Origin of the sequence: Rhizobium sp. NFACC06-2, assembly GCF_900101425.1 — a bacterium.
Classification (GTDB): domain Bacteria; phylum Pseudomonadota; class Alphaproteobacteria; order Rhizobiales; family Rhizobiaceae; genus Agrobacterium; species Agrobacterium leguminum.
This window is the reverse complement of sequence record NZ_FMVA01000004.1, coordinates 1-57,671: the sequence shown is the minus strand read 5'-3', so window position 1 is coordinate 57,671 and position 57,671 is coordinate 1. Positions and strand designations below refer to the sequence as shown.

Here is a 57,671-nt window from a genome sequence, read left to right as displayed (position 1 = left end):
ATTTCAGTTATTTATGACGAACCAGAAAAACAGGACGACTGTGGATAATCTGGGGAAAATTTTGAACGGTTTGACATTCTTCCAACAATTCACAAGCACGTCGGAGACGATTGAAGCCACTTGCGGATTGTGGAAAAACACCACCTTATTCACGTCGCGGTTCGACCCGCAGGACAATTCGGAGACTTGTCCCGGTTTATCAACAGCGGGAGAAAAACAGCGTGGAGAACAAAAAAAGCTTCTTCCATCTGCACCTGATTTCGGACTCAACGGGAGAGACTCTGATGTCGGCCGGTCGGGCCGTTTCGGCACAGTTCCACGCTTCCATGCCGGTGGAACATGTCTATCCAATGATTCGAAACCAGAACCAGCTCGCACAGGTGGTTGACCTCATCGACAAGGAACCGGGCATTGTTCTCTATACGATCGTCGACCAGCACCTGGCGGAGTTTCTGGATCTACGGTGCCATGCGATCGGGGTGCCCTGCGTGAATGTCCTTGAACCCATCATCGGCATCTTCCAGACCTATTTAGGTGCGCCGTCCAGACGGCGGGTGGGTGCGCAACACGCCTTGAATGCGGATTATTTCGCCCGGATCGAGGCGCTCAATTTCGCCATGGATCATGATGACGGGCAAATGCCCGAAACCTATGACGAGGCTGATATCGTCATTATCGGCATCAGCCGCACCTCAAAAACACCGACCAGCATCTATCTCGCCAACAGGGGAATAAAAACCGCCAATATACCGGTCGTTCCCAATGTGCCTTTGCCCGACAGCCTCTATGCGGCCACGCGGCCGCTGATCGTCGGGTTGGTCGCGACATCGGACCGAATATCGCAGGTGCGTGAAAACCGGGAACTCGGCGCGACGGGCGGATTTGACAGTGGTCGATACACGGACCGCGCCACCATTATGGAAGAGCTGAAATATGCGCGAGCGCTCTGCGCACGCAACAATTGGCCGCTGATCGATGTCACCCGCCGCTCCATCGAGGAAACGGCGGCGGCCATCCTTGCCCTTCGTTCGAGGACACGATAATCCGAATCGCACCATTCGGAGCAGACAGTCGATGCAACAAGAATTGATCCTCGCCTCGTCCAGCGCATCCCGCCAGATGCTGATGCGCAATGCGGGGCTGACATTTTCGGCCATCCCGGCGGATATTGACGAGCGTGCGCTCAATGAACAGCTGGAACGAGACGGCGCCAGCCCGGAAGAGGTTGCGCTGGAACTCGCCAGGGCCAAGGCTCTTGCGGTTGGCGCGCTTTATCCGGAAGCACTGGTTCTCGGCTGCGACCAGACCATGGCGCTCGGCACCCGCGTTTATCACAAGCCGAAAACCATGGCGGAGGCCGAAGCGCATCTGCTGTCATTGTCCGGCAAGGTCCATCGCCTGAACAGCGCGGCTGTTCTCGTCCGACATGGCGAAGTGGTGTGGCAGATCGTTTCCAGCGCCGAGCTGACCGTTCGGACCTTGAGCGCCGAATTTGTCTCCCGCCACCTGCAACGGGTGGGAGAAAAGGCCTTGAGCAGCGTTGGCGCGTATCAGCTCGAAGGAGAGGGAATCCAGCTATTCACCTCGATTGAGGGCGATTATTTCACGATTCTCGGTCTGCCGCTTCTGCCGCTTTTATCGAAACTGCGCGACATGGATGTCATCGATGGCTGATTCACGTGAAACATTAACCATAAACGCCTTCGTTGTCGGCTATCCGATCAAGCATTCGCGATCGCCTATTATCCATTCCTACTGGCTGAAGAAATTCGGCATTGCCGGTTCCTATAAGGCCGTGGAAATCCCTCCGGACGATTTCGCGAATTTCATTGCAACGCTGAAGCAGGGCAAGCCGGGCACGGCCGTCGGCGGCAATGTCACCATTCCCCATAAGGAAGCGGCTTACCGGCTGGCAGACAGCCCCGATGCTCTGGCGGAAGAACTCGGCGCTGCCAACACTGTCTGGATGGAGGAGGGCGAGCTTCACGCTACCAATACGGATGGTTATGGTTTCGTCTCCAATCTCGATGAGCGGCATCCGGGCTGGGACAGGACAGAGCGGGCAGTGGTTCTGGGCGCCGGCGGTGCAAGTCGGGCGGTCATTCAGTCGCTGCGTGATCGCGGCATCGCCGAAATCCACGTCCTCAACCGTACCGTCGAACGGGCGCGCGAACTGGCCGACCGTTTTGGGCCACGGGTTTTTGCCCATTCCCAGGCAGCGCTTCATGAGGTCATGCAGGGTGCCGGGCTTTTCGTGAATACGACGTCGCTCGGCATGGATGGAACGGAAGCGCCGCATATTGATTTTTCGCCGCTTGCAGATCAGGCCGTCGTGACAGATATCGTCTATGTGCCGTTGAAAACCCCGATCCTGAAAATGGCGGAAGAGCAGGGCATCGCAACCGTCGACGGGCTCGGCATGCTGCTTCATCAGGCAAAACCTGGTTTCAAGCGATGGTTCGGCAAAACGCCGGAGGTCGATGAGGCCCTGCGGTCTCTCATCATCGAGGACATGGAGAAACATTGATGATCGTCATCGGTCTCACCGGCTCGATTGGAATGGGAAAAACGACGACGGCGAAGTTGTTTGCCGCGGAGGGGGTTGCGGTTCTCGATTCGGATGAGGTCGTGCACGGGCTTTACCGGGCGGAAGCCGTGCCGCTGATTGAAGCGGCCTTTCCGGGCACCACCGTTTCCGGTGCGGTGGACAGGCAGAAACTCGGTGAGATTTTGCGGCAGAATCCGGCTAATTTCAGCAGACTGGAAGAGATCGTGCATCCGCTGGTTCGTGGAAGGCAGGAGGCGTTTCTGGCGCAGGCGAGGAAAGAGGATCGGCAATTCGCCCTCCTCGATATTCCGCTGCTGTTCGAAACCGGGGCGGAAAGCCGGGTCGACAGAGTCGTTGTCGTCAGTTGCGCGCCGGAGATTCAGCGAGAGCGGGTTTTATCCCGACCTGGAATGACGGAAGAGAAATTCGAAATGATCCTCGCCCGGCAGATGCCCGACGCCGAAAAGCGTCGGCGTGCCGATTTCATCGTCGATTCCGGAAATGGTGTCGAAGCGGCACGGGATCAGGTAAGACAGATTCTGCAGAAACTGGCCGCTGAGTCGCGCCGCGGAGAGATGAATGCGTGAGATCATTTTCGATACGGAAACCACGGGCCTTGAATCGAAGCTGGACCGCGTGATTGAAATCGGCGGCATTGAGCTGATCAATCACTTTCCCACCGGCCGCACGCTGCATCTCTACATCAGCCCGGAAGATCGCAAGGTTCACCCCGACGCACTTGCCGTTCACGGGATTACCGACGAGTTTCTCAAGGATAAACCCAAATTCGCTGAGGTCGTCGACCAGATTCGTGACTTCTTCGAGGGTGCGCGCTGGGTGGCGCACAACGCCACGTTCGACATGGGCTTCATCAACGCGGAATTCGCCCGTCTCGGTATTGAACCGGTTGCTGCCGATCTGGTGACGGATACGCTTTCGCTCGCCCGTCGCAAGCACCCCATGGGACCGAACTCGCTGGACGCACTTTGTCGGCGTTACGGCATCGACAATTCCCACCGTACCAAGCACGGCGCGCTTCTCGACTCCGAACTGCTCGCCGAAGTTTATATTGAAATGATCGGTGGGCGCCAGACGGCGCTCGGTTTCGGTTCCGCCGCCAAGCAGGAAACCATCATCGTCGAGGAAGAGGTTGCGCTTGAGCCGCTGCAAAGGCCGCGGGCTTTGCCCTCGAGGCTGGATGCGGAAACGGTCGCGGCCCATGGTAAACTCGTTCTCGGCATGGGCGATAAGGCGATTTGGAACCGTTACCAGAATTGATGCCTGTCCAGGCACCGGAAACGGTGAATGCCGTCAAAGAAAAACCCGGGCATGAACCCGGGTTTTGTTTTGTCTGAATTCTGCAGCGCAGAGCCGCATCGCTTAGTTCGGTACGGCCTGAACCTTGGCCTTTGCCTGTTCTTCGGCAACGCGCTGGGCGAACATCTGCGCGAAATCGATCGGATCGATCATCAGCGGCGGGAAACCGCCGTTGCGGGTAACGTCTGCAATGATCTGGCGCGCGAAGGGGAACAGCAGGCGCGGGCATTCGATGAACAGCACCGGCAGCATGTGTTCCTGCGGGAAACCGGCGATGCGGAACACGCCGCCATAAACCAGCTCGGCCGCGAACAGCACCTTGTCGCCATCCTTGGCTTCCGCGTTCAGCGTCAGGACAACATCGAAATCCGAACCCGAGATCGGGTTTGCATTGACGTTGACATTGATGTTGATCGACGGCGCATTGTCACGGGCCTGAAGCGAGCGAGGAGCACCCGGATTTTCGAAGGAAAGATCCTTGATGTACTGGGCAAGAATGTTGAGGGAAGGACTTACTGCGCCCTGTGCACCATTTTCAGCGGTCATTACATTTCCTCACGGCGTGAATTCGTGGAAGGCGGTCTATCATTTCGATCGGGGGCTTACAACCCTTCGTGATCGGGTCATCGCGATCCATTCCGCCCGGGATCAGGGTTTGGGCAGATCGCGATCATCCGGTTTGCGCGACCATGGGGAACCCTTTGGCTCTTCGCGATGAAACTCCTCCTCATCGAGATCCACCACCTTCGAATTGCCCGCATGTCCCGGATCATTCCGAAAGCCGGAAAAATCACCGGGCTGAGGACCGGATTGCTGGCCGGATTGCCGAAACGAACCCGCAACGACGACGCGCGGCCCGAAGGCTTTCCAGAAAAAGCGCCGCACGGTGGGCGAGAGAAGCAGAAGGCCGAGAATGTCGGTAATGAAACCGGGAATGAAGAGCAGGATTCCGGCAACGACGCGCATGGCGCCATTCACCAGCTCATCCGCCGGCTGCGCACCGGTACGCCCCGCATCCTGAAGATTTCTCACCATGCCGATGCCGCCGAGCCGCAGGATGAGCAACCCCAGAAACGAGGTGAACAGGACAAGCGCCAATGTCAGCCACAAACCGATCGCCTTGCCGACGATGATGAAACCGGCAATTTCGAGGATGGGCATCATCAGGACGATGATGGGGAGAAAGGAAAAACGCATCTTCTAGCCTTGCGTGTGCATCTCTGGCAGATTGCCGGTTCCCGGGACACCGATGATTGAATCTGCACATTTGAATGATGATAAGATGCAGACTATATGATGATGAGGTTTTCGAATTTAAATGGCGGTTTTGGTAAAAGATGGGCTTCAGCGACTTTATCACATTGTTTTTTCTCGTTGCAGCGGTGCTGATTTTCTTTCAGCTGCGCAGTGTCCTCGGTCGCCGCACGGGCAATGAGAAGCCGCCATTCGACCCCTATAGCCCGCGGGATGTGGCGAAGGGTCCCGTTGCAGACGATAACAAGGTCGTGACCCTGCCGAGGCGCAGCGAGGGTGACGACGAAAACCGTTTTGCCGAGGCGGATGCGCTTGCGCCCGTCGATACGCCGCTCAATGCGTCGCTGCGTGAGGTGATGACCAGGGACCCGTCCTTTGGGCCGAAGGAGTTCCTGAACGGTGCCCGCATGGCGTATGAAATGATTGTCATGGGCTTTGCCGATGGCGACCGCAAGACGCTCAAGAACCTTCTGTCGAAGGAGGTTTTCGACGGTTTCGAGGCGGCCATTTCCGAGAGGGAAGGTCGCGGCGAGGTGGTCAAGTCCACCTTCGTGGGTATCGAGAAAGCAGATATCACCCAGGCCAGTGTGCGTGATTCCGAAGTGCAGATCACGCTGAGGATCGTCAGCCAGCTGATTTCGGCGACCTACGACAAGGATGGCAAGCTGGTGGATGGCGATCCGGATGCGGTTGCGGAGGTGGACGACATCTGGACCTTCTCGCGCGATATCCGCTCGCGCGATCCGAACTGGAAGCTGATCGCTACCGAATCCGAGCAATGACCGCGCCCTTTTCGATCGAAGAAGTTTCTTTCAGCGACCTGCCCGGATGGCGGCAAGACGATCCGGGCAAGCTTTTTCCGGCGATGGCGACAATCCTGTCGCATCTTCGGAATGCAAAACCTTACAGGACCGGCGCGCTCGGGGTCACGGCGGCGGAACTGGTCTCGCTTCTGGAAAGCGCAGAGAAAAACCAGACAAGCGACCCGGAACAGGCGCGACGGTTTTTCGAAACCAATTGCGTGCCTTTCAGGATTTCTCCAGTTCAGGGAAAAAGCGGTTTCGTGACCGCTTTTTACGAACCCGAACTGGAAGTGTCGTCCGAGCCCGACGACATCTGGCGTTATCCGATTTACCGCCGGCCGCCGGAACTGGTGGATATCGACGACGCCAATCGTCCTGCCGGTTTCGATACGTCCTGTGCTTTCGGCAGGCAGGATGAAAACGGTATTTCCTATTTTCCAGACCGCCGGGAGATCGATGAAGGGTATCTGGAGGGCAGGGGCCTTGAGATTGCCTGGGCAAGATCGAAGGTCGACCTGTTTTTCGTTCATGTGCAGGGTGCGGCGCGTCTGGTGTTTCCCGATGGCGCGGTAAAGCGCATCACCTATGCGGCCAAGGCCGGGCACGCTTTTTCGCCGATTGGCCGTCTGCTTCTCGATCGCGGGGAACTCGATCCGAAAACCGTGTCGATGCAGACGATCCGCAAATGGCTTGCTGACCATCCGGATGAGGTGGATGGGGTATTATGGCATAACCGCTCCTATATTTTTTTCCGGGAGGCGGATGTCGCCGATCAGGATACGGGGCCGATTGCGGCTGCTAAGGTTCCGTTGATTGCGGGGCGAGCGCTTGCGGTGGACAGGCTTATCCACACTTTCGGGCTTCCCTTCTTCATCCATGCGCCGTCGCTTACCCATCTCGATGACGGAAAACCTTTCGCGCGGCTGATGCTGGCGCTCGATACCGGCTCGGCCATCGTTGGTCCGGCGCGTGGCGATATTTTCACCGGCTCCGGTTTCGAAGCGGGAGAGCTGGCCGGTACGGTGCGCAATGAGGCCGATTTTTATATACTGATACCGCAGGTGGCTGCGCAGAGGTATAGGCGATGAAGAGCAGTCGCAAGCTCGGCAAGGAAGAGCGCATTCTGTGGGGAAAGGTCGCAAAAACCACGCGGCCGATCTCCGGCAGACTGGAAGACCTGCTGGCTTTCGATGACATAGATGAGCCTCCGGTGGAACCAGATGTTCCGCAGACCGGCAAAGGGGTTTTTCCGCGCATGCTTTTGGAGCCGGCCGAGCCGTCGCCACCCACTCCGGACAAGAAGCCGAAGATTCATCAGCCGATGGAAAAACCGGTCAAACGCAAGCTCACCCGTGGCCGGTTGCCGCTGGAAGGGCGGATCGATCTGCATGGCATGTTCCAGAGCGAAGCCCATGCGGTGCTGCTTGACTTTCTGTTGCGCGCGCATGAACGCGGTCTGAGGCATGTGCTCGTCATAACGGGTAAGGGCCGCTCCATCGGCAGCGACGGCGCGTTGAAAAGGGCGGTGCCCATGTGGTTTTCCAAGCCGGAATATCGCCACCTGATTTCATCCTATGAGGATGCATCCGCCAATCATGGCGGCGACGGCGCGCTTTATGTGCGGCTGGCGCGTCGACGGGGTGAAAAGTCATGACGCCCTTTGCGGAGGCCGTGCGGCAGCTTCGCGAGCGCAAGGGCGTGACGCAGAAGGAAATGGCCGCCGCAATCGGCGTATCGCCGGCCTATCTTTCCGCGCTGGAGCATGGCAAGCGCGGCAAGCCGAGTTTCGATCTCCTCCAGCGCATCGCCGGATATTTCAACATCATCTGGGACGAGGCGGAGGAATTGTTCTTTCTGGCCGGTTCGTCCGACCCGAAAGTGGTGATCGACACCATCGGCCTGCCGCCGCAATATACGGCTTTCGCCAACAGGCTGGCACGGGATATTCGCAAGCTGCCGCCGAGTGTGGTAGAGGAACTGTCAGCCGTGCTGCAAAAAAGCCGTTCTTGCGATTGAAACCCCTCTATCCCCTGCTTTATGCAGCATCCTGAAGCATGCGGCCTTTGGGATTGGGTGTAGAATTTCTATAGTCGCATGTCGGATTTGAGTGATTCGCTGGCTTCAGGCCCTCTCACTGGAAACCTGGCCCGAGAAAACTTTGGAAAGAGTATTTATGACCGAAACATCGTCAAGCGAAGTCGGCGCGAACGCGGAATATGGAGCCGATTCGATCAAGGTCCTCAAGGGCCTTGATGCCGTGCGCAAACGGCCCGGCATGTATATCGGCGATACCGATGACGGTTCCGGCCTGCACCACATGGTCTATGAAGTCGTCGACAACGCCATCGACGAGGCGCTTGCCGGTCATGCCGATCTGGTGACGGTGACCCTGAATGCCGACGGCTCGGTGACGGTGACGGATAACGGACGTGGCATTCCGACCGACATCCATTCTTCCGAAGGCGTTTCCGCCGCCGAAGTCATCATGACCCAGCTGCATGCGGGCGGTAAGTTCGACCAGAATTCCTATAAGGTCTCGGGCGGCCTGCATGGCGTGGGCGTGTCGGTGGTCAATGCGCTCTCCGTCTGGCTGAAGCTGAGAATCCGCCGCAACGGCAAGCTGCACGAAATCGGCTTTACGCATGGCGTTGCCGATGCGCCGCTTTCTGTCATCGGCGAATATGAAGGCCGCTCCGGCACGGAAGTGACCTTCCTTGCAAGCCCTGAAACCTTCACCATGACGGACTACGATTACGGAACGCTGGAGCATCGCCTGCGCGAGCTCGCATTCCTGAATTCCGGCGTCCGCATCCTGCTCACCGACAAGCGCCATTCCGATATCAAGCAGGAAGAGCTGCGGTATGATGGCGGTCTCGAAGCCTTCGTTCGTTATCTCGACCGTGCCAAGAAGCCGCTGGTGGACAAGCCAGTCGCCATCAAGGGCGAAAAGGACGGTATCACTGTCGAGGTCGCGCTGTGGTGGAACGATAGCTACCATGAAAACGTGCTCTGCTTCACGAATAACATTCCCCAGCGCGATGGCGGCACCCATATGGCCGGTTTCCGCGCGGCACTGACCCGTCAGGTGACCTCCTATGCCGAAACCTCGGGCATCCTGAAAAAGGAAAAGGTGAGCCTGCAGGGTGAGGACTGCCGTGAAGGTCTGACGGCCATTCTTTCCGTCAAGGTTCCCGATCCCAAGTTTTCCTCGCAGACGAAAGACAAGCTCGTGTCGTCCGAAGTGCGTCCGGTCGTGGAAAGCCTTGTCAACGAAGCGCTCTCCACCTGGCTGGAAGAACATCCTTCCGACGCAAGAATCCTCGTCGGCAAGGTGGTGGAAGCGGCGGTCGCCCGCGAAGCTGCCCGGAAGGCGCGCGAACTGACGCGCCGTAAAGGTGCACTCGATATCGCCTCTCTGCCCGGCAAGCTCGCCGACTGCTCCGAGCGCGATCCGGCTAAATCCGAACTCTTCCTCGTTGAGGGTGACTCCGCTGGCGGTTCGGCCAAGCAGGGCCGCTCGCGCGAAACCCAGGCGATCCTGCCGCTGCGCGGCAAGATCCTGAACGTCGAACGTGCCCGTTTCGACAAGATGTTGTCCAGCCAGGAAATCGGCACGCTGATCACCGCGCTCGGCACGTCCATCGGCAAGGACGAGTTCAACGCCGACAAGCTGCGTTACCACAAGATCATCATCATGACGGATGCTGACGTCGACGGCGCCCATATCCGTACCCTGCTTCTGACCTTCTTCTTCCGCCAGATGCCGGAGCTGATCGAGCGTGGCCATCTCTATATCGCCCAGCCGCCGCTTTATAAGGTCACGCGTGGCAAATCCGTGCAGTACCTCAAGGATGAAAAGGCGCTGGAAGAATACCTGATCTCCATGGGTATCGAGGAAGCGTCGCTGACGCTCGGTTCTGGCGAAGTGCGTATCGGCGCCGATCTTCGCGAAGTCATTCTGGATGCGGTGCGCATGCGCTCGCTGATCGACGGTCTGCATTCGCGTTACAGCCGATCGATCGTGGAACAGGCCGCAATAGCCGGCGCGCTGAACCCCGAGCTTTCGGCCGATGCTGCCCGCGCCGAGGAAACCGTTGCCGAAGTGGCGCGGCGTCTGGATATGATCGCGGAAGAAACCGAACGTGGCTGGTCCGGCACGGTACTGCAGGATGGCGGCTTGCGCTTCGAGCGCATGGTGCGCGGCGTCAAGGAAGTCTCGACGCTGGATATGGGACTGCTCGGTTCGGCCGATGCCCGCCATATCGATCAGCTCGCAGCCCGCACGCGTGATATCTACGCTACGCCGCCGGTCCTGCAACGCAAGGACGGCACCATGGAACTGGCCGGTCCACGCGCACTTCTGGATGCGATTTTCGCCGCTGGCCGCAAGGGTCTTTCCATGCAGCGCTATAAGGGCCTCGGCGAAATGAATGCCGAGCAGCTGTGGGAAACCACGCTCGACGCCAATGTTCGCTCCCTGCTGCAGGTAAGGGTGAGTGACGCAACGGACGCCGACGGCCTGTTCGCCCGCCTGATGGGCGACGAGGTGGAACCGCGCCGCGACTTCATTCAGGAAAATGCGCTGAGCGTCGCCAACCTCGACATTTAATCCTGTGGGGTGTTTCGCGTAACGATTCACGTGAAACGAAAATTTAACAAAGGGCCCGGCGGTCAATTTCCGTCGGGCCTTTTGTCATTCGCAGAACATCAATCAACCTTGCCGGTGAAGCGCCCTTCGAAGGCCACATCCGAAAGGGGCAGACGCTTGCTCGGCACTTCCCGCTCCGCCAGATCATCAGGGAGAACGGACTTGTCGGTCAGCGTGCCGATGGCGACCGCGGCCTCCACCTTGTAGCCTTCCGGGATGTTCAGTTTTTCAACGATCTTGTCCTTCAATATGCCAGCCATGCCATGGGCGTGGTAACCGAGCAGGTGAGCCTGCATGGCAAGCGAAAACCAGGCGGCACCCGCATCAAAGGAATGGGTAGCGGATGGTTTTTTCTCGCCTTCGCGCGAGATGTTGTGATCACGGGAAATGACGAAGAGCAGCACAGAGGCATTTTTTGCCCAGCGCTGGTTTCCCTCCATCAGTAGTTCCACGAAGAGCGGCCAGTCGTCGCTATCCTTATGTGCATAGACAAACCGCCATGGCTGATAGTTGGAAGCAGACGGCGCCCAGTGTGCCGCATCCAGAATGGTCATCAGATGCTGGGACGGCATGGCATGGCCATCGAAGGCGCGCGGAGACCAGCGATCGAGGAAAAGGGGATCGACGGGATATTCTGATTGCCGGGAATTACTGTTCGTCACGAGCCATGTCCTTTTGATTGCCGGGAAGGAAAAGGTATTTTTCGAAACTTGGCGTAGTCAAGGGGTGACAAGTATGAATGCATCGTTCATATATGCATCACCTTGTCTGACAACCGGGAGAGAGTTCCATGAAATTGATGCGTGTCGGCCAGCCCGGCCAGGAAAAACCTGCAATCCTTGATGCGGAAGGAAAAGTCCGCGATCTGTCCGCCCATGTCAAAGACATTGGCGGCGAAGCCATTTCTCCCGAGGGCCTCAAGAAGATCGCCGCGATCGACCTCGGCACACTTCCGGTGCTGAACGAAGAGCGCATCGGCGCCTGCGTTGCGGGAACAGGAAAATTCATCTGCATCGGCCTCAACTTTTCCGACCATGCTGCCGAAACGGGTGCCACCGTACCGCCGGAACCGGTCATTTTCATGAAGGCGACCTCGGCCATCGTCGGTCCGAATGACAACGTCACCATTCCGCGCGGTTCTGAAAAGACCGACTGGGAAGTCGAGCTCGGCGTCGTCATCGGCAAGACCGCCAAATACGTCTCGGAAGCCGATGCTCTCGATTATGTTGCCGGTTATTGCGTTTCGCATGATGTGTCCGAACGCGCCTTCCAGACGGAGCGTGCGGGGCAATGGACCAAGGGCAAGTCCTGCGACACCTTCGGTCCCATCGGCCCCTGGCTGGTGACGAAGGACGAAATCACCGATCCCCAGAACCTCGGAATGTGGCTGAAGGTGAACGGCCAGACCATGCAGGACGGCTCCAGCAAGACCATGGTGTATGGCGTCGCGCACGTTGTCTCCTACCTCAGCCAGTTCATGTCGCTGCATCCCGGCGATGTCATTTCCACCGGCACGCCTCCCGGTGTCGGCATGGGCCTGAAGCCGCCGCGTTACCTGAAGGCTGGTGACGTCGTGGAACTAGGCATTGAGGGTCTCGGTTCCCAGAAGCAGACTTTCGTCGCCGACATCTGATCGCTGGCAGGCATTCAACGAAAAGTGAGGCGCCGGCGGGAAACCGCCGGCGCCTTCGATTTTGTGCACCTGCGAAAAGCTGCTATGGTTGAAAAAAAGAGCGTGATCGCGAGGGAGGCGTCATCAGTGTTCTACCACCTCTATGAAATGAACCATGCGGCCATGGCGCCGCTGCGCGCCGGTGCCGACATGATGCGCCAGGCCTGCAACAATCCGCTCAACCCGCTTTCCAGCACGGCTTTCGGACGAAGCCTCGATGCCGGTTTTGAGGTCTTTGAGCGTATGACGCGCCGTTACGCTAAACCGGAATTCGCTCTTTGCAGTACGATTGTCGATGGCCAGACCGTCAATGTTGTCGAAGAGACCGTCTGGTCGCGTCCGTTCTGCAATCTGCTTCATTTCAAGAAGGAACTCGATCCAGCCCTACAGTCCGATCCGAAGGTGCTGCTGGTGGCGCCCATGTCCGGCCACTACGCCACCCTGTTGCGTGGGACGGTGGAGGCCCTGCTGCCTTCGGCGGATATCTACATCACCGATTGGACCGACGCCCGCACCGTGCCGGTGAGTGAGGGCACCTTCGATCTCGATGATTACATCAGCTATGTCATCGAAATGCTGCGCGCGATCGGACCGGGGGCGCATGTGGTCGCTGTCTGTCAGCCATCCGTGCCGGTACTGGCCGCCGTTTCCCTGATGGAGGCTGATGGCGATAAATTCGCGCCGGCATCCATGACGCTGATGGGCGGTCCGATTGACACGCGCATCAATCCAACGGCTGTCAACGGTCTTGCCAAGGCGAAACCCATTGAATGGTTCCGCGACAATGTCGTCATGCAGGTGCCGTGGCCGCAGCCGGCTTTTGGCCGCAATGTCTATCCGGGCTTCCTGCAACTCTCCGGTTTCATGTCCATGAACCTCGACAAGCACATGACGGCGCACAAGGATTTTTACCTCAACCTCGTCAAGAATGACGGCGATTCCGCTGAAAAACACCGCGAATTTTACGATGAATATCTGGCCGTCATGGATTTGACGGCGGAGTTCTATCTACAGACGGTGGAAACGGTCTTCATCGACCATGCGCTTCCGAAAGGGAACATGTTGCACCGGGGCAGGGCGGTCGATCCCGCGGCCATTCGCAATGTCGCATTGTTTACGGTGGAAGGAGAGAACGACGATATTTCCGGCGTCGGCCAGACAAAGGCCGCGCATGATCTCTGCCGGAACATCCCTGACGACAAACGCGCCCATTACATGCAGCCGGATGTCGGGCACTACGGCGTCTTCAACGGTTCGCGCTTCCGCAAGGAAATCGTGCCGCGCATGCTGGATTTTATCCGCAAACACCAGACAGCTTAAAGACATGACGACCGGCGGTGCCGCGCATTTGCATGGCCAAGCGACGGACGAATCGGTTATGAAGAGTTCATGTTTTCGCTCCTCAGAAAATCCCTGAAGTCGCCGGCCCCGAAGAAGGTTGCGCCCAGCCAGCGCACCGTCGCAGTGGCTGGCAGGCAGGTGCCGATTACGGTCAGGGAAAATCCGCGTGCCACGAGCATTACGCTGCGCATCGAACCCGGCGGCCGGGCGCTGAAGCTGACGATCCCCATGGGCCTGCATCACCGCCAGGTGGATGATTTTCTCGAGAGGCATCAGGGCTGGCTGGAAGGCAAGCTTGTGAAATTCAGCCCCGACGGCGGTTTGCGTTCGGGTGCGACCATCGATATTCGCGGCATAGCCCACCGCATTGACCATACTGGCAGCCTGCGAGGGCTGACACATGTCACTAAAGACGTCGATGGGGTGGCCGTTCTGAAGGTCAGCGGCGCGCCGGAACATCTGAGACGGCGGATAGCAACATTCCTCAAAAAGGAAGCGAAGGCGGATCTGGAACGGCTTGTGGCTGTTCATGCACGCGCAGCCGGCCGGCCGGTGCGTTCCATCAGCATGAAGGATACTCGCAGCCGGTGGGGCTCCTGTTCCCATGATGGAAATCTGAGCTTTTCCTGGCGCATCGTCATGGCCCCGGAAAAGGTCATCGACTATCTCGCCGCCCATGAGGTCGCGCATCTGAGTGAAATGAACCATGGCCCGAAATTTTGGGCATTGTGCGAAAAGCTCTGCCCGCACACGGAAGAAGCCAAGAGCTGGCTGAAACGCCATGGTTCCAAACTTCACGCCATCGATTTCGATTGAAACCGGCGGCGCGGATCGCCATCTGGATTCACGTGAAACATTCCATCGGGAATGGATGCGATTTGGCTCGACTCTTGTCGCATTTCATGTCAGGTCGCGGGTATGAAACCGGATATCAAGATTTGCGGATTGAAGACACCGGAAGCGCTGGAGCGCGCCGTCAGGCGTGGTGCCTCCCATGTCGGTTTTATTTTCTTTGAAAAAAGCCCGCGCAACATCGAGCCCGATCTTGCCGGCAGGCTGGCGGAAGGCGCTCGTGGCGCCGCCAAGGTGGTTGCCGTCACTGTCAATGCCGACAATGATTATCTCGATGAAATTGTCGATCTCGTCAAACCGGACATTCTGCAGCTTCATGGCAATGAAAGCCCGGAACGGCTGCTGAACATCAAGGCGCTGTATGGCCTGCCTGTCATGAAGGCGATTTCCATTCGCGATGCTGCTGATCTTGCCAAAATCGATCCTTATATTGGAATAGCCGACCGTTTTCTGCTGGATGCCAAGGCGCCTGCCGGTTCCGAGCTTCCGGGCGGCAACGGCGTCTCCTTCGACTGGACTATCCTACGATCACTTGACGGAAGTGTGGATTACATGCTTTCCGGGGGATTGAACAAGGACAATGTCGCCGAGGCGCTGGCGGAGACCAGGGCAAGCGGACTAGATTTATCGTCCGGTGTGGAAAGCGCGCCGGGCGTCAAGGATTTGTCCATGATCGACGCATTTTTCGATGTGGTGAATGATTGGTCGAAAGGCCCAAAGGGAGCTTGAAGTGAACGACGCGCCAACACCCAATTCTTTTCGCGCTGGTCCCGATGAGGACGGACGTTTCGGCATTTACGGAGGTCGCTTCGTTGCCGAAACGCTGATGCCGCTCATTCTGGATTTGCAGGCGGAATGGGACAAGGCCAAGACCGATCCCGCGTTTCAGGCGGAACTCAAGCATCTCGGCGCACACTATACCGGTCGTCCGAGCCCGCTTTATTTTGCGGAACGCCTGACGGCGGAACTTGGCGGCGCGAAGATCTATTTCAAGCGCGAAGAGCTGAACCACACTGGCTCGCACAAGATCAATAATTGCCTCGGCCAGATCCTGCTTGCCAAGCGCATGGGCAAGACCCGCATCATCGCCGAAACCGGTGCCGGCCAGCACGGCGTTGCCTCCGCTACCGTCGCTGCACGCTTCGGCCTACCCTGCGTCGTTTATATGGGCGCGACGGATGTTGCCCGTCAGGCCCCGAATGTGTTCCGCATGAAGCTCCTTGGCGCCGAGGTGAAGCCGGTCACGGCTGGCCATGGCACCCTGAAGGACGCCATGAACGAGGCCCTGCGCGACTGGGTCACCAATGTCGAGGACACCTATTATCTGATCGGCACCGCGGCCGGCCCGCATCCCTATCCGGAAATGGTTCGCGATTTCCAGGCCGTTATCGGCGAGGAAGCCAAGGCGCAGATGCTGGAGGCGGAAGGTCGCCTGCCGGATCTGGTTGTCGCGGCTGTCGGCGGCGGTTCGAACGCCATCGGCATCTTCCATCCTTTCCTCGATGACAATAATGTCCGCATTATCGGCGTCGAAGCCGGCGGCAAGGGTCTTTCGGGCGACGAGCATTGCGCCTCCATCACCGCCGGTTCGCCGGGCGTGCTGCATGGCAACCGCACCTATCTGCTGCAGGATGAGGACGGTCAGATCAAGGAAGGCCATTCCATCTCCGCCGGCCTCGATTATCCCGGCATCGGCCCTGAACATTCCTGGCTGAACGATATTGGCCGCGTGGAATACGTGCCGATCATGGACCATGAGGCGCTGGACGCCTTCCAGATGCTGACGCGCCTTGAAGGCATCATTCCGGCTCTGGAGCCGAGCCACGCCCTTGCCGAGGTCATCAAGCGCGCACCCAAGATGGGCAAGGATGAAATCATCCTGATGAACCTCTCCGGTCGCGGCGACAAGGATGTCCACACCGTCAGCAAGTTCCTTGGAATGGATGTATAAGATCATGACTGCACGTATGGACAAGCGCTTTGCCGATCTGCGCGCTGAAAATCGCCCGGCCCTGATTACCTATTTCATGGGCGGCGACCCGGATTTCGAAACCTCGCTCGGCATCATGAAGGCCCTACCGGAGGCCGGTGCCGACGTCATCGAACTCGGCATGCCCTTTTCCGACCCGATGGCGGATGGTCCGGCCATTCAGCTGGCCGGACAGCGCGCGCTGAAAGGCGGCCAGACGCTGAAAACCACGCTCGATCTCGCTCGCGAGTTCCGCAAGGGAGATGACGCGACGCCGATCGTGATGATGGGCTATTACAATCCGATCTATATCTACGGCGTCGAAAAATTTCTGGACGACGCAATCGCCGCCGGCATTGATGGCCTGATCGTCGTCGATCTGCCGCCGGAAATGGACGATGAACTCTGCATTCCGGCACTTGCGCGCGGCATCAACTTCATCCGTCTGGCGACGCCAACGACGGATGGCAAGCGCCTGCCTGCCGTCCTTAAAAATACCTCAGGTTTCGTTTATTACGTCTCGATGAACGGTATCACCGGTTCAGCACTTCCCGATCCCTCGTTGATCTCGGGTGCTGTCGGTCGTATCAAGGCGCATACGGAACTGCCGGTCTGTGTCGGTTTCGGTGTCAAAACGGCCGATCATGCAAAAGCGATCGGTGCCGTGGCGGATGGCGTGGTGGTTGGTTCCGCCATCGTCAACCAGATTGCGGGCAGCCTGACCAAGGACGGGCAGGCAACCGCAGACACCGTGCCGGCCGTTACGACGCTGGTAAAAGGACTTTCAACGGGCGTGCGTGCATCACGCCTCGCCGCTGCAGAATAAGCGCGCGGCCCAGTCAGGAGTAGACAGTTGAACTGGATCACCAATTACGTTCGGCCGCGGATCAATTCCATGCTCGGCCGCCGCCCGGAGGTTCCGGAAAACCTGTGGATCAAGTGCCCGGAAACGGGTGAAATGGTCTTCCACAAGGATCTGGAAGACAACAAATGGGTCATTCCGGCTTCCGGTTACCATATGAAGATGCCGGCCAAGGCACGTCTTGCCGATCTTTTCGATGGCGGTGTCTATGAAGCACTGCCGCAGCCGAAGGTAGCGCAGGACCCCTTGAAGTTCCGCGATTCCAAAAAATACACCGACCGCCTGCGCGACAGCCGCACGAAGACCGAGCAGGAAGACACGATCCTTGCCGGCGTCGGCCTCCTGAAAGGCCTGAAGATCGTCGCCGTTGTGCATGAATTCCAGTTCATGGGCGGCTCGCTCGGCATTGCCGCCGGCGAGGCTATCGTCAAGGCTTTTGAGCGCGCCATCTCCGAGCGTTGCCCGCTCGTCATGTTCCCGGCATCGGGCGGTGCTCGCATGCAGGAAGGCATTCTTTCGCTGATGCAGCTGCCGCGCACGACGGTTGCAGTCAACATGCTGAAAGAAGCCGGCATGCCCTATATCGTGGTTCTGACCAACCCGACCACGGGTGGCGTCACGGCCTCCTACGCCATGCTGGGCGATGTGCATATCGCCGAGCCGGGCGCCGAGATTTGCTTCGCAGGCAAGCGCGTGATCGAGCAGACCATTCGCGAAAAGCTTCCCGAAGGCTTCCAGACCTCGGAATATCTGCTGGAACACGGCATGGTGGACATGGTGATCGACCGCCGCGAAATTCCCGACACGCTGGCCAATCTGCTCAAGATCATGACCAAGGCGCCTGCTGACAACGTAAATGCTGTCGTACCGCTGGCCGCTTCGGCCTGAGGAAAAAAATATGTCGCCCGGAGGCATAAACTGCCTTCGGGATGATGCTATACGTTGCATGATTTCATCTTTGGTGCGGCGGACAAATGGCAAGCAAAACGCCTGAAAGGCGAACGGAAGACATGACGAAGCCCGCGATCGGTGAGGCCGAGAAGATCATCGAAGAGCTGATTCAGCTCCACCCCAAGGGCTTTGATCTTTCGCTCGATAGAATTTCCCGTCTTCTTGAAAAACTCGGCAATCCCCAGAACAGAATGCCACCTGTTATCCATGTTGCGGGCACCAATGGTAAGGGTTCCGTCACGGCCTTTTGCAGAGCGCTTTTAGAGGCGGCGGGCCTTTCTGTTCACGTCCATACTTCTCCACATCTGGTGAACTGGCACGAACGTTATCGTATCGGCGTTTACGGGGAAAAAGGCCGTTATGTCGAGGATGCCGTCTTTGCGGATGCGCTGCGCCGTATTGAAGCTGCCAATGCAGGCCAGACGATCACGGTTTTCGAAATCCTGACTGCCGCGATGTTCGTGCTTTTTGCGGAACAGCCCGCCGATGCAGCCGTAGTGGAGGTTGGTCTGGGTGGGCGTTTCGATGCGACCAATGTGATCAACAATCCGGCCGTCTCCGTCATCATGCCGATTTCGTTGGATCATCAGGCCTATCTTGGTGATCGGGTGGAGCTGATCGCCGCCGAAAAGGCAGGCATCATGAAGTCCGGTTCCCCCGTCGTCATAGGCCATCAGGAATATGATGCGGCGCTCGAAACGCTTGTCACCACGGCGGAGCGGCTCGGTTGCCCGGTCTCGGTCTATGGGCAGGATTTTTCCGCCCATGAAGAATTCGGCCGCATGGTCTATCAGGATGAGTTCGGCCTGGCCGATGCGCCGTTGCCGCGTCTTCCTGGCCGCCATCAGCTTGCCAATGCCGCCGCCGCGATCCGCGCCGTCAAGGCCGCCGGTTTCGAGGTGACGGAACGGATGATCGAAAAAGCCATGACCTCCGTGGAATGGCCCGGCCGTCTTCAGCGCATTCTGACCGGCAAAATCGCTGAAATGGCCCCGAAGGATTCGGAAATCTGGATCGATGGCGGCCATAACCCCGGCGCGGGCGAAGTCATTGCCGAAGCGATGGCCGGCTTTGAGGAAAAAACACCCCGCCCGCTGTTCATCATTGCAGGCATGATCAATACCAAGGATCCGGTGGGCTATTTCAAGGCCTTCGCCGACATTGCCGAATATGTCTTCACCGTGCCGATTGGCGGCACGGATGCGGCGATCGATCCCGTCGTACTTGCTCATGCGGCCTTCGATGCCGGTCTGGTGGCGGCCCCCACCTCGTCTCTCACGCATGCTCTGGAAGAGCTGTCGCGCCGCTTCGACCCCGAAGGACCGGCGCCGCGCATCCTGATCGGCGGCTCGCTTTATCTTGCCGGCAACGCGCTTGCCTTCAACGGCACGGTTCCCCAATAAAAAAGCAACGGTGTTATTGGTCAAGCGCGGTTGCTCTGTGATCTCTCATTCTTGCATTGAGGATTATGATCATTTTTCTCATGACGGCGACGAGGGCAACCTTTCCGGGCTTGCCCTTTTCTTTGAGACGCTGGAACAATGCCTTCATAACCGGGTCGAATGGCCGGCAGGGCGGCGATATAGAGGGCGTCGCGCACCTGCTTTCGCCCGCCTGCGATCATCCGCTTGCCGCGCATCTGTCCGCTATCGCGGTTGATCGGTGCCACGCCGACAAGCTTGGCGATCTGCGCCTTGTCCATCAACCCCAGTTCCGGCAATCCCGCGATCAGGAAGCAAGCTGTTCTTAGACCTATGCCCTTGAGCGACATAAGCACGTCAGCCATGGCCGCGAGATGATGGTCCTTCCCGAGGCAATCCTCCATGGCTTCGACGACGGCCTGGCGCTGGTCCGTCAGGAAAGTCAGCGTCTCCTTGATCCATACGGCTTGCCGTTCATCCCGGTTGCTGGCGAGTTTCTCTCGCCGGTTCCTCTCCTGGACGATCATGTGGGATAGCTGTCGGTAACGCGACACGAGCTCACCCAACACGGTCTGGGCTGGGGACACGGCGGCAAGGAGCTTGGTTTCCATGCGCCTGGCATAATCCGCCAGGACGAAAGCATCGATCCTGTCGGTTTTGGAAAGCGTGCCGCAGGCCCGCGCGAACTGTCTGATCTGCCTGGCATTGACCTTTGCGACAGGCTGGGCGGCCGCAAGAAGGGCATCCACGACAGCTCTTTCATAGCCGCCGGTCGGCTCCAGAACGAGGCAGTCTATCCGGTCGAACTGGGTGAGGAATGCCAGGAACCGCGCAATCCCTGCGCTGTCATTGGCAAAGCTTGCAGATCGCGCTTCAGGAAGAACGCAGATATCGAGCGATGATTTTGATATGTCGATGCCGACAAAACGGTTAGTATCGGTCATGAGGTTGTGTCTCCCTTATACGCGAGCGTGAAGCTCTCTCAACGGTTCGACCAAGCCTCGAAATGGACAGAGGGTTATGCTTTTTTACGAACGAAAGTTCAGGCCCGGCATGGACCAACCGCTCCGTCCATCGTCTCGACGGTGTTGCAATCACCCTCAAGACAAACAAGGCCGGAACATCATAACGATGTTCCGGCCTTTAATGTATAAGGCCCGGCATCGCTGCCGGGCTTTTTCATTCCATGAACATTGCTTATGCGGCGCCGGAAATCCAGGCGGACAGCGCTGTCTTGGGAGCAGCGCCAACCTTGATGTCGGCCACTTCGCCGCCCTTGAACATCGCGAGCGTCGGGATGGAGCGAACGCCGAACTGGGCAGCCAATTCCGGGTTTTCGTCGATGTTGAGCTTCGCGACCTTGACCTTGCCGGCAAGCTCGGACGAAATTTCCTCAAGGCTCGGCGCGATCATCTTGCACGGGCCGCACCATTCGGCCCAGAAATCCACTACGACGGGTTCGGCGGATTCGAGGACTTCGGACTGGAAGTTGGCGGCATCGACTTTTACGGTAGCCATATCTGGCTCTCCTTTCAGCTAAACTTCTCCGCTATCGATGTGATGCGGGCGCGTCGGAATTTCAATGCCCCGGTATCTCACTTTGTCTTTATTGCGGCAAGAGCCTGCGTCATTGCATCATCGTCAACCCGCACAAAAGCGGCATTTTCCGTATAGATCAGCGCGCAGACAAATTCCTTGCCGGGATAGAGCGGTGCAAGAATTTCGCGATAAATGGCAAGCTGCGCGGTGTGGGAGAAAGGTATCTCGCGTGCCGTACGCGGCGGAACCCGGTTCGTCTTGTAGTCGACCAGAATAACGCGATCACCGTCCACCGCCAGCCGGTCGACACGGCCGGAGACGGCATAGTGCTGCCGGCCGATGGTCATCGTGCCCATGATGGAGATTTCCGCGCGGCTGTTGGCGGAAAAGGCCGGTTGCACCGCCGGTTCGGAGATGACCCGCAGAACCGCCCGGATCAAATGCTCACGTTCAGCCGTAGGCCAGAAACGGGCCGCTCGCTCCGCATAGCGGCGGGCAGCCTCCTCCCGCTCCGCCTCGGCAAAATCCGGCAGTGCCTGCAGCATGCGATGCACCAGCCGGCCGCGCTGCAGCGCAAGCGAAGAGACATCGGTTTTCTCGCCGAAAAGCGGCGAACGCACGGCGAGATCATCCGCACCGTCATCGATGATGGTGCCTGCACCGGAAGGGCTGAGCGGCCTTGGCAAGGAGGGCAGGGCAGGCAGGGGAGCAAGCAGCCCGGCCGGAAGAGTATATTCTTCGTCCTGTTGCTTTTCCGGCAGCCTTTGCGGGAGAGATGTCGCGCGAGCCTCGGATTTACGCCAGACAAGCCCTTGCCATTCCTCGCCATCGGCCATGAAAAGCTGCGGCTTGCAATGGTCTTCATTGTTGGCAAGCGCCGCCTTGACGATGGCATGCCAGCATTCGGGGTTTTCCTTCTGACCGCGATAACCGCAGACGACGAGGTGATCGGCGGCGCGCGTCATCGCCACATAAAGCAGCCGTCGATATTCGTCTTCGGCGGCCGTCTTCAGCCGTTCTTCGTCCGAGCGAATGAGATGGTTGGAAAAGCCGCTGCCGGGCAGCCAGACCGGGAAGGCGTCCTCACCCGCTTCGACAAAGCGCAGTTTCGGCACATGGCTGTGATTGAAGGCCTTCGAACCGCCATCGACGACAAAAACCACGGGCGCTTCCAGGCCCTTGGAGGCGTGCACGGTCATGATACGTACTTCGCCGCGATCCTTGTCCTGCTCGCGTTTCACTTCCGGTGAATCGGTTTCCAGAACGGAGAGAAAGGCCTGAAGGCCGGGCAGACCGGTTCTTTCGTGGTCCAGCGCAAAGGACAGAAACTCATCCAGAACGTCGCTCGCCTCATTGCCTAGCCGGCCGAGGAATTTTTTGCGCCCGTCATGCAGGGTCAGGACCGCCGCAAAGAAATCATGCACGGTGGCCGTTTTGGAAAGCGCGATGAAACCTTCCAGCTTGGCGGTAACGGCGGAAAGATGACTATTCTCTTCCTGCGAAAGGATTTGCAGCCGTTTCCAGACGCTTTCCGTTTCCGATCGCATGGCGGCGATGTTGAAAACGTCATCTTCGGTCAGGTTGAAAAGCGGGCTCTTCAACAGTGCGGCGAGCGAAAGATCGTCTTCGGGCAGGACCACGAAATGGCCGAGCGCCAGAAGGTCCTGCACGGCTATGTGGTCGGTCAGGCGAAGGCGGTCGGCGCCGGCAACGGGAATATTCTTGCGTCGTTTCAGCTCGCGCGTCAGCGCATTGACAAAGGCATGACGTTTTCTGACGAGAACCAGAATGTCGCCCGGCTCCACGGCGCGCTCGACGCCCTTTTCGATAATGGTCTCGCTTCCGATCATATCGGCGATGCGCGCGGCGATCCGGCGGGCGACTATGGTGGCCGGCGCGCTTTCCCGCAGCGCATCGAAGGGCGCTGTCCAATCCTCTTCGTCTTCGGCGGTTTCCGGTGCCACCATGTCCCACACCTCCACGGTGCCGGGATGGCCGGCACGGTTGGATCGGTGCTCCACCGGCTCGTTATCGGCACTGAGGCCGCTGGCGTTATTCGGGTCTGAAAAGACCTGATCGACGGCGGCCAGAACATCCTCCGTGGACCGGAAAGAAAGCGGCAGACGGATGCGGTGAAAGGCCTGCTCGACGGAATCGACGCGCTTTTTGGTTTCTTCGCGCTCCTGCGAAAACCGTTCCGGCCGGGCGCCCTGGAATGAATAGATCGACTGTTTTTCATCGCCCACGGCAAAAAGCGTGCGCCGTCCCAGGCGGGCGCTCTCGCCGGTGAAGAAATCCGCCGCCAGCGACTGGATGATCGACCATTGCACCGGGCTGGTATCCTGCGCCTCATCGACGAGAATATGGTCGATGCCCTGATCCAGCTTGTAGTGCACCCAGGCGCCGGCCGTATCGCGGTTGAGAAGGTTGGCCGCACGCTCGATCAGGTCTTCGAAATCGAGCTGGCTTCGCTGTTTCTTCAGATCTTCGAAATCGCCGATCAGCCTTTCGGCCAGCACAAGGGCGCATTTTGTCGCCGCCAGCATCCGCACCAGACGATATCGGTTGCGGCAGGAAACGACATGGTCCCGCGCCAGCGTCAGCGCATCGAGAAGTTCGGGGGCGGATTTCTGCATGCCTTTGTTGATGACATAGGCATCCGATTTCTTTTCGCCCTTGGCTGTCAGCAGTGCCGCTTCGATGAATTCCATCCGCCGCACGGGGTCCGACTGTCGTTTTGCCTCCCTGAGCGCATAAGCGACATCGATGACGCGTGATCCACCCACCTCGTCGGCAAGGGTGAGATACGTATCGAGCGCAAGGCCTGAGAGGCCGGGCAGAGGCCAGAAGGCGGCCGCCGCGGTTTCTTCGGTTTCCCCATCTGCTATCTGCATCGCCTGCCGCAACCGCGCATCGATGCCGCCCGACTGTTTGGCGTCCAGAAGAAAGGCACGAAGGGCGCTGCGATTGGCGATGATGGCGGAAAGCAGCGATTCCAGTCCGCTTTCGTCGGCGAGATCGAGCACATAAGCGAGCGATTGCGCCAGCTCCGCGTCCCGCTCCGTCGAAACCGCCGTTAGAAGCGAACGGCGTGCTTCGGCGAGTAGGGTTGTAGCGGCGCGGTCGTCAAGAACGGAGAAATGGCCGGCGACATTGGCTTCCAGCGGGAACTGATGCAGCAACGCCTCGCAGAAGGCGTGGATCGTCTGGATTTTCAACCCGCCCGGCGTTTCCAGCGCCTTTGCAAACAGCCTGCGCGCTTCGGCAAGCTTGATGCGATCTGGCGCCTTGCCTTCGATGGTGGCGATGCGGTCCTTGAGGTCGGAATCCGGCAAAGTAGCCCATTCCGCAAGACGGTCGAAGACGCGGCTGGACATTTCCGACGCCGCGGCCTTTGTATAGGTAAGGCACAAAATCGCCGAGGGTCGGCAGCCGGCCAGAAGCAGGCGGATGACACGCTGGGTCAGAACATGGGTCTTGCCGGAGCCGGCATTGGCCGACACCCATGCAGAGCTTGCGGGATCGGAGGCAAGCCGCTGCCGGGCGCTGGTCCAGTCTATCCAGCTTTCAGGCGTGTCGGCGGCGGGGCCGGCATCGAAGGGATCAATCGTCATCGCCGTCTCCCGGTTCTGCCGTCGACCATTCCGAAACGCGGGCGAGGTGGTCATATTCCCCGCCATAGGATTGTTGCTCTTCCGGCACGAGGCGGGAGGCGAAGCCGTTTTCGCCGTCACGCAGGGAATGAACGAATTTGGTGAGCTGTTCGATCGATTCCGTCGCGAGCTCAATCGCCGATTTCGGCGGTCTTTTGCCGCTTCGGCTGGAATGTTCGTTATTGACCTGATCGGCAAAAAAACGCTCGCCAGGCCGCAGGCGAACATAGATCAGGTTTTCCGGTGTGGGCGAACCGGCTTCGCGGAAGGCACCGCGCATCAGTGCCGCCGCCTCCAGCGCAAGCTGCGGATCGAGCAGCGCGCGCGCCTGATTGACGGAAGGCGCAAGCCCCGTCTTGTAGTCGATAATATCCGCCTGACCGTTTGTCTTGATGTCGATGCGGTCGGCGATCCCCGTCAGCCTTATGCCCGCCTCGACGATTTCCTGCCCGGCGCGAGCCTCGTAGAAGCTGTGGCGAATGGATGGATGACGTTCTTTTTCCCAGTCGATAAATGCGCGCGCTACCGCTGCAAAACGCGGCCGCCAGATGACATCCACATGGGGAGGCAGGTTTTCCGAATCGAAACATTCGTCGAGAATGCGCTGCATGGCTGAAAGCGAGGCCGGTGTGCCGGGAACATGTCCCTCACGGGAATAGCGCTCGATGATCGCGTGATAGAGCGTGCCGCGATCGGCGGCGTTCGGATCGCGATTGAAGGGGTCGAGCGGGTCCAGCTTCAGGATGCGCCGCGCATAGATCGAATAGGGATCGCGGCGCAGGCGGCCCACTTCGCTGAAGGAATATCGCGTCGGCTGCAACGCGGCTGGTGGTTTCGGCGCAGGGCGCTTTGCCGCTTCCTGATCGATGCTTTCATCCATCAATCCCGCCCAATGGCGATAGGTCTCGCCGCGCTTCCTCAGTCTATCGGCAAAATCCTCGCCGCCCAACGCGAGAAGACGCTGCAGCCAGCGTGAGGCGACAGCGGGCGTTGAGCCCTGCCTCAGCGCGCGGGTGTAAAAAATCTGTCGGGTGCCATTTGCCATCTCGAAATCATGCGCCAGCTGACCGATGCGCCGTTCAGGCGGCTCCAGTCCGATGGCGGTCTTCATGGTGCGGGACAGGAATGGATTATTCGCCGTCTGGCCCGGCCAGAGCCCTTCATTGAGACCACCGATGACAACGGTATCGACGCTTTGCAGCCGTGCCTCAAGTGCGCCGAAGATGAAAATGCGCGGATGACGCATCGATCTTGGCTTGATCGATTCACCGGCTACCACTGCCGCAAAAATATCGATCCATTGCGGTCCATCCGCATCGAGGATTTCGCCGCTTTCCATCAGCTCGCCGAACAGCTCGGAAAGCTTGTCTCCCGCTTCACCGGACCAGAGCGCGGCAAGATCGCTGTTCTCATCTGCGCAGATGGCTTCGATCACGCGGCCCGTCCGCTCCGCCCAAACGGACAGCGGCAATTTATCGGTGAAGACGCGGCCGGATCGATCTTTGCGGACAAAAGCGGAGCCAAGCGGCTCGGTCGCAACGGCAATCCGCCGCGCCAGATCGCGCGCAGCCTCCGCGCTCGTCTCCGGCAGCGCCAGCCGCCAAGCAGGTGGGTGCCGGTCGTCGCGCTGCGCCAGAAGCTGCGCCTCCAGAACCGCTTCCAGATTGCCGATTTCGGTCTCCACACGGCCGCCGCGCAGCGCGATCAGCTCCAGCGCTTTCGAGGCTTTCGCGAAAGCTTCATCGGAAAGCCCGAAACGGCTGAGCGGATGTTTCAGAAGGGAAATGATCGGCACCGGGTCGCCGGGCCTCAGGATCGCTTCCAGCGCCAGTTGCGTCAGCCCCGCTTGTGGGGTGGCGGAGAGCGGCGTACCGGCCGAGTCGTCTGCTTCGATGCCGAAGCGCTGCAACTCCGTTGCCACGCGCCGCGCCAGCCCGCGGTCCGGTGTTATCAGCGCTGCCTGCGACGGACGCCCAACGCCGGGCGCTTCAAGCGCCAGCCGCAAAGCCACCGCGATGGCTGTTGCCTCCTCGCGCTCATTGGCGGCTTCTATCAGCGTGGCCGTCGCGAAGGCGTCGTCGAAAAAGCCGGGTTGCGTGTCCTCGCGCCAGCGATTCCAGCCGCTGGTGGATTTGGCCGGCGCGAGTGCGGCCGAAAACACGGCTGCTCGCTTTTCCAGATCGCTATCGATGGCGCCGATCTGAACCACGTCGTCGCGCAGGATGCCGAGCTTCTGCAACAGCATATAAAGCCCATATTGCGAGTGGGTGCGGCTCGAAGGATCGGTAGGGTCCTCGGCGATTGCCTCCCACTGCTCCTCCGGCATGGCGAGATCTAGCCCCGGAAGCACGACGGTGCCCTGGGGCAGGGCCGCAACGGCGGCGATAAGATCGGCTGCGGCAGGAATGGAACCCGTCGACCCGGCGACGATGATTGGTCCCGTATCCGGCAAATTGGCAAGCCGGTTCGCTTCCGCCCGCAGGATGGCGTTGCGATGCCGGCCGGCCGAGGAACGGTTGAGTTCGGCAAGCCGCGCCGGCCAGAAGACACTGGCGATCCGCAGGAAATCCGCCGTCAGCTGCCACCATTGGGCGTGATCGCCAGTATCGAGATGCTGAAGCGCTTCCCAGTCCTTTTCTTCCGTATCCATTGCATCGATCACCTCGCCAAGCGCACGCGCCAGCCAAATGGCGTCTGCGGGGCTGGCGGGGGCGACAAGCGGCGAATCCGAGTGAATTGCCCGGATGGCGTCCGGCAGGCTGTTGCGCCAGGCGAGAATGAGACGCGCCAGTTCGATCAGTCGGCCGGTGCCGGAAATCGGCGGCGCCAGATCCATGATTTCAGGATTTTCGATCTCGAAAAAGCCGCTGTCGTCATCCGTTTCGCCCAAGGGGCGGATCAGCGGCAGAATGGCGGACCGGCCGCCCAGAAGATCGACGAATTCGGAGCGCAGCACACGGGCGGAGCGCCGCGTCGGCACGTAGATCGTCACCTTGGCAAGCGACAGCGGGTCGGCTGGGTCGTATTTATAGCTGGCTGTCAGTGTCCCGTCACACAGCGTTTCCGCGAGCGTCTTGAGGAACGGTGTTCCCGCAGCGATCGTCAGAACGCGCTTTGCGTGGTGGGTGAGCGTCATGCAGAGCGTTTTTCCCTGAATTGGCGGATGATGCTTTCAGCATCTTCTATCGCATCCGGCGTGCCGACGGTGATCCAGTGGCCATCCATAGAAAGCCCGAAAAGCCGGTCTCTTTCAATGGCGCGGTCGAAATAGATATTGAGGTTGAAGGCATCTGCCGGTGCGTCGTCCAGCAGGCGCGAATCCATGGCGATGGCTCCGGCATAAACCACGGGGTTCGGATCGCCATCGCGATACCGCGTCAGTTTCCCATCGGTGGAGAGGTTGAAATCCCGCTTGCCATTGTGCCCGGTGGTGCGGTCCATGTCGACGCAGAGCAGCGCCATGTCCATTCGGGTCGGGTCGAAGAATTGCGCAAGCTTGCGCAGGTTGCTGACCGCATTCAGCTGCTCGCCAATCCAGAAGAGATCGGCATTCATAACGAAGACCGGGCCGGGTTCCAGAAGCTTCAGGCCCTTGGCGAGACCGCCGCCGGAATTCATCAGTTGCAACCGCTCGTCGGAAATCAGGATTTCGGCGTCGGTGCGGTGCTCAAGATGGGCGACCATCTGTTCCGCGTGGTGGTGCACATTGACGACAATGGTTTCCGCACCGGCTTCGACAAGCGCGTCGAGCGCGTAATCTATCATCGGCTTGCCGGCGATCTGGACGAGCGGCTTCGGGATCGTGTCCGTGATCGGGCGCATCCGCGTGCCAAGCCCGGCGGCCAGCACCATCGCATTTTTAATCGTCATCGTGGTCAACCGTCTTTCAGTCGTCGAATTCCATGCCCATGCGCAAGCACCAGTCTTTGAGCGGTGCGAGTTCCGGATGCGAAAGCGCTGCACTGAGATAGCGGAACGTCCTCGGCATATGTTTCATATAACCGGGTTTTCCGTCCCTTTCCAACAGCCTCACCCAGATACCGGCGAGCTTGCAGTTGCGTTGCGCCGACATGATGGCGAAAGCCTTGAGGAAGAGAGCCTCATCGAACGAGGGCGCGCTTCTCCTGCTGTCGAGATAGTGCGAAAGCAGGCGCGCCTGCAATTCGGGTGAGATGGTGACACGGGCGTCCTGCACGATGGAGGCAAGATCGTAAGCGCTCGGACCGATCATCGCGTCCTGATAATCGATCAGGCCGACCTGCCGGATGCCGGTATTCTGCGGCTGCCATATAAGGTTGGGCGAATGGAAATCGCGTAGCACAATTCCCGTCTCGCAGTCGGCGAGCTGGTCGATCAGCGTGTCCCAAAGAGCGTAATAATCGCTCTTTTCGCTATCGGTGAGCGATTTACCGCGTTTATGCGGCAGATACCATTCCACCAGCAGCGAAACCTCGATCTTCATCGCCTGGCGGTCGAACGGGGGAACCTCATAGGCGCTGCCGTCACCCACCGGCAGCAGGCCAGGTCGCGGGGCCTGATGGAGTGCGGCAAGGCAGGCGACGCTTTGCAGATAGCGATCCTCTATCGGCGTTCCGTCAGGCGCAAGTACCCCATCCCGCCCGAGGTCCTCCAGCAATAGAATACCCTGATCGATATCCGCCGCCATAATCTCGGGGGCGCAAAGGCCGTTGTTTCGAAGATAATTGCCGATCGCGACAAAAGAGCGGGCGTCCTGGGCAAGATGGGCGATTTCCGCGTAGGTCTTGCCGTCCGCAATGATTGCACCCTTGAGGGGACGTCGCCAATCCATAAGGATAAGGTCCGGGCCGTCAGTGGAAACGGTCTCATAGGCGCGTGTTGAGGCGTCACCGCTGAGAAAGCGCCGGGCCGCATCGCCCCTGCCATTTTTTGCGAGAAACGCGCGGATGGCGAAAACCCGTTCAAGTCGTGCTTTCAGCTTTGCCGGAGCCTCGATGGCGGCGAGCCGCCCTTCGCCGGAATGCGTCAGCCGGAGCGTGACGGTCTGCTCCGGCGGCAGGATCTCGGCGGCCATATCCGGCCACTCGATCACGCAGATGCCATCCTCCAGCATCTCATCAATGCCGAGTTCGTCCAGTTCCGAAACATCCGAAAGCCGGTAGAGATCGAGATGGGCGACTGGAATGCGGGCGGCATAGGTCTGGACGATCGTGAAGGTAGGGCTTGGAACTTCAAGATCCGGCTCGTCCGCCATTGCCCGGATGAAGGCGCGGGCAAGCGTCGATTTACCGGCGCCGAGATCGCCGATCAGGGCCAGACAATCGCCGGGTTTCAAAGCCAGCGCAAGGTCTTCACCGAGCCTGATGGTGTCCTTTTCTCCCGCAAGGGGAATGGTGATCGGCAAGATGTCTTCGCTCATTCTGCGGCGATGGAATGCGGCCGTGTGCCGGAAGGAATGCGGCAGGTGACGATGGTGCCGTTGCCGGGCCGGCTGTCGATGCTGACCGTGCCATGATGCAGGCTGACGAAGCTTTCGACGATGGAAAGACCAAGCCCCGCACCGGTTCGCCGCCCGCCATTGCCGCGCGTCGCGAAGCGGTCGAACACGCTCTTCAGCATGTCTTCAGGAATGCCCGGACCCTTATCCGCCACCGAGAACACGAAGTCACCTTCGCTGCGCTGGCAGGAGAGCTGTACGGAGGAACCTTCGGGTGCGAAATTGATCGCATTGGTCAGGAGCTTGATGAGAATCTGCTTCAACCGCTGATGATCGGCTACCAGACTGCCGAGATGGGCGGGTGCAACGATCTCTAGCGAAATTCCGCTCTCCTGCAGCCGGTCGGCGATCTGCACCGAAACGTCTTCAAGCAATTCGTTCAGATCGTTTTCCGAATAATTGAGCTGCATGATGCCGGCATCGACGGTCGCGAGATCGAGAATATCGTTGACGATGGTCAGGAGCACCGAGGACGAGGTGGAAATATGGTCGAGATATTCCGCCTGCCGTTCCGTCAATTGACCGATGCCGGGTGTCTTGAGGAGATCGGTGAAGCCGATGATATTCGTCAGCGGTGAGCGCAGCTCGTAGGAAACATGCTGCACAAAATCGTTCTTAAGCTCGTCGGCCTTCAGAAGCGCGTCGTTCTTTTCCTTAAGCGCCCGCTCGGCCCGCACGCTGTCAGTCATGTTGACGAAGGTCAGCATGGTCTGCGCGTCCGGCAGCGGAATGATGGCGTAGTCCAGCACGAGGCCGGAAAGCAGTTCCAGTGTGCCCTGCCGCGACGGCCGCTCATCGTCGAAGCTGGTAATGAACTGGCTGAAGGCGCGCCAGCCGTCCGGCCTGTCATAGGATTGCGTGCAGGCGGTTTCGATGGCGCGGATATGGGTGCCGGTCTCAGCCTGTTCCGCGGTCACGCCCCAGAGCGCCCGGAATGCCGGGTTGGACAGGCGAATGCGCCCATCGGCGCCGAACACGGCCACACCTTCGGCCAGATGGTCGATGGTTTCGCCCTGCACCTTTACCAGCGTGTTGTAGCGCATCTGCAGATCGACTTGCTCGGTCAGGTTCTCGAAAACCCAGGTCGCGCCGCCCTGCGGATGGGCAGTGGCGATGACCCGCAGGGTCTGGCCGTTCGGCAGGTGCCAGAGATCGGTCTTGGTGTCCAGCGAACGGTAGACGGAAAGCGCCGTCTCCTTCCAGTTCTTCCAGTTCAGCTGCTCCGGCAATTTGCCGGCGGTGCGCAGCCTGTCCAGAAGCTCGGAATTGTCAGGGCTGGATTCGAGGAAAACGAGATCGAGACCCCAGAGAGCCGCAAAAGCCTGATTGTAGAATTGCAGCCGCTGACGGCCGTCGAAAATGGCGACAGGCGTTGCCAGATGATCGAGCGTTTCGGCGTGGCTTTTCAGAACCCGCTTGAGTTCCTCGCCGATGGTCTCGGCCTCGGTGGCATCGATGGCGATGCCGGCGGACCCACCCGCCGTCTTGATGTCGACAACGTCAAAGAAGGTGCGGTTTCCGGAAACCACCGTCGAAATACGGTCGTGATAGGGCGATTCCGGTGTCGCGGCCGCGCGTATCTTCTGCCGGGTAACCGTGTTCAGAAGTTCGCGTTTTTCATGAACGGCCTGTTCGGTGTCACGGGCATCCACCGCCTGGGCATAGGCGTGGTTGACCCAGATGAGGTCGCCTTCGCCATTGCGCCGCCAGACGGGCTGCTCAATGGAATCGAGAAGTTCCTGAAAGGTCGAGACGGAAGCGATCAGGCGCTCGCGCTCCACCTGCAATTCAGCGAGTTCGGCGCGCAGATTGTTAAGCGCGATGAAACGCGCAAAGGCATTGCCCCCGGAAACCCGGCCCTGAACCTCAATGACTTCACCGCGCTGCGTCTCGATGGTCAGGTCGAAACTCTGGGCATGGCTGCGGAGTTTTTCGATGGATTTTTCAAGCTGGCTTGCGGATGCCGGTTTCAGCCAGCGGCCAAAGGCCAGAAAATCGTGATCCGCCTGCGGCACACCCGTCTCGGCCGGCAGCTGTCCCAGAAATTCGGGCCGCTTGTCCGCTCCGTCCCAGATGACGATGCGGCGGCTCTTGTCGGAAATCAACGCCTCGTATTTCGCAATCTTGTGGTGGGACTGGGCAAGCGCCTGCCGGTATTCGCTGCTTTCGGCCTCGATATTACCGCGCTGGCGCACCAGCCAGACGACGGAAAACAGCGTTGCTGAAAGCATGCCGACGAAAAGCGAATAGGTGATGGTTTCTCCGGATGAGAACAACCGCGCGCCGGTCTTTGCCACAAGGCCGTCCTGGGCCATCACAACGGTTGTCGAGCCGGCGAGAACCGTGCCCGAAAGCAGGACAGGAAGCCTCGCAAAGCCTGTCTGAACCGCACTGACGACCTGCCGGCAACGCGCAAGAGCCGCGCTCAATGCCACGCCCGCTTGCGTGTTTTCAACGCGTTGAACTGTCTGCTTGCGCAGATCCGAATTTTGAACCGACATCCCCGGTCTGTCTCCGTCCTATGTGCCGCATCTTCGACAAGACATCCCATTTCGTCCCCGCCGCCCTTTGGCGTGTCCGAATCAAGTCTGATGACAATACCGCCTTCATAAATCTGCGAAAAGGGAGCGCGCAAAAAAGATGCCGCGCGCTTTGTCAAGCGCACGGCATCTAGATATTGTGTAATTTCAGTGGATATTAACTATGATATTAATATCTGTAGTGTTCGGCCTTGAACGGACCTTCCTTCGAGATGCCGATATAATCTGCCTGAAGGTCGGAAAGTTCGGTCAGGCGCACACCAAGCTTCTCAAGATGAAGGCGTGCAACCTTCTCGTCGAGGTGCTTGGGAAGCACGTAAACTTCGTTCTTGTATTCGCCCTGCTTGGTGAAGAGCTCGATCTGGCCCAGCACCTGGTTGGTGAAGGAGGCCGACATGACGAAGGAGGGGTGACCGGTGGCGTTGCCGAGGTTCAGCAGGCGGCCTTCGGACAGAAGAATGATGCGGTTGCCCTTCGGGAACTCGATCATGTCGACCTGCGGCTTGATGTTCGTCCACTTCAGGTTACGCAGCGATGCGACCTGAATCTCGTTGTCGAAATGGCCGATATTGCCGACGATGGCCATGTCCTTCATCTCGCGCATATGCTCGATGCGGATCACGTCCTTGTTGCCGGTGGTGGTGATAAAGATATCGGCGGAGGAAACCACGTCCTCCAGACGAACGACCTCGAAACCGTCCATGGCGGCCTGAAGCGCGCAGATCGGATCGATTTCGGTGACCTTCACGCGGGCGCCGGCGCCCTGCAGCGATGCCGCCGAACCCTTGCCCACATCGCCGTAACCGCAGACCACGGCAACCTTGCCGGCCATCATCACGTCGGTTGCGCGGCGAATGCCGTCCACCAGCGATTCCTTGCAGCCGTATTTGTTGTCGAACTTCGACTTGGTGACGCTGTCATTGACGTTGATCGCCGGGAAGGGCAGCAGGCCCTTCTTGCTGAGATCGTAAAGACGGTGAACGCCGGTCGTCGTTTCTTCCGTGACGCCCTTCAGTGCGTCGCGCTGCTTGGTGAACCAGCCGGGCGAAGCCTTGAGGCGCTTGTTGATCTGCGCGAAGAGAATTTCCTCTTCTTCCGAACCGGGGTTGGAAAGAACGTCCTCACCGGCTTCGGCGCGTGCGCCGAGCAGGATGTACATGGTGGCGTCGCCGCCATCGTCGAGGATCATGTTGGAGAGGCCGCCATCGGCCCACTGGAAGATCCTGTCGGTATATTCCCAATATTCCGTCAGGGTTTCACCCTTGACTGCGAATACCGGAATGCCGGCTGCAGCAATGGCGGCCGCCGCATGATCCTGCGTCGAGAAGATGTTGCAGGAGGCCCAGCGAACCTCCGCGCCCAGTTCCTTCAGCGTTTCGATGAGAACGCCGGTCTGGATCGTCATGTGAAGCGAACCGGTGATACGTGCGCCCTTCAGCGGCTTGCTCTCACCGAATTCCTTGCGGCAGGACATCAGGCCCGGCATTTCGGTTTCGGCGATGTCCAGTTCCTTGCGGCCGAATGCGGCAAGGTTGATATCGGCGACGATGTAGTCCTTCTCAAGGCTCATGAAGTTCTCCAGATCAGAAACGCCGCACCTTGCGGTCCGGCTCTTAAACGTAGCAGCGGTTTAGCAGGCCACGAACGATCTGGCAATGATGATATAAAGAAGTCTTTATGTCTTTATATGGTGCCGGCTCAGGCTTCTTCGCCGAAGCGGTCGGCGACAAGCGCCTCCAGTGCCTCCAGCGCTTCTTTCGCCTGATTGCCGCTTGCCTCGACATAAACGCTGCAGCCGGGGCTTGCCGCCAGCATCATCAGGCCCATGATGGAGGTGCCGCCAACGGTCATGCCATCCTTGGAAACCGTGATCGTCGCGTCAAAACCTTCGACCATCTGCACGAATTTTGCAGAAGCCCGGGCGTGAAGACCGCGTTTGTTGATGATCGGTAGTTCCCTGGAGAATGGCGACATAGGCTAACTTCTCACTTGCCGCTCAAAACGCGGCTGGCGACGTTGATATATTTGCGGCCGGCATCGGATGCGTCCTGAAGGGCCTTGTCCATATTATCTTCGCTGCGAACGCCTGCAAGCTTGATCAGCATGGGAAGATTGACCCCTGCGATGACTTCGACATTGCCGTTATTCATGACGGAAATCGCGAGATTGGAAGGCGTGCCGCCGAACATATCCGTCAGGATGATCACGCCATTGCCGTCATTGGCGCGCGCAACGGCGTCGATGATATCCTGCCGGCGCTGATCCATGTCGTCTTCGGGACCGATACAGACCGTCTCGATCAATTTCTGGGGACCGACGACATGCTCCAACGCATGGCGAAACTCCTCAGCCAGCTTGCCATGGGTGACAAGCACTAGTCCGATCATGAAATGCTCCCTTGCACACGCACTCTCATTGCCGACTATCGCAACGCGGCAATCCTGTCCATCGGTGGGATTTCATCTTGATGAGGAAAATGCGAATCGCAAGCCTAAAATCGCCCGAATCATCGTCACTTCACATTCGTTTCAAAAAGATTCTGAGCAAGTGCAGCAAATTTTCCATAGGGCGTAAGACTGGAAAGCGGAATGCGCAGAAGCCTGATATGCCCGCCGCAGGGCAGGGAAAACACCTCGTCACCTTCGGGAAGTCTTGGATTCGTCCCTGAAAGGACTGTCGTGACCGCAAAATGTAGTGGAGCGCACGCAATGCTTTTGACGGAAACAATACCGCTACCGCGCAATTCCAGCAGGCCGGCGATTGCTTCCGGCCGCTCGGCAATGATGTTGTCGCCATCGCGATACACGAAAATCTGATCGTCCGCGATCAGCGCCGCCGGCAATCCGCAGCGTTCCGCCTCCGTCAGGAAGCTGAAGGCAAGCTCGCTTTTGCCGCTGCCCGACGGCCCGACGAAAAGGATGCCGGTGTCTTGAACGGTGATGGCGGTGGCGTGCAGGTTGAAGCGTTCAGCGTTCATGGGTTTCGGCTGCCGGCAGCGACAGGGTGAAGCGCGCGCCGGAAATCACGCCATATTTGTCGACCACGTTTTCCGCCCGCAGACTGCCGCCATGGGCTTCGGCTATCTGGCGGCTGATCGAAAGGCCCAGGCCGGAATTCTGTCCGAACCCTTCGCTCGCCGGCCGGTCGGTGTAGAAGCGCTCGAAAATCCGGTCAATATCCTCGGCCTGAATGCCGGGCCCGTTGTCCTCCACCTGCACGATGCAGCGATCCTTGTGACGGGAAAGGCGCACGGTGATGCGACCGCTTTCCTCGGTAACGAAGGAGCGCGCATTCTCGATGAGGTTGGTGACGATCTGGCCGATACGCAGGTCGTGGCCATTCACCACGAATGAGGTTTTCGCGCCCGCTTTCCGGTCGACGACATAGTCTATCGTCACGCTTTTCTTCTTGGTGCTTATCTGGCGGGATATATCCACCAGACCCTTCATCAGCACATCGAGATCGAGCGGCGAGGCGTCGGCGCGCGCCAGTTCCGCATCGAGTCGCGAGGCATCCGAAATGTCGCTGATGAGGCGGTCGAGGCGGCGCACATCGTGGAAGATGATTTCGGTCAGGCGCTGTTTCGACTCTTCGGTCTTGGCGCGCGGCAGGGTTTCCACGGCGCTGCGCAGCGAGGTCAGCGGGTTCTTGAGCTCATGGCTGACATCGGCGGCGAAGCTTTCGATGGCGTCGATACGGTCGTAAAGCGCCGTCGTCATTTCACGCAGTGCAATCGAAAGATTGCCGATCTCATCCTGACGCGCCGAGAAATCCGGTATTTCCTCGCGGGTTCTCGCCCCGCGGCGCACGCGGATTGCGGCAGCGGAAAGCCGCCGCAGCGGCGTGGCGATGGTCGAGGAGAGGAGCAGCGACAGCACGATATTGACCAGCGTGGCGATGCCGAAGACACGCATGATGGCGAGGCGCTCCGCATGCACGATTTTGTCGATATCGCCCGCCTGCGTGGAGAGCAGCAGAACGCCGAGCACCGCCCGGAAGCGTTGCACCGGCACGGCAACTGAAACGATCAACTCGCCCTTTTCGGTGACGCGCACCACCGCGCCGCGCACACCTGTCAATGCATTCATCACTTCGGGATAGATCGAACCGTCGCCGCCGGGCGCTTCCTTATATTGCGGCAGGCTGCTCGGCTGCAGCATGCGGTTGAACATGCTGGTGAACCAGTCGCCCCAGGTCTGCGTCTCCGGCGTTACCGGCGGCAGATCGAAGCGCAGCACCTGACCGCGCGAATAAAGATGACGGGAATCGAGCAGCAGATTGGCGTCGGCATCGAACAGCCGCGCGCGGGTACGCGTCGGCGAAATCAGCCGCCGCAGCACCGGCGCCACCCGTTCCGGATTGATCGGGAAACTCAGGTCCTCATCATTGGGGGCAGGGGTGATGCTCTGTCCCGCCTGCAATTCGAGCAGCTTTTCCGGATTGATAGTGATCGAATTTGTATCGACCGAGGCGGAAGCGGAGACAGCGCCGGCGATGATCTCGCCCTGCGTCAGCAGGCTTTCCACGCGCGCATCGATCAGCCCTTCACGGAACTGGTTGAGATACAGAATGCCGCCGACCAGAACCACCGTCGCCGCGACGTTGAAAAAAAGGATGCGGCGCGTGAGGCTGGAAAACACCGCATTGCCGAAAATGCGCCGGATGATCGTCAGCGGATGGATACGATGGCGGCGTTCGCTGCCGCGTTCTTCGGCATCGTCGCTGTCCGAGACGGTTTCCGGCGTTTTCTTCAACACGTATTCAAGTCCTCACCACCCCCATGTCGGGTGGCCCCTTCTGCGCGAGTCGGCTTCTTCAAGCCGCTTCGCGGAAGCGATATCCTACGCCATAAAGCGTTTCAATCATATCGAAGTCGCCATCGACCAGTTTGAACTTCTTGCGAAGGCGCTTGATGTGGCTGTCGATGGTGCGGTCGTCCACATAGACCTGTTCGTCATAGGCGGCATCCATCAGCGCGTCGCGGCTTTTCACCACGCCCGGCCGCTGTGCCAGCGAATGCAGGATGAGGAATTCGGTCACCGTCAGCGTTACCGGTTCGCCCTTCCAGGTGCAGGTATGCCGTTCCTGATCCATGGCGAGCTGCCCGCGCTCCAGTGTGCGCGCCTGTTGGTCTGCAGTCGGCTTCAGAACGTTGCCGGTTGCGGCAGACGCTTCGCGGCTGCTGGCGCGGCGCAGGATGGCTTTGACGCGTTCCACCAGAAGGCGTTGCGAGAACGGCTTGGTGATGAAGTCGTCCGCACCCATCTTCAGGCCGAACAATTCGTCGATCTCTTCATCCTTGGAGGTGAGGAAGATAACCGGCAGATCCGACTTCTGGCGAAGGCGCCGCAAAAGCTCCATGCCGTCCATGCGGGGCATCTTAATATCGAAAATGGCGAGCTGCGGCGGACGGGCGATCAACCCGTCAAGCGCGGAAGCGCCGTCCGTATACGTTTCGACCCGGTAGCCTTCGGCTTCGAGCGCGATCGATACCGAAGTCAGAATATTCCGGTCATCGTCGACAAGCGCGATCGTCTGCATGTAGTTGGTCTCCATGGTCATTTTCTCGTAACTCCCGACATTCACCCAGCCAGGTTGTGCGCCGCGAGCCACTCTCATGAGTATAAAGGTGGAACAAATTGTGGCAAAGGAAAACTCGGCCCAAAATCGCAAGGGTATGGCGAGGAGATTTCGTAAAGACGCCGCAGCTGAATTTTAATGCGACTTCAACCGATTTAAAAAGAAATAAAATCTTTTAAATCGATTAATATATTGAAATCACTAAGTTTTTTAAAGTCATCCTCTTGCGTTTCCAAAAGCTGCCACGTATTTTCCGAGGAAATTTCAACGGCCTTATCGTCATCAACAAGGAACGCGTCATGAACGAGCTTGGGGTTCATAATCCTGCCAACGGAGTTGCGGAACTCGGACTGGGCGAGGCCTCCCGCGTCTTTTATAACCTCAACGAGAGCGAATTATACGAAGAGGCTATCCGCAATGGTGAAGCAGAACTCACCATTGATGGCGCGTTGCGGGCCGTCACCGGCCAGCACACGGGTCGTTCTCCGAAGGACAAATTCGTCGTCCGCGACGCTTCCACCGAGAACACCATCTGGTGGGACAATAACAAGCCGCTGTCGCCGGAAAACTTCGAGCTGCTGCACAAGGACATGCTGGCCCATGCCGCCGGAAAGACGCTCTATGTTCAGGACCTGATCGGCGGCGCCGATGAGGAAAACGCTCTGCCGACACGCGTCGTCACCGAGCTTGCCTGGCATTCGCTGTTCATCCGCAATCTGCTGATCCGTCCGAAGCAGGAAAAACTGGCAGGCTTCAAGCAGAAGCTCACCATCATCAACCTGCCGAGCTTCAAGGCCGATCCGGCCCGTCACGGTGTCCGTTCGGAAACCGTCATCGCTTGCGATCTGACCAATGGCCTCGTTCTTATCGGCGGCACCTCCTATGCCGGTGAAAACAAGAAGTCGGTCTTCACGGTGCTGAACTACCTGCTGCCGGCAAAGGGCGTGATGCCCATGCATTGCTCGGCAAATGTCGGTCCGCAGGGTGATTCCGCCGTTTTCTTCGGCCTCTCCGGAACCGGCAAGACCACGCTGTCTGCCGATCCTTCGCGCACGCTGATCGGCGATGACGAACATGGCTGGGGCGAGCACGGCATCTTCAATTTCGAAGGCGGCTGCTATGCCAAGGCGATCAAGCTTTCGGCAGAAGCCGAGCCGGAAATCTATGCCGCGACCCGCCGTTTCGGCACGGTTCTTGAGAACGTCGTGCTGGACGAAAACCGCGTTCCTGATTTCAATGACAACTCGCTGACGGAAAACACCCGCAGTGCCTATCCGCTGCACTTCATTCCGAATGCATCGGAAACGGGCATTGCCGGCCATCCGAAGACGATCATCATGCTCACGGCGGATGCCTTCGGCGTGCTGCCCCCGATTGCCCGGCTGACGCCGGAACAGGCCATGTACCACTTCCTCTCCGGTTACACCGCAAAGGTTGCCGGCACGGAAAAGGGCGTGACCGAGCCGGAAGCGACCTTCTCCACCTGCTTCGGCGCACCCTTCATGCCGCGCCACCCGGCGGAATACGGCAACCTGCTGCGCGAACTGATCGGCAAGCATGGTGTGGATTGCTGGCTGGTCAATACCGGTTGGACCGGTGGTGCTTACGGCATCGGCAAGCGCATGCCCATCAAGGCAACCCGCGCTCTTTTGACCGCCGCACTGACCGGCGACCTGAAGAATGCGGAATTCCGCACCGACGCGAATTTCGGTTTCGCCGTGCCGCTGTCGCTGGATGGCGTCGACAGCGCGATCCTCGATCCGCGTTCGACCTGGGCCGATGGCGCAGCCTATGACGCGCAGGCAAAGAAGCTGGTCTCCATGTTCGTCACGAACTTCACCAAGTTCGAAGATCACGTCGATAGCAAGGTTCGCGACGCTGCACCGGGCCTGCTGCTTGCAGCTGAATAAATAGAACCTCATTCGTGAGGAGGAGGGGACCCGGCCTTGCGCCGGGTTCTTTCGTTTGGCCTGCTGTTTCCATTCCTGCCGATCTATGGCATCACCGGCGCGGAGAAAGATCATGGCCAGCGACCCGCTTTACATCAGCAACCGTATCACCATCGCCGGCTGGGAACTGACGGAGCAATTCGTGCTGGCCGGCGGGCCGGGCGGCCAGAACGTCAACAAGGTCTCGACGGCGGTTCAGCTGTTTTTCGACATTGCCAATTCGCCCTCCCTTCCGGATCGGGTAAAGACCAATGCACTGCGTCTGGGTGGCAGGCGCGTGTCGAAAGACGGCGTGCTGATGATCGAGGCAAGCCGGTTTCGCAGCCAGGAGCGCAATCGCGAAGATGCACGCGAGCGGCTTAAGGAGTTGATCCTGGAGGCGGCGGCTCCGCCGCCACCGGTTCGCAAGGCCACCAAGCCGACAAAAGGCTCGGTCGAGCGTCGTCTGAAGGCAAAGTCCGGCCGTTCGGATATCAAGAAGATGCGCGGCAAGCCCTCCGGCGACTAATCCGAAGGTGCTTGATTTTCAGAGCTTACGAAGTGCAACGGTGTCGATCAGATGGTTCCTGCCTTTGCGTAGAATAAGATCGGCGCGCGGGCGCGTCGGCACGATGTTCTGGCGCAGGTTCTTCAGGTTGATGTTCTGCCAGAGCCCTTCGGCAATGCTCAACGCCGCTTCTTCACTGATCGAGGCATAACGGTTGAAGAACGAATTGGGATCGCGGAAGGCAGTTTTTCTCAGATTCATGAACCGGTTCACATACCAGTTGTGAATGAGGCCCTCATCGGCATCGATATAGATCGAGAAATCGAAGAAGTCGGAAACGATCGGCACGATCCGCCCGCCCGCCGGCAAATCGCGCGATTGCAGCACGTTGATGCCTTCGAAGATGAGAATATCCGGCTGGTCGATGACAGTGAACTCGTTCGGCAGAACGTCGTAGGTCAGGTGCGAATAACGCGGTGCCTTCACATTCGGCTGGCCCGCCTTGATCGCCGACAGGAAACGCAGGAGCGCGCCGATATCGTAGCTTTCGGGAAAACCCTTGCGCTCCATCAGGTTCTCGCGCCGCAGAACCTCATTCGGATAAAGAAATCCGTCTGTCGTGATAAGATCGACCTTGGGGCTGGAGGGCCAACGCGCCAGAAGCTCCTTCAGGATACGTGCCGTCGTCGATTTTCCAACCGCCACGGAACCGGCAATGCCGATCACGAAAGGCGTCTTGTTGACGTCAGCCATGTTGAGGAAGCGGTTGCGCTGTTCGAACAGCAGCTGCGACGCCTCCACATGCGATGACAGGAGGCGCGAGAGCGACAGGTAGATGCGCCGCACTTCATCCAGATCGATCGGGTCGTCCAGCGAGCGCAGACGCTTGACCTCGTCGGCGGAAAGCGTCAGTGGCGTATCGGCGCGAAACTTCGACCATTCTTCCGAACTGAAGAAGTGGTAGGGCGAATATTCATCCGGTCGGAAATGATCGAGTGTGCTCGGCATGCCTCTCTCCCCGCTGCCTGCCTCGACATTCATGATGTCGGCCTCGCTGCCTTTTCCGCAAGGCCGGTTTGCCCCGTACGACGCTCCAGCTCGGCAAACACGTCGTTGAGCGGAATGTCGGCGATCTTCAGCACCACCAGCAGATGGTAGAGCAGGTCGGCCGCCTCGTTCTTCAGCCCGTCGCGGTCTTCCGCGATGGCCGCGATGACGGCTTCCACCGCCTCTTCGCCGAGTTTTTTCGCCGCACGCTCCTGGCCGGCAGCAACCAGTTTGGCCGTCCAGGATTCGTCAGGAGACGCAGCGGCGCGGGTTGCGACGATGCGCTCCAGATCGGAAAGGGAAAATGCGCTCATGGGGAAATCCTGCAATCAATCGAGACGCATGGCGATGCCATGCTCTGCCATGTAGTTCTTGGCTTCACCGATCGAATAAGTGCCGAAGTGGAAGATGGAGGCTGCAAGCACTGCAGTCGCATGGCCATCACGAACGCCTGCCACCAGATCGTCCAGTGTGCCTACTCCCCCCGAAGCGATAACGGGGACTCGAACCTGATCGGCAATACTGCGCGTCAGGCCGATATCGTAACCGCTCTTGGTGCCGTCACGGTCCATCGATGTGACGAGCAATTCGCCGGCGCCGCGTTCGACCATCTTCATGGCGAACTCCACGGCGTCGATCCCGGTGGGCTGGCGTCCGCCATGGGTGAAGATTTCCCAGCGGCCTTCTTCTCCGACCTTCGAAACCCGCTTGGCGTCGATGGAAACAACGATGCACTGGTTGCCGAACTTGTCGGCCGCCTGCGCCACGAAATCCGGATCCTTGACGGCTGCGGAGTTGATCGAGACCTTGTCCGCACCGCAAAGGAGCAGCTTGCGAATATCCGCGACGCTGCGAACCCCGCCACCGACGGTCAGCGGCATAAAGCAATGATCGGCGGTACGCGAGACGACATCGAAGATCGTGTCGCGATTATCCGAAGAGGCGGTAATGTCGAGGAAGCAGAGTTCGTCCGCTCCCGCCGCATCATAGGCTTTCGCCGCCTCGACGGGATCGCCGGCATCGATCAGGTCGACGAAGTTCACGCCCTTGACGACACGGCCGTCTTTCACATCGAGGCAGGGAATAACGCGGGCTTTGAGGGTCATGCGTTTACTTCCTTTGCGGCCTTGATGAGGGCAAGCGCCTCAGCCGGGTCGATGCGGCCGTCGTAAAGCGCGCGGCCGGAAATCGCGCCCTCGAGCTTTGCGGCATCCGGCTGCAACATGCGCTTGATGTCGTCGATGGAGGCGAGACCGCCGGAGGCGATGACCGGGATGGAAACGGCATCCGCCAGTTCCAGCGTCGAAGCCCAGTTGATGCCGGCCAGAATGCCGTCGCGATCGATATCGGTATAGATGATGGCCGCGACGCCTGCGCCTTCGAAACGTTTGGCGAGTTCGATGACGCCGAGTTCGGACGCTTCCGCCCAGCCCTCAACAGCGACCTTGCCGCCCTTGGCATCGATGCCGACGGCGACCTGGCCGGGGAAACGCTTGCAGGCTTCGATGACCAGAACCGGGTCGCGCACCGCAACGGTGCCGAGAATGACGCGAGCAAGCCCACGGCTCAGCCACGCTTCGATATGATCGAGCGTGCGGATGCCGCCGCCGAGCTGCACCGGGTTTTTCGTGGCTTTCAGAATGGCGTCGACTGCCTCGCCATTCACGGTCTGGCCGGCGAATGCGCCGTTGAGATCTACGACATGCAGCCATTCGAAGCCCTGATCCTCGAAGGCCTTGGCCTGTGCGCCGGGGTCCTCGTTATAAACGGTGGCCTGGTCCATATCGCCGAGTTTCAGGCGAACGCACTGGCCGTCTTTAAGGTCGATTGCGGGAAAAAGAATCATGTCAGGGCTTCCAGCGCAGGAAATTGGAAATCAGGGCAAGGCCGAGCGTCTGGCTCTTTTCCGGGTGGAATTGCGCACCCGCCATATTGTCGCGGCCGACGAAAGCCGTCATCGCGCCACCGTAATTGGTGGTGGCGATGACATCCGTCGAGTGCTTGGCGGCCAGATGATAGGAATGCACGAAATAGGCGTGCAACCCGTCCGCGCCGGTCTTGATTCCGTCGAACAGCGGGTGGGCGTGGCGGATTTCCAGCGTGTTCCAGCCGATCTGCGGAATCTTCAGGCTTGGATCGGACGGCGTCATTTCCACGACATCGCCTTCGATCCAGCCGAGCCCGGTGCTGACAGTCTTTTCCAGCCCGCGCGAGGACATGAGCTGCATGCCGACGCAAATGCCGAGGAAGGGATGGGCCTTTTTCTCCACGGCTTCGATGAGTGCGTCATGCATGCCGGGAACGGCGTCGAGACCGGCGCGGCAATCCGCATAAGCGCCGACGCCCGGCAGAACGATGCGGTCCGCCGAGGCGACATGATCCGGCTTGTCGGTCAGGTCGATGGTTGCATTGATGCCGGCTTCGCGGGCGGCACGCTCGAAAGCTTTTGTGGCCGAACGCAGGTTGCCCGAACCGTAGTCGATGATCGCGACACGCATGTCAGCGCCTTCCATTCAAGTCGAAAAGAAACGATCCGGCGGGATCGTTGACGAAGTTTTTGTCGCCGCTCTTTTGCGGCGAAGGGGTCCAGACCGGCTGGGACAGCTGTTCCGCCCTCTCGGTGTTTTCGGAGAGACCGGAGAAATATATGTCTTCGGCGCTCGAAAGATCAGGGGCGGAAAGGACTGACTTCAGCGTCCAGCCTTTGCGGATCAGGTGCCGGACGAGAAAATCGCGTCCCTCCAGCGCCGTGATGAGCCCGATGGCGAAACCGCAGAGAAGGCCAACCGGTTCGAATCCGGCTAATATCGAGACCTGACCGGCCAGAATGAGGGCGATCACAACAACCGCCGTCGCCAGCCACAGCCGGTTGATCGCAAGCCATAACCATGGCGCAATGAGAGCAAGCCAAACGAAACGATCGGCAATGAAGCGGGTCGTCTTGTGGTCCCTGTCCGGCCCGTTGGGGGCTTCCAGAACGAGATAGCTTGTCATGGGCTTCCTGACAGCTTGGGCGTCAGGCCAGCATGCCCTTTGTCGAGGGAACGCGGCCTGCCTGCCGGGGGTCGATCTCGGTTGCCGTGCGAAGAACGCGGGCAACGGCCTTGAAGCATGTCTCGGCGATATGATGGTTGTTGGCGCCGTAATGGTTCAGGATATGCAGCGTAATGCCGGCATTCTGGGCGAGCGCCTGAAAGAACTCGCGCACCAGTTCGGTGTCGAAAGTGCCGATCTTCGGCGCGGAAAAATTGACGTTCCAGACGAGGAAGGGACGGCCGGAAATATCGACGGCGGCCTTGGTCATCGTCTCGTCCATGGCAAGATCGAGCGAGGCATAACGGGTAATGCCGCGCCGGTCGCCCAGCGCCTTGGCAATTGCCTGGCCGATGGCGATGCCGGTATCTTCCACGGTGTGATGATCATCGATGTGCAGGTCGCCCTGAACATCGATCTCCATGTCGATCAGCGAATGGCGGCTCAGCTGGTCCAGCATATGGTCGAAAAATCCCACGCCGGTGGAAATTTTCGATTTGCCGGTGCCGTCGATATCCACACGCACCGAAACCGAGGTTTCGTTGGTCTTGCGGATAATCTCGCCTTTACGTTCTGCCATTTTGGCCGCTCCGTGAAAATGTTGCCGTTCCTTATCAGCACGGGACACAAATATCCAGTTGTTCCATCGTCTTGCCTGACATGCGCAAAACGGTGCGTCGCCTCGAAGATTGCAATCGTGAAAAGCAAACTTACATAGAACCCGAGAAGGGCCGCATCCCGGCCCGTTAACCGCAGGCCCAGCAGGGCAGACAGGTGTTTGATGACAACAATTATTACAGTCAGAAAGGGCGGCAAGGTCGTCATGGCTGGCGATGGTCAGGTAAGCCTTGGCCAGACGGTCATGAAGGGCAATGCCCGCAAGGTTCGCCGCATCGGCAAGGGTGAAGTGATTGCCGGTTTTGCCGGTGCAACGGCGGATGCTTTTACATTGCTTGACCGTCTTGAAAAGAAACTCGAGCAATATCCGGGCCAGCTCATGCGCGCCGCCGTAGAGCTTGCGAAGGACTGGCGTACAGATAAATATCTGCGCAATCTCGAAGCCATGATGCTGGTGGCCGATAAATCCACCACGCTCGCCATCACCGGCAATGGCGATGTGCTGGAGCCTGAGCACGGCGCGATCGCCATCGGTTCCGGCGGCAACTACGCCTTTGCGGCTGCCCGCGCCATGATGGACACGGACAAATCGGCGGAAGAGGTGGCGCGCCAGTCGCTCGATATCGCCGCCGATATCTGCGTTTATACCAACCACAATCTCGTCGTCGAAATGCTCGACGCCGAATAAGCCAGTTTTCTCACCCCATTTCTCACCCAAGGGTCCTGTGGGCCGGGCCGGAGTGGCCGGCCGGAACAGGAAAGCCGAGAGGATAGAATGACCACTTTTTCTCCCCGGGAAATCGTCTCGGAACTCGACCGCTTCATCATCGGCCAGCATGAGGCCAAACGTGCGGTGGCGATTGCGCTGCGTAACCGCTGGCGCCGCCAGCAGCTCGATGAGAGCCTGCGCGACGAAGTCATGCCGAAAAACATTCTCATGATCGGGCCGACCGGTGTCGGCAAGACGGAAATTTCCCGCCGCCTCGCAAAGCTGGCCGGCGCGCCGTTCATCAAGGTCGAGGCGACCAAGTTCACCGAAGTCGGTTATGTCGGCCGCGATGTCGAACAGATCATTCGCGATCTGGTCGAGATCGGCATCGGCCTCGTGCGTGAAAAGAAGCGTGCCGAAGTACAGGCCAAGGCGCATCAGAGCGCCGAAGAACGGGTGCTCGATGCGCTGGTTGGCGCAACCGCCTCGCCCGGCACGCGTGAAAGCTTCCGCAAGAAGCTGCGCGACGGCGAACTGGACGACAAGGAAATCGATATCGAAGTGGCGGATAGCGGATCGGGCATGCCCGGTTTCGAAATTCCCGGCATGCCGGGCGCCAATATCGGCGTTCTCAACCTGTCGGAAATGTTCGGCAAGGCCATGGGCGGACGCACCAAGAAAGTTCGCACCACGGTATCGAAATCCTATGCCGATCTTATCCGCGATGAATCCGACAAGCTGCTTGACAATGAAATGATCCAGCGCGAAGCGGTGAAATCGGTCGAAAATGACGGCATCGTCTTCCTGGACGAAATCGACAAGATCGCCGCCCGTGACGGCGGCATGGGCGCCGGCGTCTCGCGCGAAGGCGTGCAGCGCGATCTGCTGCCGCTTGTCGAAGGCACGACGGTTTCGACGAAATACGGGCCGGTAAAAACCGACCACGTTCTCTTCATCGCATCGGGCGCTTTCCATGTGGCAAAGCCGTCGGACCTCCTGCCCGAACTTCAGGGCCGCCTGCCGATCCGTGTCGAGTTGAAGCCGCTGACCAAGGAGGATTTCCGCCGTATCCTGACGGAGACGGAAGCAAGCCTCATCCGCCAGTACAAGGCGCTGATGGCGACGGAAGAACTCGACCTCGATTTCACCGATGATGCAATCGATGCCCTGGCCGATGTGGCGGTTCATCTCAATTCGTCGGTCGAGAATATCGGTGCGCGCCGTCTGCAGACGGTGATGGAGCGTGTTCTGGACGAGATTTCCTTCAATGCGCCGGATCGCGGTGGTTCCGCCGTCAAGATTGATCAGGAATATGTCCGCAAACATGTCGGCGATCTCGCCGCCGATACGGATTTGTCCCGCTATATTCTCTGAAGATTTCAGAGATACGAGAAAGAGGAGTGCGGCCATATTTGCCGCACTCTTTTATTTTATCCGCCTTGTCTCGCATTCAGCCCGCATTTTGTTTATGGGAAGGGCTGCATTCCGGTTGGAACCGCTTTAGTGGAATGATCCGGTTTTCCCAGCACCTTTCGCTGGCGGAAGCCGCAGGCTTGAGAAAAGGCATTCGCTCGTGTGCAAAACTCTTCTGGCATTTGCCGCTGCTTTGACGTTCACCGTCACCGCGTCTTCTTACGTCGAAGCCGCGACGGTCGTTCCGCCAGGCAATCGCAATGCCGAACAGCCCGGCGTTCCCGGCGCTTCCGCAAAAAGAACAAAGGCGTCCAACACCTCTTTCGAGCGCAAGTACCAGAAGGTCATCGACCTTTTGTCCTCCGACAAGGCGCTGATCGCCAAGATCAAGTCGACGGCCGGGCGCTACGACATCGATCCGATCCATATGATCGGCGCGATCGTCGGCGAACATACCTATAATGTCGACGCCTATGACCGGCTGCAGTCCTATTACGTCAAGGCGGCGTCTTACGCGGGCAACAGCTTCCGTTTCGGCTACAAGGACGAAACCATTGCGCAGTTCCTGACCCATTCGCAATTTGCCAAGTGCCAGTCGAAAAAGGATTCCTACAGCCTCTGGAACTGTCGGGAAGATGTCTGGGAAGACAGTTTCCGCGGCAAAACGGTTGATGGTGTCGCCTACCCGAACAACCGTTTCAGCGCCGTGTTTTTCCAGCCCTTCTATGCCGGCCAGACCTTCGGCCTCGGCCAGATCAACCCGCTGACCGCGCTGATGTTGTCCGATATGGTGTCCAGAACTTCGGGCTATGAGAAGCTGGATGAGAACGACGCCACCGCCGTCTACACCGCCATCATGGACCCTGACCGGTCGCTCGCTTTCATGGCGGCGTCCATCCGCAAGTCTATCGACGACTATAAATCTATTGCCGACATGGATATTTCGAAAAATCCGGGTGTGACCTCTACGCTTTATAATGTCGGCGGATCGCAGCAGCGTGCTGCCGCTCTTGCCCAGAAGAACCGCCAGCGCGCCTCAGGTGGGGAGCAGCCCCTGTTGCCGGAGGAAAATTATTACGGCTGGCTGGTGAATGATCGCATCAAGGATTTGCAGGCGCTTTTGTAGAAAAAGGCGACTATCGCCCGCATTGTTTCCAAAACGGAAATAATATTTGGCTGTCCGCCGCAATTGACGAGCGGCCATCTCCGCGTCCAATCTGTGCCTCCAGAATAAAGGAGGCGCATGTGAGCCGCACGAATAAATTCGGTCTTTCCATCGATGACAGGCTTTATGCCTTTTTGACTGACGACGTCCTGCCCGGCACGGGTCTGGACAGCGAGGCGTTCTTCGAAGGTTTTTCGACCATTGTTCACGAGCTTTCTCCGAAGAACCGCGAATTGCTGGCAAAGCGTGACGCCCTGCAGGAAAAGCTGGATGGGTGGTATCGGCAGAATGGCGCGCCGGCGGATTTTGACGCCTATGAGGGCTTTCTGAAGGAAATCGGCTATCTGCTGCCGGAAGGTCCCGGCTTCCAGGTGGAAACCAGCAATGTCGACCCTGAAATCGCCGCCGTTGCCGGCCCGCAGCTCGTCGTTCCGGTTATGAATGCGCGTTATGCGCTGAATGCGGCCAATGCCCGCTGGGGTTCGCTTTATGATGCGCTTTACGGCACGGATGCCATTTCTGACGCCGACGGTGCGGAGAGGGGCAGGGGGTACAATCCGAAGCGCGGTGAAAAGGTCATTGCCTGGGCGCGAAATTTCCTCGATGAATCCGCTCCGCTGGAGACGGGAAGCTGGTCCGAGGTGACCGGTTTCAAGACCGAGGATGGCTTGTTGCAGCTTGCCATCGGCGACGCCAGGACTGGCCTCAAGGATGCAGCCCAGTTCAAGGGTTTCAGCGGCGAAGCGGCAAAGCCTGCAACGATCCTGCTTGGCAAGAATGGTTTGCACACCGAAATCGTCATCGATCCCACGACCGAAATCGGCAAGGGTGACAAGGCGGGAATCTCAGATGTCATTCTCGAATCCGCCCTCACGACCATCATGGATTGTGAGGATTCGGTTGCCGCCGTCGACGCCGAAGACAAGGTGCTGGTTTATGGCAACTGGCTTGGCCTGATGCGCGGCGACCTGACCGAAGAAGTATCCAAGGGCGGAAAGACCTTCATCCGCAGCCTCAACCCGGATCGTTATTACACGGCTCCCAATGGTGCCGCGCTGACCTTGCCGGGCCGGTCCCTGATGCTGGTGCGCAATGTCGGTCATCTGATGACCAATCCGGCGATCCTCGACAGGGATGGTCGGGAGGTTCCTGAAGGTATCATGGATGCCGTCGTCACGGCGTTGATCGCCCTTTACGATGTCGGTCCATCCGGGCGGCGTCAGAATTCCCGCGCTGGCTCCATGTATATCGTCAAGCCGAAGATGCACGGGCCGGAGGAAGTGGCCTTCGCCAACGAAATCTTCAGCCGGGTCGAAAAGCTTGTCGGCATGGCGCCCAATACCATTAAGATGGGCATCATGGATGAGGAGCGCCGCACCACGGTCAACCTCAAGGAAAGCATTCGCGCTGCGAAGGACCGCGTCGTCTTCATCAATACGGGCTTCCTCGACCGCACCGGCGACGAAATCCACACCTCGATGGAGGCGGGTCCGATGATCCGCAAGGGCGACATGAAGCAGGCGGCATGGATCGCGGCTTACGAGAACTGGAACGTCGATATCGGCCTCGAATGCGGCCTTTCCGGCCATGCGCAGATCGGCAAGGGCATGTGGGCCATGCCGGACCTGATGGCGGCGATGCTGGAGCAAAAGATCGCGCATCCGAAGGCCGGCGCCAATACGGCCTGGGTGCCATCGCCGACGGCGGCGACGCTGCATGCCACGCATTATCACAAGGTCGATGTCGCTGCCGTTCAGGAAGGTTTGAAAAGCCGCGGCCGTGCGAAGCTTTCCGATATTCTGTCGGTGCCGGTCGCGCCGCGTCCCAACTGGACGCCGGAAGAAATCCAGCGCGAACTCGACAACAACGCGCAGGGTATTCTCGGATACGTCGTGCGCTGGGTCGATCAGGGCGTTGGCTGCTCCAAGGTGCCGGATATCAACAATATCGGGCTGATGGAAGACCGCGCCACGCTTCGCATCTCCGCGCAACACATGGCGAACTGGCTGCGCCACGGCGTGGTGACAGAGGGGCAGATCGTCGAGACCATGAAGCGCATGGCCGCCGTGGTCGATGCGCAGAATGCCGGCGATCCGGCCTATCTGCCGATGGCATCCGATTTCGATGGCTCGGTGGCATTTCAGGCGGCTGTCGAACTGGTGCTGAAGGGCCGTGAACAGCCGAACGGCTACACCGAGCCGGTTCTGCACCGCCGTCGTCTGGAGCTGAAGGCCAAACAGGCGGCCTGAAGCCGTCGGCGTCCCGAGAAACAAAAAAGCCGCCGGGGAAATCCACGGCGGCTTTTTCTTGTCTGGTATGTGATCTTTACTGGATCACGATGACCTTGGTGCTGCGGCCGGGACGAACGCGGCTGTAAAGGTCGATGACGTCCTGGTTGATCATGCGGATGCAACCGGAAGAGGCGGCGGTGCCGATCGAGGCCCATTCGGGCGAACCGTGGATGCGGAACAGCGTGTCCTGTCCCTTTTCATTGAAGAGATACATGGCGCGCGCGCCGAGCGGGTTGGTAAGACCCGGACCCATGCCAGCCTCGACATATTTCGCGACTTCCGGCTTACGGTCCGCCATTTCTTTCGGCGGATGCCACATCGGCCATTCCTGCTTCCAGGCGACATAGGCCTCACCGGCCCAGGCGAAACCTGCCTTGCCGACGCCGATGCCGTAGCGAACCGCGCGGTTGCCGGACAGGATGTAATAGAGGTAACGCTCACGCGTATTGACGATGATGGTGCCGGCGCGTTCGGATGTCTGGAATTCGACGATCTGACGGCGGTACTTCTCATTCACACGATTGATCGGAATGGCTGGCAGCGCATAGCCCGCATCGGTTACGGGACCGTAGACATCGTTGAAGATCTGGACCGTTTCGACCTTTGCCGGAACGGGGTCAGCAACCGGGACTGACGCTGCGATCTTGCCGGAGGTCGGAGCGGAAGATTGGGAGGTAGTTTCGGCGCAGCCGGCCAGAGCCAGTGCTGCCGTCAGACCGAGTGCGGTCAATGGGGTACGGATGCGCATGTCGTTCTCGCGGAAAATTCGCCAAATTGTGCGAAAGAGTAGGCTTAATTGGATAAATCGGTTATTTTCCATTCAGCCGCTCTTGGCAAGCCGTTGCGCCACCGCGAAACGGTCGCGCATTTAAAATTGCCGGTTGATTGCCTTTTTGCAACAATAGGCCAAACGCTTCAGCAACCTTTATCCATGACTATTCTTTCCGTTACCAATAATAATCCGTTAATAGACGGTCGCCAGTCGGACAAGGCGATGCTGGTCCGCCGCGGCGTTCAGGTGCTTTTGCACGAAATGCGCCATTCGGTGCTGCCCGAACTGCCGCTTGCAAGCGGGCGGCGGGCAGATCTCATCAGCCTGTCGGTCAAGGGTGAGATCTGGATCATCGAAATCAAATCCTCCATCGAGGATTTCCGTGTCGATCGCAAATGGCCAGAGTATCGCCTGCATTGCGACCGCCTGTTCTTCGCCACCCATCCTGAAGTGCCGACCGACATATTCCCGGAGGAATGCGGGCTGATCCTGTCGGATGGATATGGCGCCCATATGCTGCGCGATGCGCCGGAGCATAAATTGCCGCCCGCAACCCGCAAGTCGGTGATGCTGGATTTCTCGCGAACCGCTGCGACCCGGCTGATGCTGGCGGAATGGACGACCGGGCGCAGCTTCGGAGAATGACTTCGGTTATTTGGGTGCGCGCTTGGCGAGAATGCGCTGCAGCGTTCGCCGGTGCATGTTCAGACGGCGGGCGGTTTCCGAAACGTTGCGCTCGCACATTTCATAGACACGCTGAATATGCTCCCACCGAACCCGGTCTGCCGACATCGGGTTTTCGGGGACTTCGGTCTTTTCGCCCTTGCGCTGCGTCAGCGCATTGAACACATCGTCCGCATCGGCGGGCTTGGCGAGATAATCCAGCGCCCCAAGTTTCACGGCAGTAACGGCGGTTGCGATATTGCCGTAGCCGGTCAGAACGACGATCTGCGTATCGTCCCGGTTCTGCCTGATGGCCTCGATCACTTCCAGACCGTTGCCATCCGCAAGCCTCAGATCGACAACCGCATATTTCGGCGGTGCAGCCCTGGAGCGGGCAATGCCATCGCTCACCGTCTCGGCGGTGTCGACGGTAAAGCCGCGTGTTTCCATTGCCCGGGCAAGCCGGCGCAGAAACGGGCCGTCATCATCGACGATCAGCAGCGATCTGTCGGGCCCGATCGGGTCGATGTCGTCCGTTGGCGCGCTGGTGGAGTTGTTCTGGTCTTCTGTCTTCATGTTTCCGGCCTTCCGGCAACTTCGTCGGCTTGGTTTTCTTCTTCTTATCGCCGCTTCAACGTGGATGGTAAAGTCAACGGCTTCTTTTATCGTCCATAAGCGCCCGAGGCCAGACGATTGTGACCCGCGCTCCGGTTCCGCTCGTGCCGCGATTTTCAAAGGTGACGGTGGCGCCGGAGCGCTCCAGCAAGGTCTTGGCGATGAAAAGCCCGAGCCCGAGCCCGCCCGCCCGTGTGTCATTGTGACGTTCGGTCACATAGGGCTCGCCGATACGGGCAAGCACATCATGGGCATAACCCGGCCCATCGTCTTCAATGATGACGGCGACGTTCTGCTGGTCGTAATCCACCGTCACGGTCACCTTTTCCCGCGCATAATCCACGCCGTTTTCAATGAGGTTGCCAAGTCCGTAGATGATGCCGGCATTGCGGATGCCGACCGGCTCGTCGGCGCGATTGTTCTTTTCAACGAGTTCGAGGCGGATGCCGAATTCCCGGTGCGGCGCCATCACCTCCTCGATCAGCGAGGAGAGCGGCAGGCGGCGCATGTGCTCCTCATTGTCGGCGGAAAGCGAGGTGAGACGGCGAAGAATATCGCGGCATCTTTCGCTCTGGCTGCGCAGCAGGGCTATATCTTCGCCAAATTTTTCGTCGTTTCCGAGTTCCCGCTCCATCTCCTTCGCGACGACACTGATGGTCGCGAGCGGCGTACCGAGCTCATGCGCCGCCGCCGCCGCCAGTCCATCCAGCTGCGAGAGATGTTTTTCCCGCTCCAGCACCAGCTCGGTTGCAGCCAGCGCATCCGCCAGCTGGTTTGCCTCATGCGAAACGCGATAGGCGTAAAAGGCCGCAAAAGAGGTTGTGGCGATGATCGCAACCCAGGTGCCGACATGCAGCAGAAGCTGAATCGGCAAAACCTCGCCGGGATACCACGGAACCGGAAAGGGCGAAAAGGCGATCGCGGTCGAGCAGATGACGGCAAAGCCGAGGAGAATGAGCGAATGCCGCAGCGGCTGGGAGGCAAAGGCAATGATGACCTGCACGCAGATCAGCGGCGCGAAGGGATTGGAAAGTCCGCCGGTGATGTAAATCAGCGCCGTCAATTGCAGCAGGTCGAAGGCCAGCAGCAATGTCGCTTCCCAGGGCTCCAGACGATAGGTGGAGGGAAAACGGGCGGTAAGAAACAGATTTGCAAGAGCGAGTGCCGCGATCAGAAGGCCGCAGGCCAGAAGCGGCAGGGGGAAATTGAGCCCGAAAGCGACAAGCAGGATCGTTGCCGTCTGTCCCGCAACCGCCAGCCAGCGCAGCCAGACGATGGTCTGCAGCCTTATCCTGCGGCTGGCGCGGCCGAGCCTCGTGGTTTCGATAGAATGGCCAGCCACCTTCATCTCCTTTGCCCTGTTCATCATCGTCACGTCCCGCGCGGTTTTGCACGGCTGGTCGGCAGGGCCGATGCCGGGTCTTCCGGCCATGGATGGCGTGGATAACGCCCGCGCATATCCGCCCGTACATCCTTCCAGGACCCCGACCAGAAGCCGGGAAGATCGCGTGTCGTCTGTATCGGCCTGTGCGCCGGGGAGGTCAATTCCAGCAATAGCGGCAACCGCCCCTGCGCAATGGACGGGTGTGCTCTCAGCCCGAAAAGCTCCTGCACGCGAATGGAAAGCGTCGGCTCGCTGGCGTCGTAACGAATGGGGTGCCGCTGGCCCGTCGGTGCTTCGAAATGCGTCGGCGCCAGCTTGGCGAGATCGCGCGCCACCTCATGCGGCACCAGAGACAGGATCCCTTCGGAGAGGCTGCCGGGCCGAATGTCCTGCAGGCTGCGCGCACCGTTCTGAAAAGGGACGAACCATTCGTCCAGTCTGGAGAGCAATGCCTCGTCGCTGACATCCGGCCAGGGCTCCCCGATACTGGCGTTCAGAAAGCCGATCCTGTCGCGCAACTGCAACGTCTCTTTCGAAAAAGGAAGTATGCCGATGCCGAATTCCCGAACGCCATTGGCGAGCGCCTGTGCCGCCTGCTCGCCCTCGGGACGGGGCAGGGGTGTCTCATCGAGGATGATGGCGCCAAGCCGCGTCACCTTTCGCGCGCGCGCCTGGCCGCTCGCCTTGTCGAAAAGCAGCTGGTCCTGCTGAACGATGAGATGCGGCATCCGCTCTTCTACATCGCTCCTCTCTATGCCTGCTGCCGCAAGGATGCGCGGCTGCGCCGCTCGCCCCGTAATATCGGCAACCACCAGCATTTTGCTCGCCGCCAGCCGTTCTGTCTCCGCAAGCTCTGCGCCACGCCCGTTGGCCATCACATAACGTCCCCGCGCACCGCGCTGAAGCGCGATCCTGTCCGGATAGGCATGCAGCAGCAGCGGACCGGCCTCGCTCGGCAACTCGGCTGTCGCCGTTTTGTCGCCGATTGCGTCGAACAGCCTCGATGCCAGCTTGCGCGCCGCCTGTGCCCTTTCGCTTCTGTCGGAAAGAAAGCGCCGCAGCCGTTCATCGAGATCGATATCGTTTCCGCCGAGCCCCTGTTCCGTCAGCATGACGGCGAGCATCGCCGCCTTTTTTCCCGCGCCTTCGCTTGCCGCCGCAATCACCATGGCCGCCAGCCTTGGTGGTAGTGAAAGGCCGCGCATCAGACGGCCGCGCTGCGTCAGCGCTCCGCCTTTGTCGAGCGCGCCCAGATTTTTGAGAAGCGCCACCGATTCTTTAAGTGCGGCTTCGGGGGGCATATCCAGAAAGGCAAGAGAAGAGGGATCCTGAACACCCCAATGGGCGAGATCGAGCGCAAGGCCGGCAAGATCGCTCGCCAGAATTTGCGGTGGCGTAAAGGCGTTGAGCGCCGCCGTCTGCCCCGGATGCCACAGGCGGATCGCTACACCGGGTTCCGTTCGCCCGGCGCGACCCGCCCGCTGGTCGGCGGAAGCGCGCGACACCCGCACCGTCTCCAGTCTCGTGATTCCCGTTGTCGGCTCGAAGACAGGTAGCCGCTGCAATCCGCTGTCGATCACCACACGCACGCCATCGATGGTAATCGAGGTCTCCGCAATCGAGGTGGCGAGCACGATCTTGCGTCGTCCGGCCGGCGCCGGCTTTATCGCTGCATCCTGCTCTTTCTGCGAAAGGTTGCCGTAAAGCGGGATGATATCCGTATCGTCGGGAAAACGCCCCTCCAGCCGCGTGGCCGTTCGGGTAATTTCCGCCTGTCCCGGTAAAAAGGCGAGGATGGAGCCGGTTTCCGACCCATGGGCTTCGGTGATCGCCTTGGTGACTTTCTCTTCAATCGGCACGCCCTGCCAACGATCCTCATAACGGACCTCGATTGGAAACGTCCGCCCAAGGCTCTGAATGACCGGGGCGTCTGCCATGAGTGTGCTGATGCGTTCGACATCGAGAGTGGCAGACATGACGAGGATACGCAGATCGTCGCGCAACCCACCCTGCACGTCGAGTGCAAGCGCCAGTCCGAAATCGCCGTCGAGCGAACGTTCGTGAAACTCGTCGAAAATCACCGTCGAAACGCCGGCAAGTTCAGGATCGTCCAGAACCATCCGGGCAAACACGCCTTCGGTCACCACTTCTATCCGGGTTTTCGAGGAGACGCGATTGTCGAGCCGCATGCGATAGCCAACGGTTTGCCCGACATCCTCGTGAAGCAACTCGGCCATGCGCCCGGCTGCGGCACGGGCGGCCAGCCGGCGTGGTTCGAGAAGGATGATCTTGCCGTCCCCCCGCCAGCCCTGTTGCAAAAGATGCAGCGGCACCAGTGTCGTTTTACCCGCGCCCGGTGGAGCTGAAAGAACTGCGCGCTTCGCCCCGGCCAGAGCCTCGGCGATATCGCCGAGAACGGCACTGACGGGAAGTTCGGGCAACTCGGTCTTTATAGGAACGGGCATTCTGGTCATGCAAACAGGCCTGCGGCATCTGGGGTGGTGTTCAAGCGTCTCATATGCCGTTTCTAATGCACGGCCCCGCACTTTGACAGCCGTATGTAAGGAGCAGGCAAATGCTCCGACGTCAAAGTTACGGTTCCTTGCGCGCTATTTGCAGTCAGGACCGGAGGGCAGGCATTGGGCGTGTGGCGAAATGTCGGAAGATTCCGTCTCTTCCGCTTGTTTTCGCTTCGCTTCACGAAACTACCTAATAAAATCAATATTTTGATAAAAATGTCAGTTTTTTGACGATGGGTGTGTTGACTTGTTTGGCTGGGTAGATTTATAAGTCCGCTCACTGAACGAGGGCGGCGGCGCTGCTGGCGACGGCGACTTTCGTTCTGAAGAAATCAAGTTGATGAGCGGATTGCTTGTTGGGTTTCGGGGCTTATGGCTTTGGGGCGATTGATTTTGTGACTGCTTTGGGCGGTCTGTTATTTGACAATTGAATATGAGAAGAAAGAGAAACGTGGGCGGCGAAGCTTGCGGGGTCTGAAGGTAATTTGGATCTCAGGAATAGACTTTGACGGTCACGTTTGGATAAGAGAATACACCTCATTATGAGCGCAGTGATGCGCGGAATGATGGGTGTGAGTTC

General features: G+C 59.1%; 52 protein-coding genes. 25 read left to right on the top strand and 27 right to left on the bottom strand.

Annotated elements, in window-relative coordinates:
- Positions 1–221 precede the first annotated feature (221 nt).
- The 5 genes from F3H58_RS09145 to dnaQ are packed head-to-tail and all read left to right on the top strand — an operon-like array spanning position 222 to position 3,826.
- A complete protein-coding gene (locus F3H58_RS09145; RefSeq protein WP_149741974.1) occupies positions 222–1,043 on the top strand; it encodes a pyruvate, water dikinase regulatory protein in 822 nt (273 codons plus the stop codon).
- Positions 1,044–1,074: 31 nt separating this feature from the next.
- A complete protein-coding gene (locus tag F3H58_RS09140; RefSeq protein ID WP_149741973.1) occupies positions 1,075–1,674 on the top strand; it encodes a Maf-like protein in 600 nt (199 codons plus the stop codon).
- On the top strand, positions 1,667–2,527 hold the full coding sequence (locus tag F3H58_RS09135) for a shikimate dehydrogenase (RefSeq protein ID WP_149741972.1): 861 nt from the start codon (positions 1,667–1,669) through the stop codon (positions 2,525–2,527). The genes F3H58_RS09140 and F3H58_RS09135 overlap by 8 nt, the downstream gene beginning before the upstream one ends.
- On the top strand, positions 2,527–3,135 hold the full coding sequence (gene coaE / locus F3H58_RS09130; RefSeq protein ID WP_149741971.1) for a dephospho-CoA kinase: 609 nt from the start codon (positions 2,527–2,529) through the stop codon (positions 3,133–3,135). Before F3H58_RS09135 ends, coaE begins: the two co-directional genes overlap by 1 nt.
- Positions 3,128–3,826, top strand: a complete 699-nt coding sequence (gene dnaQ, locus F3H58_RS09125) for a DNA polymerase III subunit epsilon (RefSeq protein WP_149741970.1) — start codon at positions 3,128–3,130, stop codon at positions 3,824–3,826. Before coaE ends, dnaQ begins: the two co-directional genes overlap by 8 nt.
- A gap of 102 nt (positions 3,827–3,928) precedes the next feature.
- Here dnaQ and secB read toward each other — a convergent pair whose 3' ends face one another.
- Together secB and F3H58_RS09115 are read right to left on the bottom strand one after the other, a co-directional pair.
- Positions 3,929–4,411 (bottom strand): protein-export chaperone SecB, encoded by a 483-nt coding sequence (gene secB, locus F3H58_RS09120; protein ID WP_003521154.1) that lies wholly within the window; start codon positions 4,409–4,411, stop codon positions 3,929–3,931.
- A gap of 102 nt (positions 4,412–4,513) precedes the next feature.
- Positions 4,514–5,062 carry an FxsA family protein gene (locus F3H58_RS09115; protein ID WP_149741969.1) on the bottom strand — a complete coding sequence of 183 codons (549 nt, stop codon included), beginning with the start codon at positions 5,060–5,062 and terminating at the stop codon, positions 4,514–4,516.
- A 140-nt stretch (positions 5,063–5,202) separates the two neighbouring features.
- Here F3H58_RS09115 and F3H58_RS09110 point away from each other — a divergent pair, with 140 nt between their 5' ends.
- The 5 genes from F3H58_RS09110 (at position 5,203) to gyrB (ending at position 10,531) form a co-directional block, all read left to right on the top strand.
- Entirely contained in the window at positions 5,203–5,901 is a 699-nt protein-coding gene (locus tag F3H58_RS09110) for a Tim44/TimA family putative adaptor protein (RefSeq protein ID WP_003521156.1), read from the top strand.
- Positions 5,898–7,010, top strand: a complete 1,113-nt coding sequence (gene mltA / locus F3H58_RS09105; RefSeq protein WP_149741968.1) for a murein transglycosylase A — start codon at positions 5,898–5,900, stop codon at positions 7,008–7,010. The genes F3H58_RS09110 and mltA overlap by 4 nt, the downstream gene beginning before the upstream one ends.
- Positions 7,007–7,576: a Smr/MutS family protein gene (locus F3H58_RS09100; RefSeq protein WP_149741967.1), complete on the top strand. Its 570-nt coding sequence runs from the start codon at positions 7,007–7,009 to the stop codon at positions 7,574–7,576. Before mltA ends, F3H58_RS09100 begins: the two co-directional genes overlap by 4 nt.
- Positions 7,573–7,938 (top strand): helix-turn-helix domain-containing protein, encoded by a 366-nt coding sequence (locus F3H58_RS09095; RefSeq protein WP_003521160.1) that lies wholly within the window; start codon positions 7,573–7,575, stop codon positions 7,936–7,938. Before F3H58_RS09100 ends, F3H58_RS09095 begins: the two co-directional genes overlap by 4 nt.
- Before the next feature lie 157 nt (positions 7,939–8,095).
- On the top strand, positions 8,096–10,531 hold the full coding sequence (gyrB, locus tag F3H58_RS09090; RefSeq protein WP_149741966.1) for a DNA topoisomerase (ATP-hydrolyzing) subunit B: 2,436 nt from the start codon (positions 8,096–8,098) through the stop codon (positions 10,529–10,531).
- A 98-nt stretch (positions 10,532–10,629) separates the two neighbouring features.
- On the opposite strand, the gene F3H58_RS09085 is transcribed toward gyrB, so the two are convergent.
- Entirely contained in the window at positions 10,630–11,232 is a 603-nt protein-coding gene (locus tag F3H58_RS09085) for a nitroreductase family protein (RefSeq protein ID WP_149741965.1), read from the bottom strand.
- Positions 11,233–11,360: 128 nt separating this feature from the next.
- Between F3H58_RS09085 and F3H58_RS09080 the strand changes: the two genes are divergently transcribed.
- From F3H58_RS09080 to F3H58_RS09045, 8 genes are all read left to right on the top strand, one after another.
- Complete coding sequence (locus F3H58_RS09080) at positions 11,361–12,203, top strand: fumarylacetoacetate hydrolase family protein (RefSeq protein ID WP_080815417.1); 843 nt, start codon at positions 11,361–11,363, stop codon at positions 12,201–12,203.
- Between the two features lie 126 nt (positions 12,204–12,329).
- Positions 12,330–13,562 (top strand): polyhydroxyalkanoate depolymerase, encoded by a 1,233-nt coding sequence (locus F3H58_RS09075; RefSeq protein ID WP_286169372.1) that lies wholly within the window; start codon positions 12,330–12,332, stop codon positions 13,560–13,562.
- 69 nt (positions 13,563–13,631) lie between these two features.
- Positions 13,632–14,399 (top strand): M48 family metallopeptidase, encoded by a 768-nt coding sequence (locus tag F3H58_RS09070; protein WP_149741963.1) that lies wholly within the window; start codon positions 13,632–13,634, stop codon positions 14,397–14,399.
- A 102-nt stretch (positions 14,400–14,501) separates the two neighbouring features.
- Positions 14,502–15,164 (top strand): phosphoribosylanthranilate isomerase, encoded by a 663-nt coding sequence (locus F3H58_RS09065; protein ID WP_065656811.1) that lies wholly within the window; start codon positions 14,502–14,504, stop codon positions 15,162–15,164.
- 1 nt (position 15,165) lies between these two features.
- Positions 15,166–16,386: a tryptophan synthase subunit beta gene (trpB, locus tag F3H58_RS09060; protein WP_149741962.1), complete on the top strand. Its 1,221-nt coding sequence runs from the start codon at positions 15,166–15,168 to the stop codon at positions 16,384–16,386.
- A gap of 4 nt (positions 16,387–16,390) precedes the next feature.
- Entirely contained in the window at positions 16,391–17,230 is an 840-nt protein-coding gene (trpA, locus tag F3H58_RS09055; protein ID WP_080853285.1) for a tryptophan synthase subunit alpha, read from the top strand.
- Positions 17,231–17,257: 27 nt separating this feature from the next.
- Positions 17,258–18,154, top strand: coding sequence for an acetyl-CoA carboxylase, carboxyltransferase subunit beta (accD, locus tag F3H58_RS09050; RefSeq protein ID WP_149741961.1), 897 nt, complete (start codon positions 17,258–17,260; stop codon positions 18,152–18,154).
- Between the two features lie 86 nt (positions 18,155–18,240).
- Complete coding sequence (locus tag F3H58_RS09045) at positions 18,241–19,620, top strand: bifunctional folylpolyglutamate synthase/dihydrofolate synthase (RefSeq protein ID WP_188128840.1); 1,380 nt, start codon at positions 18,241–18,243, stop codon at positions 19,618–19,620.
- Between the two features lie 20 nt (positions 19,621–19,640).
- Here the strand turns inward: F3H58_RS09045 and F3H58_RS09040 are convergent, their stop codons facing one another.
- The 13 genes from F3H58_RS09040 to chvI all read right to left on the bottom strand — a co-directional run bounded on the left by F3H58_RS09040 (position 19,641) and on the right by chvI (position 38,387).
- Positions 19,641–20,582 (bottom strand): IS110 family RNA-guided transposase, encoded by a 942-nt coding sequence (locus F3H58_RS09040; RefSeq protein ID WP_149741959.1) that lies wholly within the window; start codon positions 20,580–20,582, stop codon positions 19,641–19,643.
- Positions 20,583–20,835: 253 nt separating this feature from the next.
- Positions 20,836–21,156, bottom strand: a complete 321-nt coding sequence (gene trxA, locus F3H58_RS09035) for a thioredoxin (RefSeq protein ID WP_003505361.1) — start codon at positions 21,154–21,156, stop codon at positions 20,836–20,838.
- A gap of 77 nt (positions 21,157–21,233) precedes the next feature.
- On the bottom strand, positions 21,234–24,791 hold the full coding sequence (gene addA / locus F3H58_RS09030; protein WP_149741958.1) for a double-strand break repair helicase AddA: 3,558 nt from the start codon (positions 24,789–24,791) through the stop codon (positions 21,234–21,236).
- Positions 24,781–27,966 (bottom strand): double-strand break repair protein AddB, encoded by a 3,186-nt coding sequence (addB, locus tag F3H58_RS09025; protein WP_149741957.1) that lies wholly within the window; start codon positions 27,964–27,966, stop codon positions 24,781–24,783. The genes addA and addB overlap by 11 nt, the downstream gene beginning before the upstream one ends.
- Entirely contained in the window at positions 27,963–28,700 is a 738-nt protein-coding gene (locus F3H58_RS09020; RefSeq protein WP_149741956.1) for a nucleotidyltransferase family protein, read from the bottom strand. Before F3H58_RS09020 ends, addB begins: the two co-directional genes overlap by 4 nt.
- 16 nt (positions 28,701–28,716) lie before the next feature.
- Positions 28,717–30,228, bottom strand: a complete 1,512-nt coding sequence (gene tsaE / locus F3H58_RS09015; RefSeq protein WP_149741955.1) for a tRNA (adenosine(37)-N6)-threonylcarbamoyltransferase complex ATPase subunit type 1 TsaE — start codon at positions 30,226–30,228, stop codon at positions 28,717–28,719.
- Positions 30,225–32,807 carry a sensor histidine kinase gene (locus F3H58_RS09010; protein ID WP_065656805.1) on the bottom strand — a complete coding sequence of 861 codons (2,583 nt, stop codon included), beginning with the start codon at positions 32,805–32,807 and terminating at the stop codon, positions 30,225–30,227. Before F3H58_RS09010 ends, tsaE begins: the two co-directional genes overlap by 4 nt.
- 208 nt (positions 32,808–33,015) lie before the next feature.
- Positions 33,016–34,416, bottom strand: coding sequence for an adenosylhomocysteinase (ahcY, locus tag F3H58_RS09000; protein WP_149741954.1), 1,401 nt, complete (start codon positions 34,414–34,416; stop codon positions 33,016–33,018).
- A gap of 128 nt (positions 34,417–34,544) precedes the next feature.
- Complete coding sequence (locus F3H58_RS08995) at positions 34,545–34,820, bottom strand: HPr family phosphocarrier protein (RefSeq protein WP_003521181.1); 276 nt, start codon at positions 34,818–34,820, stop codon at positions 34,545–34,547.
- A gap of 11 nt (positions 34,821–34,831) precedes the next feature.
- Positions 34,832–35,233 (bottom strand): PTS sugar transporter subunit IIA, encoded by a 402-nt coding sequence (locus F3H58_RS08990; RefSeq protein WP_003505374.1) that lies wholly within the window; start codon positions 35,231–35,233, stop codon positions 34,832–34,834.
- Positions 35,234–35,358: 125 nt separating this feature from the next.
- Positions 35,359–35,823 (bottom strand): HPr kinase/phosphorylase, encoded by a 465-nt coding sequence (locus tag F3H58_RS08985; RefSeq protein ID WP_149741953.1) that lies wholly within the window; start codon positions 35,821–35,823, stop codon positions 35,359–35,361.
- Positions 35,813–37,603, bottom strand: a complete 1,791-nt coding sequence (gene chvG, locus F3H58_RS08980; RefSeq protein ID WP_078052255.1) for a two-component system sensor histidine kinase ChvG — start codon at positions 37,601–37,603, stop codon at positions 35,813–35,815. Before chvG ends, F3H58_RS08985 begins: the two co-directional genes overlap by 11 nt.
- Positions 37,604–37,661: 58 nt before the next feature.
- A complete protein-coding gene (gene chvI / locus F3H58_RS08975) occupies positions 37,662–38,387 on the bottom strand; it encodes a two-component system response regulator ChvI (RefSeq protein WP_006700117.1) in 726 nt (241 codons plus the stop codon).
- Positions 38,388–38,725: 338 nt separating this feature from the next.
- Between chvI and F3H58_RS08970 the strand changes: the two genes are divergently transcribed.
- A complete protein-coding gene (locus F3H58_RS08970; protein ID WP_149741952.1) occupies positions 38,726–40,336 on the top strand; it encodes a phosphoenolpyruvate carboxykinase in 1,611 nt (536 codons plus the stop codon).
- 112 nt (positions 40,337–40,448) lie between these two features.
- Positions 40,449–40,883, top strand: a complete 435-nt coding sequence (gene arfB, locus F3H58_RS08965) for an alternative ribosome rescue aminoacyl-tRNA hydrolase ArfB (RefSeq protein ID WP_065656802.1) — start codon at positions 40,449–40,451, stop codon at positions 40,881–40,883.
- 18 nt (positions 40,884–40,901) lie between these two features.
- Here the strand turns inward: arfB and coaA are convergent, their stop codons facing one another.
- Genes coaA through hisB form a run of 7 tightly spaced genes read right to left on the bottom strand, consistent with a single transcriptional unit; the run spans position 40,902 to position 45,522 of the window.
- Positions 40,902–41,903: a type I pantothenate kinase gene (gene coaA / locus F3H58_RS08960; protein WP_174000073.1), complete on the bottom strand. Its 1,002-nt coding sequence runs from the start codon at positions 41,901–41,903 to the stop codon at positions 40,902–40,904.
- A complete protein-coding gene (locus F3H58_RS08955) occupies positions 41,900–42,223 on the bottom strand; it encodes a phosphoribosyl-ATP diphosphatase (protein ID WP_149741951.1) in 324 nt (107 codons plus the stop codon). The genes coaA and F3H58_RS08955 overlap by 4 nt, the downstream gene beginning before the upstream one ends.
- A gap of 15 nt (positions 42,224–42,238) precedes the next feature.
- Entirely contained in the window at positions 42,239–43,015 is a 777-nt protein-coding gene (hisF, locus tag F3H58_RS08950; RefSeq protein ID WP_149741950.1) for an imidazole glycerol phosphate synthase subunit HisF, read from the bottom strand.
- Complete coding sequence (gene hisA / locus F3H58_RS08945) at positions 43,012–43,755, bottom strand: 1-(5-phosphoribosyl)-5-[(5-phosphoribosylamino)methylideneamino]imidazole-4-carboxamide isomerase (protein WP_065656800.1); 744 nt, start codon at positions 43,753–43,755, stop codon at positions 43,012–43,014. Before hisA ends, hisF begins: the two co-directional genes overlap by 4 nt.
- A 1-nt stretch (position 43,756) precedes the next feature.
- The gene (gene hisH, locus F3H58_RS08940) at positions 43,757–44,407 is read right to left on the bottom strand and encodes an imidazole glycerol phosphate synthase subunit HisH (protein ID WP_003521194.1); all 651 of its coding nucleotides are present in this window, start codon (positions 44,405–44,407) and stop codon (positions 43,757–43,759) included.
- 1 nt (position 44,408) lies between these two features.
- Positions 44,409–44,903 (bottom strand): DUF2628 domain-containing protein, encoded by a 495-nt coding sequence (locus F3H58_RS08935; RefSeq protein ID WP_149741949.1) that lies wholly within the window; start codon positions 44,901–44,903, stop codon positions 44,409–44,411.
- Positions 44,904–44,925: 22 nt separating this feature from the next.
- Positions 44,926–45,522: an imidazoleglycerol-phosphate dehydratase HisB gene (gene hisB, locus F3H58_RS08930; protein ID WP_078052249.1), complete on the bottom strand. Its 597-nt coding sequence runs from the start codon at positions 45,520–45,522 to the stop codon at positions 44,926–44,928.
- A gap of 201 nt (positions 45,523–45,723) precedes the next feature.
- On the opposite strand from hisB, the gene hslV reads away from it, so the two are divergent.
- The 4 genes from hslV to F3H58_RS08910 all read left to right on the top strand — a co-directional run bounded on the left by hslV (position 45,724) and on the right by F3H58_RS08910 (position 51,096).
- Positions 45,724–46,248 carry an ATP-dependent protease subunit HslV gene (gene hslV, locus F3H58_RS08925; protein WP_149741948.1) on the top strand — a complete coding sequence of 175 codons (525 nt, stop codon included), beginning with the start codon at positions 45,724–45,726 and terminating at the stop codon, positions 46,246–46,248.
- An 87-nt stretch (positions 46,249–46,335) separates the two neighbouring features.
- Positions 46,336–47,643, top strand: coding sequence for an ATP-dependent protease ATPase subunit HslU (hslU, locus tag F3H58_RS08920; RefSeq protein ID WP_003521199.1), 1,308 nt, complete (start codon positions 46,336–46,338; stop codon positions 47,641–47,643).
- Positions 47,644–47,842: 199 nt separating this feature from the next.
- Positions 47,843–48,808, top strand: coding sequence for a DUF1402 family protein (locus F3H58_RS08915; RefSeq protein WP_149741947.1), 966 nt, complete (start codon positions 47,843–47,845; stop codon positions 48,806–48,808).
- 119 nt (positions 48,809–48,927) lie between these two features.
- Positions 48,928–51,096 (top strand): malate synthase G, encoded by a 2,169-nt coding sequence (locus F3H58_RS08910; RefSeq protein ID WP_149741946.1) that lies wholly within the window; start codon positions 48,928–48,930, stop codon positions 51,094–51,096.
- Positions 51,097–51,172: 76 nt separating this feature from the next.
- Here the strand turns inward: F3H58_RS08910 and F3H58_RS08905 are convergent, their stop codons facing one another.
- Positions 51,173–51,886, bottom strand: coding sequence for a L,D-transpeptidase (locus F3H58_RS08905; protein ID WP_003521204.1), 714 nt, complete (start codon positions 51,884–51,886; stop codon positions 51,173–51,175).
- Positions 51,887–52,069: 183 nt separating this feature from the next.
- Between F3H58_RS08905 and F3H58_RS08900 the strand changes: the two genes are divergently transcribed.
- Positions 52,070–52,555, top strand: coding sequence for an MmcB family DNA repair protein (locus F3H58_RS08900; protein ID WP_004444350.1), 486 nt, complete (start codon positions 52,070–52,072; stop codon positions 52,553–52,555).
- A gap of 6 nt (positions 52,556–52,561) precedes the next feature.
- On the opposite strand, the gene F3H58_RS08895 is transcribed toward F3H58_RS08900, so the two are convergent.
- From F3H58_RS08895 to hrpB, 3 genes are all read right to left on the bottom strand, one after another.
- Positions 52,562–53,149, bottom strand: coding sequence for an ActR/PrrA/RegA family redox response regulator transcription factor (locus F3H58_RS08895; protein ID WP_149741945.1), 588 nt, complete (start codon positions 53,147–53,149; stop codon positions 52,562–52,564).
- A 73-nt stretch (positions 53,150–53,222) separates the two neighbouring features.
- Positions 53,223–54,530 carry a two-component system sensor histidine kinase ActS gene (gene actS / locus F3H58_RS08890; RefSeq protein WP_080857121.1) on the bottom strand — a complete coding sequence of 436 codons (1,308 nt, stop codon included), beginning with the start codon at positions 54,528–54,530 and terminating at the stop codon, positions 53,223–53,225.
- Between the two features lie 29 nt (positions 54,531–54,559).
- On the bottom strand, positions 54,560–57,046 hold the full coding sequence (hrpB, locus tag F3H58_RS08885) for an ATP-dependent helicase HrpB (protein ID WP_149741944.1): 2,487 nt from the start codon (positions 57,044–57,046) through the stop codon (positions 54,560–54,562).
- Between the last annotated feature and the right edge of the window lie 625 nt (positions 57,047–57,671).

What these genes read in the sequence shown, in the direction of transcription:
- F3H58_RS09140 (WP_149741973.1), top strand. Translation starts at nt 1,075, where the DNA reads ATGCAACAAGAATTGATCCTCGCCTCGTCCAGCGCATCCCGCCAGATG.
- F3H58_RS09135 (WP_149741972.1), top strand. Translation starts at nt 1,667, where the DNA reads ATGGCTGATTCACGTGAAACATTAACCATAAACGCCTTCGTTGTCGGC.
- coaE (WP_149741971.1), top strand. Translation starts at nt 2,527, where the DNA reads ATGATCGTCATCGGTCTCACCGGCTCGATTGGAATGGGAAAAACGACG.
- dnaQ (WP_149741970.1), top strand. Translation starts at nt 3,128, where the DNA reads ATGCGTGAGATCATTTTCGATACGGAAACCACGGGCCTTGAATCGAAG.
- secB (WP_003521154.1), bottom strand. Translation starts at nt 4,411, where the DNA reads ATGACCGCTGAAAATGGTGCACAGGGCGCAGTAAGTCCTTCCCTCAAC.
- F3H58_RS09115 (WP_149741969.1), bottom strand. Translation starts at nt 5,062, where the DNA reads ATGCGTTTTTCCTTTCTCCCCATCATCGTCCTGATGATGCCCATCCTC.
- F3H58_RS09110 (WP_003521156.1), top strand. Translation starts at nt 5,203, where the DNA reads ATGGGCTTCAGCGACTTTATCACATTGTTTTTTCTCGTTGCAGCGGTG.
- mltA (WP_149741968.1), top strand. Translation starts at nt 5,898, where the DNA reads ATGACCGCGCCCTTTTCGATCGAAGAAGTTTCTTTCAGCGACCTGCCC.
- F3H58_RS09100 (WP_149741967.1), top strand. Translation starts at nt 7,007, where the DNA reads ATGAAGAGCAGTCGCAAGCTCGGCAAGGAAGAGCGCATTCTGTGGGGA.
- F3H58_RS09095 (WP_003521160.1), top strand. Translation starts at nt 7,573, where the DNA reads ATGACGCCCTTTGCGGAGGCCGTGCGGCAGCTTCGCGAGCGCAAGGGC.
- gyrB (WP_149741966.1), top strand. Translation starts at nt 8,096, where the DNA reads ATGACCGAAACATCGTCAAGCGAAGTCGGCGCGAACGCGGAATATGGA.
- F3H58_RS09080 (WP_080815417.1), top strand. Translation starts at nt 11,361, where the DNA reads ATGAAATTGATGCGTGTCGGCCAGCCCGGCCAGGAAAAACCTGCAATC.
- F3H58_RS09070 (WP_149741963.1), top strand. Translation starts at nt 13,632, where the DNA reads ATGTTTTCGCTCCTCAGAAAATCCCTGAAGTCGCCGGCCCCGAAGAAG.
- F3H58_RS09065 (WP_065656811.1), top strand. Translation starts at nt 14,502, where the DNA reads ATGAAACCGGATATCAAGATTTGCGGATTGAAGACACCGGAAGCGCTG.
- trpA (WP_080853285.1), top strand. Translation starts at nt 16,391, where the DNA reads ATGACTGCACGTATGGACAAGCGCTTTGCCGATCTGCGCGCTGAAAAT.
- F3H58_RS09045 (WP_188128840.1), top strand. Translation starts at nt 18,241, where the DNA reads ATGGCAAGCAAAACGCCTGAAAGGCGAACGGAAGACATGACGAAGCCC.
- F3H58_RS09040 (WP_149741959.1), bottom strand. Translation starts at nt 20,582, where the DNA reads ATGACCGATACTAACCGTTTTGTCGGCATCGACATATCAAAATCATCG.
- trxA (WP_003505361.1), bottom strand. Translation starts at nt 21,156, where the DNA reads ATGGCTACCGTAAAAGTCGATGCCGCCAACTTCCAGTCCGAAGTCCTC.
- addA (WP_149741958.1), bottom strand. Translation starts at nt 24,791, where the DNA reads ATGACGATTGATCCCTTCGATGCCGGCCCCGCCGCCGACACGCCTGAA.
- addB (WP_149741957.1), bottom strand. Translation starts at nt 27,966, where the DNA reads ATGACGCTCACCCACCACGCAAAGCGCGTTCTGACGATCGCTGCGGGA.
- F3H58_RS09020 (WP_149741956.1), bottom strand. Translation starts at nt 28,700, where the DNA reads ATGACGATTAAAAATGCGATGGTGCTGGCCGCCGGGCTTGGCACGCGG.
- tsaE (WP_149741955.1), bottom strand. Translation starts at nt 30,228, where the DNA reads ATGAGCGAAGACATCTTGCCGATCACCATTCCCCTTGCGGGAGAAAAG.
- F3H58_RS09010 (WP_065656805.1), bottom strand. Translation starts at nt 32,807, where the DNA reads ATGTCGGTTCAAAATTCGGATCTGCGCAAGCAGACAGTTCAACGCGTT.
- ahcY (WP_149741954.1), bottom strand. Translation starts at nt 34,416, where the DNA reads ATGAGCCTTGAGAAGGACTACATCGTCGCCGATATCAACCTTGCCGCA.
- F3H58_RS08995 (WP_003521181.1), bottom strand. Translation starts at nt 34,820, where the DNA reads ATGTCGCCATTCTCCAGGGAACTACCGATCATCAACAAACGCGGTCTT.
- F3H58_RS08990 (WP_003505374.1), bottom strand. Translation starts at nt 35,233, where the DNA reads ATGATCGGACTAGTGCTTGTCACCCATGGCAAGCTGGCTGAGGAGTTT.
- F3H58_RS08985 (WP_149741953.1), bottom strand. Translation starts at nt 35,823, where the DNA reads ATGAACGCTGAACGCTTCAACCTGCACGCCACCGCCATCACCGTTCAA.
- chvI (WP_006700117.1), bottom strand. Translation starts at nt 38,387, where the DNA reads ATGCAGACGATCGCGCTTGTCGACGATGACCGGAATATTCTGACTTCG.
- F3H58_RS08970 (WP_149741952.1), top strand. Translation starts at nt 38,726, where the DNA reads ATGAACGAGCTTGGGGTTCATAATCCTGCCAACGGAGTTGCGGAACTC.
- arfB (WP_065656802.1), top strand. Translation starts at nt 40,449, where the DNA reads ATGGCCAGCGACCCGCTTTACATCAGCAACCGTATCACCATCGCCGGC.
- coaA (WP_174000073.1), bottom strand. Translation starts at nt 41,903, where the DNA reads ATGAATGTCGAGGCAGGCAGCGGGGAGAGAGGCATGCCGAGCACACTC.
- F3H58_RS08955 (WP_149741951.1), bottom strand. Translation starts at nt 42,223, where the DNA reads ATGAGCGCATTTTCCCTTTCCGATCTGGAGCGCATCGTCGCAACCCGC.
- hisF (WP_149741950.1), bottom strand. Translation starts at nt 43,015, where the DNA reads ATGACCCTCAAAGCCCGCGTTATTCCCTGCCTCGATGTGAAAGACGGC.
- hisA (WP_065656800.1), bottom strand. Translation starts at nt 43,755, where the DNA reads ATGATTCTTTTTCCCGCAATCGACCTTAAAGACGGCCAGTGCGTTCGC.
- hisH (WP_003521194.1), bottom strand. Translation starts at nt 44,407, where the DNA reads ATGCGTGTCGCGATCATCGACTACGGTTCGGGCAACCTGCGTTCGGCC.
- F3H58_RS08935 (WP_149741949.1), bottom strand. Translation starts at nt 44,903, where the DNA reads ATGACAAGCTATCTCGTTCTGGAAGCCCCCAACGGGCCGGACAGGGAC.
- hisB (WP_078052249.1), bottom strand. Translation starts at nt 45,522, where the DNA reads ATGGCAGAACGTAAAGGCGAGATTATCCGCAAGACCAACGAAACCTCG.
- hslV (WP_149741948.1), top strand. Translation starts at nt 45,724, where the DNA reads ATGACAACAATTATTACAGTCAGAAAGGGCGGCAAGGTCGTCATGGCT.
- hslU (WP_003521199.1), top strand. Translation starts at nt 46,336, where the DNA reads ATGACCACTTTTTCTCCCCGGGAAATCGTCTCGGAACTCGACCGCTTC.
- F3H58_RS08905 (WP_003521204.1), bottom strand. Translation starts at nt 51,886, where the DNA reads ATGCGCATCCGTACCCCATTGACCGCACTCGGTCTGACGGCAGCACTG.
- F3H58_RS08900 (WP_004444350.1), top strand. Translation starts at nt 52,070, where the DNA reads ATGACTATTCTTTCCGTTACCAATAATAATCCGTTAATAGACGGTCGC.
- F3H58_RS08895 (WP_149741945.1), bottom strand. Translation starts at nt 53,149, where the DNA reads ATGAAGACAGAAGACCAGAACAACTCCACCAGCGCGCCAACGGACGAC.
- hrpB (WP_149741944.1), bottom strand. Translation starts at nt 57,046, where the DNA reads ATGACCAGAATGCCCGTTCCTATAAAGACCGAGTTGCCCGAACTTCCC.